This is a genomic window from Desulfobacterales bacterium, assembly GCA_034003325.1.
Classification (GTDB): domain Bacteria; phylum Desulfobacterota; class Desulfobacteria; order Desulfobacterales; family JAFDDL01; genus JAVEYW01.
Map to the genome: position 1 here is coordinate 1 of JAVEYW010000015.1, position 57,671 is coordinate 57,671.

Annotated in this window: 50 protein-coding genes (1 of these 50 running past the window's edge); 16 read left to right on the forward strand and 34 right to left on the reverse strand. The window is 53.6% G+C overall.

The window, feature by feature from the left end; genetic code table 11:
• Positions 1–448 (reverse strand): DUF1302 family protein (locus tag RBT11_15235; GenBank protein MDX9788133.1); only part of this gene is annotated, 448 nt, incomplete at its 3' end.
• A 547-nt stretch (positions 449–995) separates the two neighbouring features.
• Entirely contained in the window at positions 996–1,133 is a 138-nt protein-coding gene (locus tag RBT11_15240; GenBank protein MDX9788134.1) for a hypothetical protein, read from the reverse strand.
• 601 nt (positions 1,134–1,734) lie between these two features.
• On the opposite strand from RBT11_15240, the gene mfd reads away from it, so the two are divergent.
• The 10 genes from mfd to RBT11_15290 all read left to right on the forward strand — a co-directional run bounded on the left by mfd (position 1,735) and on the right by RBT11_15290 (position 14,921).
• Complete coding sequence (gene mfd / locus RBT11_15245) at positions 1,735–5,271, forward strand: transcription-repair coupling factor (protein MDX9788135.1); 3,537 nt, start codon at positions 1,735–1,737, stop codon at positions 5,269–5,271.
• A 140-nt stretch (positions 5,272–5,411) separates the two neighbouring features.
• Positions 5,412–6,428 carry a SurA N-terminal domain-containing protein gene (locus tag RBT11_15250; protein MDX9788136.1) on the forward strand — a complete coding sequence of 339 codons (1,017 nt, stop codon included), beginning with the start codon at positions 5,412–5,414 and terminating at the stop codon, positions 6,426–6,428.
• A gap of 187 nt (positions 6,429–6,615) precedes the next feature.
• Entirely contained in the window at positions 6,616–7,374 is a 759-nt protein-coding gene (locus RBT11_15255) for a DUF4115 domain-containing protein (protein MDX9788137.1), read from the forward strand.
• A 73-nt stretch (positions 7,375–7,447) separates the two neighbouring features.
• Positions 7,448–8,800 carry a magnesium transporter gene (gene mgtE, locus RBT11_15260; GenBank protein ID MDX9788138.1) on the forward strand — a complete coding sequence of 451 codons (1,353 nt, stop codon included), beginning with the start codon at positions 7,448–7,450 and terminating at the stop codon, positions 8,798–8,800.
• Between the two features lie 5 nt (positions 8,801–8,805).
• Positions 8,806–9,570 carry a DNA repair protein RecO gene (recO, locus tag RBT11_15265; protein ID MDX9788139.1) on the forward strand — a complete coding sequence of 255 codons (765 nt, stop codon included), beginning with the start codon at positions 8,806–8,808 and terminating at the stop codon, positions 9,568–9,570.
• 3 nt (positions 9,571–9,573) lie between these two features.
• Positions 9,574–10,686, forward strand: coding sequence for a galactokinase (locus RBT11_15270; GenBank protein ID MDX9788140.1), 1,113 nt, complete (start codon positions 9,574–9,576; stop codon positions 10,684–10,686).
• Positions 10,686–11,570, forward strand: a complete 885-nt coding sequence (gene glyQ, locus RBT11_15275; protein MDX9788141.1) for a glycine--tRNA ligase subunit alpha — start codon at positions 10,686–10,688, stop codon at positions 11,568–11,570. The genes RBT11_15270 and glyQ overlap by 1 nt, the downstream gene beginning before the upstream one ends.
• A gap of 212 nt (positions 11,571–11,782) precedes the next feature.
• A complete protein-coding gene (gene glyS, locus RBT11_15280) occupies positions 11,783–13,861 on the forward strand; it encodes a glycine--tRNA ligase subunit beta (GenBank protein MDX9788142.1) in 2,079 nt (692 codons plus the stop codon).
• A gap of 18 nt (positions 13,862–13,879) precedes the next feature.
• Positions 13,880–14,131 carry a hypothetical protein gene (locus RBT11_15285; protein ID MDX9788143.1) on the forward strand — a complete coding sequence of 84 codons (252 nt, stop codon included), beginning with the start codon at positions 13,880–13,882 and terminating at the stop codon, positions 14,129–14,131.
• Entirely contained in the window at positions 14,100–14,921 is an 822-nt protein-coding gene (locus tag RBT11_15290; protein MDX9788144.1) for a nucleoside phosphorylase, read from the forward strand. The genes RBT11_15285 and RBT11_15290 overlap by 32 nt, the downstream gene beginning before the upstream one ends.
• 53 nt (positions 14,922–14,974) lie before the next feature.
• Here the strand turns inward: RBT11_15290 and RBT11_15295 are convergent, their stop codons facing one another.
• Positions 14,975–16,687: an FAD-dependent oxidoreductase gene (locus RBT11_15295; protein ID MDX9788145.1), complete on the reverse strand. Its 1,713-nt coding sequence runs from the start codon at positions 16,685–16,687 to the stop codon at positions 14,975–14,977.
• Positions 16,688–17,022: 335 nt separating this feature from the next.
• On the opposite strand from RBT11_15295, the gene ligA reads away from it, so the two are divergent.
• Complete coding sequence (ligA, locus tag RBT11_15300) at positions 17,023–19,065, forward strand: NAD-dependent DNA ligase LigA (GenBank protein MDX9788146.1); 2,043 nt, start codon at positions 17,023–17,025, stop codon at positions 19,063–19,065.
• Between the two features lie 149 nt (positions 19,066–19,214).
• Here the strand turns inward: ligA and RBT11_15305 are convergent, their stop codons facing one another.
• Positions 19,215–19,646, reverse strand: coding sequence for a PAS domain S-box protein (locus RBT11_15305; protein ID MDX9788147.1), 432 nt, complete (start codon positions 19,644–19,646; stop codon positions 19,215–19,217).
• Between the two features lie 292 nt (positions 19,647–19,938).
• Between RBT11_15305 and RBT11_15310 the strand changes: the two genes are divergently transcribed.
• Positions 19,939–20,724 carry a GntR family transcriptional regulator gene (locus RBT11_15310; protein MDX9788148.1) on the forward strand — a complete coding sequence of 262 codons (786 nt, stop codon included), beginning with the start codon at positions 19,939–19,941 and terminating at the stop codon, positions 20,722–20,724.
• Between the two features lie 166 nt (positions 20,725–20,890).
• On the opposite strand, the gene RBT11_15315 is transcribed toward RBT11_15310, so the two are convergent.
• From RBT11_15315 to RBT11_15345, 7 genes are all read right to left on the reverse strand, one after another.
• On the reverse strand, positions 20,891–21,391 hold the full coding sequence (locus RBT11_15315; GenBank protein MDX9788149.1) for a DsrE family protein: 501 nt from the start codon (positions 21,389–21,391) through the stop codon (positions 20,891–20,893).
• Positions 21,392–21,468: 77 nt separating this feature from the next.
• Positions 21,469–22,410 carry a hypothetical protein gene (locus tag RBT11_15320; protein ID MDX9788150.1) on the reverse strand — a complete coding sequence of 314 codons (942 nt, stop codon included), beginning with the start codon at positions 22,408–22,410 and terminating at the stop codon, positions 21,469–21,471.
• Between the two features lie 394 nt (positions 22,411–22,804).
• Complete coding sequence (locus tag RBT11_15325) at positions 22,805–23,200, reverse strand: type II toxin-antitoxin system VapC family toxin (GenBank protein MDX9788151.1); 396 nt, start codon at positions 23,198–23,200, stop codon at positions 22,805–22,807.
• Positions 23,197–23,403 carry an AbrB/MazE/SpoVT family DNA-binding domain-containing protein gene (locus RBT11_15330; protein MDX9788152.1) on the reverse strand — a complete coding sequence of 69 codons (207 nt, stop codon included), beginning with the start codon at positions 23,401–23,403 and terminating at the stop codon, positions 23,197–23,199. Before RBT11_15330 ends, RBT11_15325 begins: the two co-directional genes overlap by 4 nt.
• Before the next feature lie 198 nt (positions 23,404–23,601).
• Positions 23,602–25,011, reverse strand: coding sequence for a DUF1254 domain-containing protein (locus RBT11_15335; GenBank protein MDX9788153.1), 1,410 nt, complete (start codon positions 25,009–25,011; stop codon positions 23,602–23,604).
• Positions 25,012–25,179: 168 nt separating this feature from the next.
• Positions 25,180–25,410 (reverse strand): hypothetical protein, encoded by a 231-nt coding sequence (locus tag RBT11_15340; GenBank protein MDX9788154.1) that lies wholly within the window; start codon positions 25,408–25,410, stop codon positions 25,180–25,182.
• Positions 25,400–25,660 (reverse strand): BrnT family toxin, encoded by a 261-nt coding sequence (locus tag RBT11_15345; GenBank protein MDX9788155.1) that lies wholly within the window; start codon positions 25,658–25,660, stop codon positions 25,400–25,402. Before RBT11_15345 ends, RBT11_15340 begins: the two co-directional genes overlap by 11 nt.
• A 422-nt stretch (positions 25,661–26,082) precedes the next feature.
• Here RBT11_15345 and RBT11_15350 point away from each other — a divergent pair, with 422 nt between their 5' ends.
• Positions 26,083–26,391, forward strand: coding sequence for a hypothetical protein (locus RBT11_15350; protein ID MDX9788156.1), 309 nt, complete (start codon positions 26,083–26,085; stop codon positions 26,389–26,391).
• A gap of 200 nt (positions 26,392–26,591) precedes the next feature.
• On the opposite strand, the gene RBT11_15355 is transcribed toward RBT11_15350, so the two are convergent.
• The 5 genes from RBT11_15355 to RBT11_15375 form a co-directional block, all read right to left on the reverse strand.
• On the reverse strand, positions 26,592–28,796 hold the full coding sequence (locus tag RBT11_15355; protein ID MDX9788157.1) for an ATP-dependent RecD-like DNA helicase: 2,205 nt from the start codon (positions 28,794–28,796) through the stop codon (positions 26,592–26,594).
• Positions 28,757–29,329 carry a D-glycero-beta-D-manno-heptose 1,7-bisphosphate 7-phosphatase gene (gene gmhB, locus RBT11_15360; protein MDX9788158.1) on the reverse strand — a complete coding sequence of 191 codons (573 nt, stop codon included), beginning with the start codon at positions 29,327–29,329 and terminating at the stop codon, positions 28,757–28,759. Before gmhB ends, RBT11_15355 begins: the two co-directional genes overlap by 40 nt.
• Positions 29,330–29,345: 16 nt before the next feature.
• Complete coding sequence (locus RBT11_15365) at positions 29,346–30,116, reverse strand: septal ring lytic transglycosylase RlpA family protein (GenBank protein MDX9788159.1); 771 nt, start codon at positions 30,114–30,116, stop codon at positions 29,346–29,348.
• On the reverse strand, positions 30,106–32,454 hold the full coding sequence (gene lon / locus RBT11_15370) for an endopeptidase La (GenBank protein MDX9788160.1): 2,349 nt from the start codon (positions 32,452–32,454) through the stop codon (positions 30,106–30,108). Before lon ends, RBT11_15365 begins: the two co-directional genes overlap by 11 nt.
• Positions 32,455–32,555: 101 nt before the next feature.
• Positions 32,556–33,008, reverse strand: a complete 453-nt coding sequence (locus tag RBT11_15375; GenBank protein MDX9788161.1) for an Hsp20/alpha crystallin family protein — start codon at positions 33,006–33,008, stop codon at positions 32,556–32,558.
• 187 nt (positions 33,009–33,195) lie between these two features.
• Between RBT11_15375 and RBT11_15380 the strand changes: the two genes are divergently transcribed.
• Genes RBT11_15380 through mutY form a run of 3 tightly spaced genes read left to right on the forward strand, consistent with a single transcriptional unit; the run spans position 33,196 to position 36,860 of the window.
• Positions 33,196–34,350 (forward strand): MFS transporter, encoded by a 1,155-nt coding sequence (locus tag RBT11_15380; GenBank protein ID MDX9788162.1) that lies wholly within the window; start codon positions 33,196–33,198, stop codon positions 34,348–34,350.
• A 50-nt stretch (positions 34,351–34,400) separates the two neighbouring features.
• Positions 34,401–35,741, forward strand: coding sequence for an acyl-CoA dehydrogenase family protein (locus RBT11_15385; GenBank protein ID MDX9788163.1), 1,341 nt, complete (start codon positions 34,401–34,403; stop codon positions 35,739–35,741).
• 9 nt (positions 35,742–35,750) lie between these two features.
• Positions 35,751–36,860 carry an A/G-specific adenine glycosylase gene (gene mutY, locus RBT11_15390; GenBank protein ID MDX9788164.1) on the forward strand — a complete coding sequence of 370 codons (1,110 nt, stop codon included), beginning with the start codon at positions 35,751–35,753 and terminating at the stop codon, positions 36,858–36,860.
• Between the two features lie 25 nt (positions 36,861–36,885).
• On the opposite strand, the gene RBT11_15395 is transcribed toward mutY, so the two are convergent.
• From RBT11_15395 to RBT11_15480, 18 genes are all read right to left on the reverse strand, one after another.
• Positions 36,886–37,545 (reverse strand): cytidylate kinase-like family protein, encoded by a 660-nt coding sequence (locus tag RBT11_15395; GenBank protein MDX9788165.1) that lies wholly within the window; start codon positions 37,543–37,545, stop codon positions 36,886–36,888.
• A 240-nt stretch (positions 37,546–37,785) separates the two neighbouring features.
• Positions 37,786–38,781, reverse strand: a complete 996-nt coding sequence (locus tag RBT11_15400) for a hypothetical protein (protein ID MDX9788166.1) — start codon at positions 38,779–38,781, stop codon at positions 37,786–37,788.
• Positions 38,778–39,617, reverse strand: coding sequence for a DUF2092 domain-containing protein (locus RBT11_15405; protein ID MDX9788167.1), 840 nt, complete (start codon positions 39,615–39,617; stop codon positions 38,778–38,780). The genes RBT11_15400 and RBT11_15405 overlap by 4 nt, the downstream gene beginning before the upstream one ends.
• 214 nt (positions 39,618–39,831) lie before the next feature.
• Positions 39,832–42,279: a mechanosensitive ion channel gene (locus RBT11_15410; protein MDX9788168.1), complete on the reverse strand. Its 2,448-nt coding sequence runs from the start codon at positions 42,277–42,279 to the stop codon at positions 39,832–39,834.
• Between the two features lie 117 nt (positions 42,280–42,396).
• Positions 42,397–43,176, reverse strand: coding sequence for an alcohol dehydrogenase catalytic domain-containing protein (locus RBT11_15415; GenBank protein ID MDX9788169.1), 780 nt, complete (start codon positions 43,174–43,176; stop codon positions 42,397–42,399).
• A gap of 19 nt (positions 43,177–43,195) precedes the next feature.
• A complete protein-coding gene (locus tag RBT11_15420) occupies positions 43,196–44,677 on the reverse strand; it encodes an alpha-amylase family glycosyl hydrolase (protein ID MDX9788170.1) in 1,482 nt (493 codons plus the stop codon).
• An 18-nt stretch (positions 44,678–44,695) separates the two neighbouring features.
• Complete coding sequence (locus tag RBT11_15425; protein ID MDX9788171.1) at positions 44,696–44,929, reverse strand: hypothetical protein; 234 nt, start codon at positions 44,927–44,929, stop codon at positions 44,696–44,698.
• On the reverse strand, positions 44,890–46,434 hold the full coding sequence (locus tag RBT11_15430) for a sigma 54-interacting transcriptional regulator (GenBank protein MDX9788172.1): 1,545 nt from the start codon (positions 46,432–46,434) through the stop codon (positions 44,890–44,892). The genes RBT11_15425 and RBT11_15430 overlap by 40 nt, the downstream gene beginning before the upstream one ends.
• A 26-nt stretch (positions 46,435–46,460) precedes the next feature.
• On the reverse strand, positions 46,461–48,713 hold the full coding sequence (locus RBT11_15435; protein ID MDX9788173.1) for a patatin-like phospholipase family protein: 2,253 nt from the start codon (positions 48,711–48,713) through the stop codon (positions 46,461–46,463).
• Positions 48,714–49,036: 323 nt separating this feature from the next.
• The gene (locus RBT11_15440) at positions 49,037–49,519 is read right to left on the reverse strand and encodes a YMGG-like glycine zipper-containing protein (GenBank protein ID MDX9788174.1); all 483 of its coding nucleotides are present in this window, start codon (positions 49,517–49,519) and stop codon (positions 49,037–49,039) included.
• Between the two features lie 78 nt (positions 49,520–49,597).
• Positions 49,598–50,407 carry a DUF4239 domain-containing protein gene (locus RBT11_15445; protein MDX9788175.1) on the reverse strand — a complete coding sequence of 270 codons (810 nt, stop codon included), beginning with the start codon at positions 50,405–50,407 and terminating at the stop codon, positions 49,598–49,600.
• Positions 50,408–50,590: 183 nt separating this feature from the next.
• Entirely contained in the window at positions 50,591–51,817 is a 1,227-nt protein-coding gene (locus RBT11_15450; protein MDX9788176.1) for a DUF4105 domain-containing protein, read from the reverse strand.
• Between the two features lie 35 nt (positions 51,818–51,852).
• A complete protein-coding gene (locus tag RBT11_15455; protein MDX9788177.1) occupies positions 51,853–52,557 on the reverse strand; it encodes an OmpA family protein in 705 nt (234 codons plus the stop codon).
• A gap of 109 nt (positions 52,558–52,666) precedes the next feature.
• Positions 52,667–53,230 carry a lipid-binding SYLF domain-containing protein gene (locus tag RBT11_15460; GenBank protein MDX9788178.1) on the reverse strand — a complete coding sequence of 188 codons (564 nt, stop codon included), beginning with the start codon at positions 53,228–53,230 and terminating at the stop codon, positions 52,667–52,669.
• Between the two features lie 89 nt (positions 53,231–53,319).
• Positions 53,320–55,740: a hypothetical protein gene (locus tag RBT11_15465; GenBank protein MDX9788179.1), complete on the reverse strand. Its 2,421-nt coding sequence runs from the start codon at positions 55,738–55,740 to the stop codon at positions 53,320–53,322.
• A 173-nt stretch (positions 55,741–55,913) separates the two neighbouring features.
• On the reverse strand, positions 55,914–56,600 hold the full coding sequence (locus tag RBT11_15470) for a DUF3313 domain-containing protein (protein ID MDX9788180.1): 687 nt from the start codon (positions 56,598–56,600) through the stop codon (positions 55,914–55,916).
• An 87-nt stretch (positions 56,601–56,687) separates the two neighbouring features.
• The gene (locus RBT11_15475; protein MDX9788181.1) at positions 56,688–57,194 is read right to left on the reverse strand and encodes a hypothetical protein; all 507 of its coding nucleotides are present in this window, start codon (positions 57,192–57,194) and stop codon (positions 56,688–56,690) included.
• A gap of 237 nt (positions 57,195–57,431) precedes the next feature.
• On the reverse strand, positions 57,432–57,671 hold the end of the coding sequence (locus RBT11_15480) for a hypothetical protein (GenBank protein MDX9788182.1). 597 nt of this gene lie beyond the right edge of the window; 240 of the gene's 837 nt are visible here — the last part of the coding sequence; the start codon falls outside the window, past its right edge; it ends in the stop codon at positions 57,432–57,434.

The following is a 57,671-nucleotide window of genomic DNA, read 5'->3' on the forward strand; positions in this document are numbered from 1 at the left end:
CCAAAAGCTTTACATCGGAGCCGACCAGTTCCTTGGCATCGTCGCTCAACTCATATCGTTCCCGGCTGCCGTCCTCGTTTTCAAAATCATAAAACGCCGTACCTCTCGCAAACGCGCCGAAATGTTTGCTCTTCAGCTCAAGGTCGGAAATAATCTTGAACATGTTATTGAAAATGCCCTTGTCATAGTTCAGATTGCCGTCATCCCAATTCGGGTTGACATTGGTGCCGCCGGCCGAAATATCGATGATGGATTCATCCTGATCCTGAACACGATACTGCAAGCTATAAGACAAGGTGGTGTCAAAGCTGGCGGTAAAATCATCACTCTGATACAACTGCAGCGCACTGACCTGCGCGGGCTGGAAACAACAGCAAAGCATACCAGCGACAACAACAATCAAGCGCAACCGTTTTTTACAACTTTCCCCAAAGATAATAAAATTCATACTGTTTTCCTTTTCTTTGTCTCTGTACCTTCGTTAACGTCAATCATCATGGATTATGAGCAAGCGAAATGAAGAACATTCTGCTATTCCGTTAAATAGGCCGGTACTTTCATCGGCATAAATTGGGCTACGGATACAGCAGCTTAAAGTTCATCATACAAAGGGAACAGGAAGAAGGCAATCGGCGGCGGGGGGCCGGATTTTTCCTTCTCGTAACGTGATAATCGAAACATCTGCCCCTCATAATGCTTCAAGGTGAGGACATTGCTAAAAAAAAGATGTGTGTTGGTTTTCAGCTACGCTTTGAGTTGACATACGGGCATCATTGATTGTTATTATTATGTGTCTTAAGAAAGAGTATCAAATTATTGATCCATGGGCATTAACAGAACCAGATTCATAAAATAACCAGCAAAAAATATGCCACTAATATCTTGCGCGCTACACCCACGCCTGCCAAGGAATTCATTCTGAAAGCCCGCTCCGTAAGCCATCCGTCCCTCCAATGGGCCGTTGGCTTTCCCATTCCCATCCAAATTATTGGAGGCTATCTATCAAAAGTGAAGCGTTTGGCGATGAACCGCAGCACCGCTGTCGGCCCCAGTTTGTCCGTTCCGGCCATGGGCGATACGCCACCTTCATCGCAGGCCTCGCCGCCGAAAGTGAAAAACCGAAAAAAGATCATCCTTCAAATCGATAGCAAATGGTATGCCATAATCGTTCAAGCGCTAATAACGAGTTGTTTCTTCATGTGATTTTGTTTAATTTACCTGGTGTGGCGACCTTTATAAGAACAAGAGATGTCAGCCCACCATCACGATACCGTTTAAATGCTAGTGCACTATAGCTTCTTGGTTTTGTCTGTATTAACCCAACCCGGCAAAGCCGAATGCTGGGCGGTTGGACTGCTGGATAGCTTGGCAGCCGACAACCTTCGTCAATAATGCACGCTCTTTCGTGCATGTTTCTGATAGGGGACCTGAAGTTAAGCCGATAGCGGGTGGACAATTCGTCAGCACCATTAAATACGGTAATATTGTTTTTGGGTGGCTTCTTGGGCGCGGTAAGTGTTTGGTGATATAAATTATTGACATCCATTGGTCAAGTTTTTTGATGAATCTATCGGGACATTTTGAAAGAAAGATGACTCGGATTGGTACCTGGATTGATACGCACTTGACGGAATCTCATTTGGCGGATATCTCAGAGGTCACTATCGGGCCGGTGACTCTGTTCAGTTTCGCCGTCACCTGAACGACACCGGCGTCACTGGGGGACTATCGCTTTTGTATTACAGCCAAAAACAAGAAAATCATTCGGTTCAATCCCTGCTGGAAACCGTGAAGAAAAACCGCGGCGGTATTCATTGCGTCGGAATGGGGGGGGCGGAACGAGCCTATCTAACTTCCCTGGTTTATGGAACCGCCCACCGGCCAATCATCGTCATTGCCCCCACGGCCAAGCAGGCGGAGCAATTCATTTCGGACATCATGTTTTTTACAGGCGACAAAGAAGCGACGCCCCTTTATTTTCCGGCCTATAATATTTTGCCGTCCCAGTATTTATCCTATCATAACGAAACGGCAGCCCAGCGCATCGCCACGCTATACCACCTCAGCGTATCCGACAAGCCGCTCATGGTCGTCACCACGGTCGGAGCGCTCTTGCAACGGATTCTCCCCAAAGCCGAGTTGGTGAATTTTGCCGAGCTACTCATGACCAATGAAGCCCTCGAGCGCGACCGCCTGGTATCCAAGCTGAACGCCGGCGGCTACACCCGCGCCATGATCGTGGAAGAACCCGGAGATTATTGTATTCGAGGCGGCATATTGGATGTTTTCTCGCCGCTGTATTCGGATCCGCTGCGAATCGAGTTTTTCGGGGATATGGTGGATTCCATCCGGTTTTTTTCCGCGGCCACGCAGCGCACAATTCGACCCATCGATGAGGCCGTCATTTTACCGGCACGCGAACTCGTTCTGAAAAAAGAAAATCTGGATCAGGTGTTTCAACGCATTCGGCAACTCGGCGCGGATCAGCACCTGCCGGTCACCCAAATCCGCGCCCTGGTGGACCGGATTAAAGCCGAAGGCATTTTTCCGGGCATCGAAAGCCTGACACCGATGTTTTTCCCGGAGTTGGACACCTTATTTAACTATGCGCCTCCTGATACGCTTTTCATTTCATTGGCGCCCAACGCCCTTAAGGATGCCGCCGAAGAGTTGACGCGTCGGGCGCAGGCTCATTATCAAAAGGCCCTTGAAGAACGCAGGCTATGTGTCCCGCTCGAATCCATGTATATTTCCCGACAGGAGGCTATTGCCCTGATCTCGGAAAGAGGCGCTTTGACCATGGACACCCTGGCCGTTGCCGCCGCACCTGCCGGGGCCGGTGCGCCGTCCTACCCGCCCGGTGAATCGCAATTTCATTTTCGTATCGAAGACACGGGCAATCTTCGTCTTGCACTGAAAGCCATGCGCGACCGGGAGCATCTATTTGAACCACTGATCGAGTGGATACACACGCATCGAAATGCCGGCCTGGACACCTTGCTCGTATGCCGCAGCCGGTCCCAGGCTGACCGGCTGTGCGCCTTGATATCGCCCTACGGAATTGATCCGGAATGCCATGCCGGATATCCGGAACCGGACCGACCTTCAAGGCGGGCAATCGTCTGCATCGGCCGGCTATCCGCGGGTTTCGTCTGGCCGGAAGCCGGACTGGCCGCGATCACCGATGAAGAAATTTTCGGCGGCGCGTATCGGCGGCAAAAAGCCATTAAAGCGGCTTCCGGAACCCAGTTGCTGGAACTGGCAGACTTAAAGCAAGGCGATCTTGTGGTTCATCAAAGCCACGGCATCGGGCAATATGAAGGGCTCACCAAGCTGACGCTGGAAGGCAACACCAATGATTTTATTCTCATCACCTACCGGGATGCGGATAAGCTCTATCTTCCGGTAGATCGCATGAATATGATTCAAAAATACATGGGTGTGGACAGCATCACGCCGGTCCTGGACAAGCTGGGCGGAAAAACCTGGGAGAAAATCAGGGAAAAGGTCAAGCGTTCCACAGAAAAGATCGCCGGCGAACTGCTCAAGCTCTATGCCGCGCGAAAGGTGGAAAAAGGCACTGCCTTTACGGCCGTTGACCGCTCCTTTAGAGAATTTGAAACGGCCTTTCCCTATGAAGAAACCGCTGATCAGATGAAAGCCATCGATGTCGTTCTCGCGGACATGGGCCGGGAGCAGCCCATGGACCGGCTAGTTTGCGGCGATGTGGGATACGGAAAAACCGAGGTAGCGCTTCGCGCCGCCTTTCTGGCCGCCAACAGCGGCAAGCAAGTGGCGGTTCTCGTCCCGACCACGGTGCTGGCGGAACAGCATTTTAAATCTTTCTCGGAACGATTCGCACGCTATCCCTTTTTTGTGGAATGCTTAAGCCGGTTCCGATCCCCCAAAGAACAACGAGCCATCATCGAGAATCTAAAGACGGGCAAGATCGATATCATTATCGGTACGCACCGGTTGTTGTCCAAGGATGTATCCTTTAAAGATATCGGACTGATCATCCTGGATGAAGAGCAACGATTCGGCGTCACACACAAGGAAAAACTGAAAAAACTGCGGCATACCGTGGATGTGCTGGCCCTGACCGCCACGCCCATTCCCCGGACGTTGCACTTATCGATGATGGGGGTGCGCGACATCAGCATTATTTCCACACCACCCGAGCAACGCCACCCCATTGTGACCTACATCTGCGAACCCGACGATGTCACCATCACCGAAGCCGTTCAAAAAGAGCTCGACCGAGACGGCCAGGTGTTTTTCGTGCATAACCACATTTCCGATATCGACGCCATGGCGACGCACATTCAAAAACTGGTGCCACAAGCGCGTCTCGGCATCGCTCACGGCCGCATGCCCGAAGGCGCGCTTGAAAAAGTGATGCTCGATTTTCTAAACCACCACATCGATATTCTGGTCTGCACCACCATCATTGAATCCGGGCTTGATATCGGCACCGCCAACACGATTTTGATTAATCGGGCGGACCGTTTCGGTCTGGCGCAAATCTATCAATTGCGCGGCCGGGTGGGAAGATCCGACGAACAAGCTTATGCCTATCTCTTTATTCCCAGGGACAGCACCATAACCGTCGATGCCCAGAAACGCCTCAAGGTGCTCATGGAACACAGCGATTTGGGCTCCGGGTTTCAGATCGCCATGAATGACCTTAAAATCCGCGGCGGCGGCACGATTCTGGGGGCATCCCAGTCCGGCCATATTGCCGCCGTGGGGTACGATATGTTCCTTCAACTCATGGAAAATTCGATCAGCGAGATGAAAGGCGAGCCGGTCATCGAGGCGCTGGAGCCAGAGATCAACATCACGGTATCCGCCTTTCTTCCGGAAAATTATATTCCCCATATCGATCAGCGTCTGGCCCTTTACCGGCGTCTTTCAAGACTCACCGAAGTAAAGGAACTCTCTGATTTTAAATCCGAACTGACCGATCGATTCGGTACGCTGCCCCCCGAAGCGGCCAACCTGCTGCTTAAGATTCTGCTTCGCGTGCTTTGCATCAAGGCCGGTGTGCGACGGCTTGATCTGAGCGGATTCAATCTGGTGTTGAGCTTTTCCGAACCCCACCAGAAACGCCCCTTTGCGCTCGTCGATTTGGTCACCAAATCCCCGAACATGTATCGGTTCACGCCGGAGCAGGGCTTGCGGGTGCATCTGTCCACCGGCCCGCCTACGAGCCTTCTGGCGCAGACTAAAAACATCTTGAAAGAAATCATGCAACATGTTAACGCCTGAGCACTTTAACTATCCGTATGTTTTTAAATTCCGTGCCGTCAAGACCACGGCGGGGAAAAAACGGGGGTTCACCTCAGCCGGTTATCAGCGAATTTATTTCGTTGCAACCGGCTATTTTACCAGGATAAATGGACTGCAACATGATTGGAAGCAAATCATCCCATCCCATCCGCACCATGGCCCGCCGATTCTTCAGGGCCGTGACTTGTATCAGCATACTTTTCACCGCATCACCGGCACTTTCGGCTCAGCCTCAGGTGGTGGATCGAATCGTTGCCGTGGTCAACGGTGACATTATTGTGCATCAGGATATTAACGAAATGTTGGCGCCATTGGTGGCGGAACTGCTGCAGTCCGGACAACCACCCGAAAAGATAAACGAAATAATTTTTGATCAACGCCAAAGGCTTTTAAGTATGCTCATAGATCAAAAACTGATGCTTCAGGCAAGCACCAAATATGAAATCACCGTTAGCGACAAGGAGGTGGACGCCGCTGTCGAGCGCATGAAAGAAGCCAATAAACTCACCGATGAAAGGCTTCGAAGCGCCTTGCAAAACCAGGGCCTCTCCATGGCTGAATTTCGAAATAATTACAGGGAGCAAATCCTGTTGAACCGAATCGAGAACCTGGAAGTGACCTCCCGAATTGTCGTGTCCGAAGACGATATCAAAGCCTATTATGCGCAGCATGCGGATGAATATAAAGGCGCGCGGCAATACCATTTGCGACACCTCATGATGGATGCACCGGCCTATGCACCCGCCGAGGAAAAAACAACCGCGTACAAGAGAATGGAAGCGGCGATGCTCGCACTGAAGGCAGGAGAACCCTTTGTCGAAGTGGTGAAACGGCATGCGGATCGGAAATATGCCGTCGCAGAAGGGGAACTGGGACTGTTTAATCTCGAAGATCTCGCGCCGGCGCTCAAAGAAGCGGTTGAAAATCTCGCCATCGGCCAATACACTCCCATTCTGGAAACCGGGCAAGGCTACCAGATCATCTATTTGGAAAATATAGTTGAGACGCAATCCGTATCCTTGGCGGAAAAAAAGGACGAAATAAGAGAAAAGCTGTTAAGAGAAACGGTAAAACAAAGAAAACAAGACTGGCTCGAAACCCTGCGCAAAAACGCACAGATAAAAATAATCAACTAATCTAAATGCCGCTATAAATGCGGCTTCATAGCTTGAACCCGTTTGATCCGTATCATCGGCGTTTCCGGCCAGGCGACCTTGTCCGTTTATAAAATGACACATACTCACAAGGCGGTAAGCTGATTTCAACTTCGGCGTTAGAGAATATTATCAGTTGGTGCCGGATGCTCTTCGTCTGGAGACGACAATGATCGAACATAAAGTGAAACAGAATAGAGACATTGATTACGATGCGATGTCTTTCGGACGATATTTGAAAGCGCTCCGCCTTGAAAAAGGCATTTCAATCAAGCGAGTGTCCTTTGAAACCCGCATAAAACCGGACATGCTCAATGCGATTGAAACCGAAGATCACGACAAGCTGCCCGACCCGGTATTTGTGAAGGGCTTTTTAAAAGCTTATGCCACGCTCATCGGCGCCAACCCCGATGAGACCGTGCAGCGGTACCTGGCCAATTGCCATTTGCACATTCAGACCGCCCGATATGAAGCCGATTTGATTCGCTCGCGCAAACGGCTTTGGCTACGGCTGACTGTTTCACTGGGGGCACTGGCATGCCTGATCTTTTTCTCCGTATGGCTGACATCGGCGCCCGACACAATTAAAAAAGAAGCACCGCCAATTGCGCCGGCCATTGCAACGCCTGCACGGGAAAAAGCGCCCGTAATCGCTCCGGAGACGCCCGAGCCAAAACAACCCGCCCCGGTCACGGCAACGAATACGCTGGTGATTGCAGGGGTGAAAGAAACATGGGTCAAGCTCATCATTGATGAGCAAACGCCCAAAAAATATACCATTAATGCAGGAGACCGGTTGGAATTTACTGCCGAACACGGCATCAACCTATTGATAGGAAACGCCACGGGTGTCAATTTGATATTCAACCATAAGCCGTTTCCGATTCACGGAAAACCGGGACAAATGGTGACACTGCGGTTGCCTTGAGCCGATAATCCGTGTAGGATTGAGCAATTCCGCTTTTTAAACTTTCTATTACACGAAAGCGGCCGGGTGACCTATGGAAAAAGATCTCAACAGAATTCTGATAGACAGTATCAACCGCCTGATACGACGCAACGCCATTCACCATCTTCGCAAAATCGTCAACCGAACGCATGCTGCCGATCTGTCGGTCGCCTTTCAATCCCTGCCCGTCGCACATCAACGCAAACTATTTGATATGATAGATGATGTTGAAGATCAAGGGTTGTTGCTCAGCATGCTCGACCGGGATACGTTTCAGAAACTCATTGACGGCATCGATCTGGACAAGGTGGTCGAAATTTTCGAAAAAATGCCCAATGACGACGTCGCGGATCTCATTGCCCTGTTGCCCCCGGAAACATCGGACGCCTTGCTTCAAAAAATGAAGCGGGAAGGCTCCGATGAAGTCGAAAAGCTCCTCAAATATGATGATGAGACCGCCGGCGGTATCATGGTACCGGACTTTATCGCGCTTAAAGAAGATACCACGGCCCGTGACGCCATTGCCTCCCTCCAGACCGAATTCGCCGATGTCGAAATGCCCTTCTATTTGTATGCGGTGGATGAATACGGCAAACTCGTCGGTGTCAGCTCGCTTCGGCAACTGGTTGTGGTACCGCCGGAAACACCCCTGAAATCCTTTATCACCACCGACGTGATTTCGGTACGAACAGACACCGACCAGGAAGAAGTGGCCAAAATCGTCGCCCGATACGACATTCTGGCCGTTCCGGTGGTGGATGAAAACCATCGATTGGTGGGTATTGTCACGGTGGATGATGTCATCGACATTATTCGAAAGGAAGCCACCGAGGACATTTTGAAAATGGCCGGCGCCGGCGAGGAGTTCGTGGAAACCAAATCCATCCTGCGAAGCACGCGGATTCGGTTGCCGTGGCTATTTGTGAGCTGCCTGGGCGGACTTTTGGCCGCGTTTGTCATCGGCCACTTCGAAGCCAGCATCAAACAGATAGCCTATCTGGCGGCCTTTATTCCGGTGATCGGCGGCATGGGCGGAAATATCGGCACTCAATCCTCCACGATTGTCGTCCGCGGGCTTGCCACAGGCCGGCTGCATGTTCGGGATATCTGGTCGGTGGTCCGCAAGGAACTGACCATCGGATTTTTTCTCGGATCCCTTTACGGACTCTTCATCGCAACCGTCGCCCAATTTCGCTATAACACATACATCGTGGCTGTTTCGGCGGGACTGGCCCTGATCTGCTCGATGTCCATTGCAGCCCTGGTTGGCTCACTGGTTCCCATGCTCTTTGAGCGAATTAAAATCGATCCGGCGGTCGCAACGGGGCCCTTTGTAACGACTGCGGTGGACATTATCAGTGTTTTTACCTATTTCTCAATCGCCACCGCGCTCATGGGTATCTAAGGCCCATGCCGGATTTTTCCACGCCTGCCGTCCTGCTCCGCCGGGTTGAATATGGCGATTATGATCTTATTCTAACCTTTTTTACCCGATCCGAGGGTAAAATTCCCGTCATCGCCAAGTCCGCCAAAAAAAGTGTCAAACGATTCGGCGGCATGCTGGAATTATTTTCCCTGCTGAACATTGTCTGTGCCACCGGACCGGGCAGACGCCTGCCCCTGCTTCGGGAGACCTCTCTTGATGCAGGGTTGCCGAAACTGGCCGCGGATATCACCAAAACCGCGATAGCCGGCTACTGGGCAGAAATCGTCAATGAATGGTCTGAAGAGGGCAAACAGCAGATTCACCTTTATCACCTGCTTCGGTATGCGTTGATCGAGCTGAACCGGGGGGAAATCCCCCCCCCGGTGCTCTCGATGGCATTCCAGATGAAATTTCTGTCCCTGGCAGGTCTCGCGCCCAATCTGACCGATTGTCAGGCGTGCAATCGAAAAATTACCGATATGGAAGGCAATCACCTTTCATTCAACATTAAAACAGGCCGCTTAACCTGCAGCCAATGTCAAAAAACAACCACCGAGGGCCTTCACCTCACCAAGGGCACGGTCCGCCAGCTTCAGTGGATGGACCGGATTCCCCTGAATCAGGTATCCCGAATCCGCTGCCTTCCCCAAGCCATCAAAGAGGGGCAGGCATTTTTGGAAACCTTTTTGCCCCATCATTTGGGGAAACGGCCCAAGAGCCTGGACTTTTTAAATAAGATAAGGTCATAAGCCATGCCTATTCACTATCAAGAAGGCGCGTTGCATCATTTCCTCACATCCACGCCGATCCGCGCTTCGGCGCCCTGCCGCATCGATATGGGCGGAACCTTGGATATTCGCTCGTTTTATCTGCCCTTGGGGCACCTTTCCCCCTGCACCGTCAATATCGCACTGAACCTGCGAACCAGCGTCAGCCTGCAGCCCTATGAAACGGGCCGAATCAAAGTGAGTTCAAAAGGGTTTGACAGCGCCGCCTTTCCGTTGGATACTGCGCCTTTTAATCATCCGATGGGGCTGATTTTTGCTGTGGCAAGCTATTTCCGGGCGGAGGGAGTGCATGTGCACATCGACTCAACCTCCCCCCCGAGAAGCGCGCTGGGGGGCTCGTCCGTAGCCGCCGTGGCACTGGTCGCCGCGTTTGACGCGGCCTGTTGCGCCATCGAAAAACGGCCGCAAATGAATCCATCGCAAATCGCACGATTGGCGCACGCCATTGAGGAAAGCGTGGCGGGGGTTCCCTGCGGGACTCAGGACCAATTGGCGGCCGCCTTTGGCGGTGTCAATGCCTGGTATTGGCGATATGGCCCGGACGGCCCATTTTTCGAGCAGCGCGCCCTTGCGCCGGAAATGGCCGGCATGATGGAAAAACGCCTGCTAGTCGCCTACTGCGGCATCCCGCATGAATCAAAGGATGTCAATTCCCGCTGGGTGCGGCAGTTTCTGGCCGGAGACACGCGGGATAACTGGGCAAGCATCGTGACGCTGGTCCATCGGTTTGAACAGGCCTTACGCACCATGAATATGGACGAGGCCGTTGCCGCCATGAACCGGGAGATGGCCCTTCGAAAAGAAATGACACCGGATGTTTTGGATGATATCGGAAACAAACTGGTAACAGCGGCCCTTGAAACCGGTTGCGGCGCCAGAATTTCAGGCGCCGGCGCGGGCGGTTGTATCTGGGCGCTGGGTGAACCCGAGCGCATGCGCCGGTTGCGCACTGAATGGCACCGGATTGCCGGTGCCCGGCAAGACGCCCGCCTGCTCGATGCGGGCATTGACATGCGCGGTGTTATGATAGAAACCGGGGGCTGCACGGCCATCCCGGAAAATGACGAGGTTTATTAATGAACTTTCAAGATGTTATTTTAACACTGCAATCCTATTGGTCCAAAAAAGGATGCTTGCTGGTTCAGCCCTACGATCTGGAAGTGGGGGCCGGCACCTTCCATCCGACCACCCTGCTCAAAGCCATCGGTCCGGAGCCGTGGCGGGTCGCCTATGTGCAACCCTCCCGCCGCCCGACGGATGGCCGTTACGGCGAAAACCCCAACCGGTTGCAGCATTATTATCAGTTTCAGGTGATGTTAAAGCCCTCCCCCACGGATGTCCAGCAATTGTATTTGGAAAGCTTGAAAGCCCTGGGCGTGGATCCGCTGGCCCACGATATCCGCTTTGTGGAGGATGACTGGGAGTCTCCCACGCTGGGCGCCTCAGGGCTTGGCTGGGAGGTCTGGCTGGATGGCATGGAGATCACCCAGTTTACGTATTTTCAACTGGCGGGCAGCATCGAGTTGTCCCCGATTCCCGTGGAAATCACCTACGGTCTGGAGCGTATCACCATGTACTTACAGGGCGTCGATAATGTCTATGATCTGAAATGGAACGATTCGGTCACCTATGGCCAGGTATACCATCAGCAGGAAGTGGAGCAATCGACCTATAATTTTGAGAAGGCGGACGTGAAAAAACTCCTTGGTTTTTTTAACGCCTATGAAGCTGAATCCAAGCAACAGATCGATTCGGGCCTTGTGGTGCCAGCATATGAATACTGCCTTAAGTGCTCCCACACCTTTAACCTGCTCGATGCACGAGGGGCCATCAGCGTCACGGAGCGAACCGGATATATCGCCAGAATCCGGAATATGGCGCGGTTATGCGCGGAAAAATATCTTCAGCAGCGAGAGAAGATGGGCTTTCCGTTGGTCAGAGAAAAAGGCGATGGAGTCTAACATACAAGCAAAAGCATGCATCTTTGGCAATGCTACATCAACCATCTTTCAGCTATTAGCTATCAGCTATCAGCTATTAGCTATCAGCTATCAGCTATCAGCTATCAGCTATCAGCTATCAGCTATCAGCTATCAGCTATTAGCTATCAGCTATCAGCTATCAGCTATCAGCTATTAGCTATTAGCTTCCGGCAAAGCCGGCAGGGGTAGGCATGAAACGGTTATTATTCGAGATAGGCGCGGAGGAAATTCCGGCGGGGTATATTGAGCCGGCGTTAAAGGCGCTGCAGGAAAATTTGCTCAAAAAATTGACACGCGCACGCATCGATCACGGCGCGGCAACCACCTTCGGAACGCCCAGGCGGCTTGCGGTAAGTGTGGCGGATGTGGCGGAAAAACAAACCCCGGTCACGACGGAAGTCATGGGGCCGCCGGAGAAAGTCGCCTTTGACGCAACAGGGCAGCCCACCATGGCAGCCCGAAAATTCGCTGAAAAAGTGGGGCTAAGCGTCGCGGAACTCGGCGTAACCGAGACACCCAAAGGCCGATACTTATGCGCCGTGACTGCCGATGCCGGAAAATCCACCGAAACCTTATTGGAAACGATATTGCCGGAGCTCATCACGGCCATTCCCTTTCCCAAGACCATGAAATGGGCGGATAAGCAGGTTCTCTTTGCCAGGCCCATTCACTCTATTCTGGCCCTTTTTGGTACGAAAGTGGTCTCGTTCTCTTTTGCCGGTCTTCAAAGCGACGCCTGGACGTGGGGCCACAGCATCATGCGCCGGGAACAAATACCCGTGCCTTCTCCGGAAGCCTATGTGGATATTCTGAGAGAAGCGGACGTCATCGCGGATATCACCGAGCGTAAAAACAGGATTATCGACGAAATTCAGCGCTGCGCCGAAAAGGTGGGCGGCCGCGTGCTGCCGGACGAAGCCCTGCTGGATATTGTCACGCAGCTCGTGGAATGCCCCCTGCCGGTGGTGGGTAATTTTGATGCCGGATACCTGGAGTTGCCCGGGGAAATACTGATTACCGCCATGCGGGAACACCAGAAATACTTCGCGATAATTGATGCCTCCGGAAGCCTGATGCCGCATTTCATCGCCATCAACAACACCCGAACCAGGGACGTGGCGCTGTCCGTCAGAGGCCATGAGCGCGTCCTGCGCGCTCGGCTTGAAGATGCCCGGTTTTTTTACCGCACCGACCGGGCCGTAGCCCTTGAGACCTGGGTCTCGCGCCTTAACAACGTGCTTTTTCAGGCAAAGCTCGGCTCGGTGTACGATAAGGTGGTTCGCATCGGCAAAATTGCAGAATACCTGACCGCGCAACTCCCCTGCCCGCCGGAAACCGCCGCCCATGCGATTCGGGCTGCCTTTCTGTGCAAGGCGGATCTGATGAGTCAGACCGTGGGGGAATTTCCGAAATTGCAAGGCATCATGGGCCGCGTGTACGCGCTGGCGGCCGGTGAACCTGCTGCCGTGGCAACCGCGATCGAGGAACACTACCAGCCCACCTATTCCGGCGGCGCCCTGCCCCAGAGTCTTGCCGGTGCCGTTGTGGCAATTGCGGATAAAATCGATACCATCTGCGGATGTTTCAGCGCGGGTCTGATTCCCACGGGCGCGGCGGATCCTTATGCCCTGCGCCGCCAGGCAATCGGCATCATTCAGATTCTGCTCGAAAGGAATGTTTCCGTTTCATTGATGGCGCTGATTCAAACCGGAACAGCCCTTTTCTCTTCCACCGCCGATCAGAATTCCGCCGAAACCGCGCAAAAGGTGTATGATTTTTTCAGCGGCCGCATGACCCACCTGCTCTCGGATTTAGGCTACTCCAGGGATGTGGTCGCCGCGGTCACCAGCGTGACGGTGGACCATGTTCCCAATGTGTGGAACCGGGTACGCGCGCTTGAGAAATTAAAGGCCGAACCCGACTTCGAGCCCCTGGCCATCGCCTTCAAGCGCGTGGTCAATATCATCAAAAAATCGGATACCGCTGTCGGCGCCGCGCTGAATGAGGGGCTTTTCGAGGCCCCCTGCGAAGGGGATCTTTTGAACGCATTCAAAAAGGTTCGTGCTCAAGTCGCCGATAACCTAAATAACCATTGCTTTGAAGAGGCGCTGCGGCAAATCGCTTCCCTGCGTGGTGCGGTCGATGCCTTTTTTGACGGCGTCATGGTCATGGCGGAAGATGAAACCATCCGCGCCAACCGCCTGGCCCTTTTGGGCCAAATCTCGGATCTATTCGCCATGTTTGCAGATTTTTCAAAACTATCAACGTAAACGGAGAAGGAGGAAATAATGCCGTTCGATGCCGAAAAAGATAAAATGCTCAAAAAATGGCGCTGTGAGGAAACCGGTTTGGTGGTTTCCATCAATCAATATGGAGATGGAGAACCCAAGGTGCAGATCGGCCCCCGCGTCATCATCAAGAAAAACGGTGAGGAAAGCCAGCGGAAATCCGGCCGCTTGTCCATTGAGGATTTGTCGTGGTTTTACACGATCATTGATGAAGTAAAGGATGAGCTGTCCGCGCTGGCAGGCCCAGAGTGATCCGTTTGACATGCTGAACGACACGACCGCCATCGTTAACCCGGAATCGCCCGAAGGCAGCCCGCCGCTGCCTTCCCTTGCCGTAATGGTCGGCAGCTTGCCGGATCTGACGACGCTGTGCGGTTGTACCGGCCTGAATAAAGCCGGCTTTAAATCGTTGATCACCAGCCGGCTTTATACCAATGAGGCAAGAACGTTTGCCCTAACCGGACCGATCATCGGCGCGCCCTATGCCGTGATTCTGCTTGAAACCCTCATCGCCCGGGGCGCCCGAACCATCCTCTTTCTCGGCTGGTGCGGCGCCATCTCTCCGAAGGTGAACATCGGCGACGTCATCGTCCCCACCGCCGCCGTGATCGATGAAGGCACCTCCCTGCACTACCGAATGAAAACCGGCGACACCGTATTTCCGGGAAACCGGGTTACCGGATTCATCACTCAGCAGCTCACCCAACAAGAGATCCCCTTTCACACCGGCGCCATCTGGACCACGGACGCCATTTATCGAGAAACACGCGATCGCGTCATCCATTTTCAACGACAACACACGCTGGCGGTGGAGATGGAATTATCCGCGCTTTTTACCGTGGGGAAATTCCGTGACGTGGAAGTCGGCGCCGTACTGGTGGTCTCGGACAGTCTGGCGAGCCTTTCCTGGCAACAGGGATTTACGGAAAAATGCTTCAAAACCCGGCGCAGAGCGATCTGCGATGTTATCGGCAGGCTGTGCCGTGAACAAACGGGATTACGGCCTGCGCCGGCCGGAAAGGCATCCAACGTTCACCCTTGATACATTTCTTTCTATCGTCCGATTGGTGAACGCCGGATGCTGAAAATTCCGATTTACTCCGTTTCAAAGTTCATTCCGCATTGCTTGAGGGAAGCGACACCGGCTCCGACACTGACCGTATCGTCAAAGCCTTTGGCCCGCAGATTGATCTGCGCCTCATAGGAACGAACCCCGGTATTGCAGACCAGAATCAGTTTTTTATCCCTGGGCACTTCATCCATTCGCTGCATCAGTTCATTGTGAGGAATGCTTTTCCAGCTTTCCGGATATTTTGCCTCAAACACTTTGGCATCGCCATAGGCCCGGCAGTCCAGAAACAGGCAATCGTTTTGGCCGCGATGTTGCCAGCATGCCTCAAACTCTTCGAAAGTCATGGGCGCATACCGGCCGTCCAAAAAGTTTTCGGCGGCATTGCCCAGGGCGTTAACAATATCCATGGCTGAGGCGAACGGGGGCGAATAGGCTATCTCCAGATTACTGACGGCCTCCACCGTGGGGTGGTATTGAAGAATCGTGGCCACCGCGTTGACCCGGGCGAACATGCCGCTGTTCTGCCCGCCGAAGCCCTGAATGCCCAAGACCCGGCGCGTTTTCCGGTCCACCACGAGCTCAAGGTAAATAATTTCCTTTTCCGGATAAAAATGGGCTCTGTCAAACTGGGACACTTGAATCCCAACCGCATCAAATCCCTGTTTTCTGGCGGTTTCATCGGACAGGCCCGCACCCGCCAGGGCCATATCGAATGTTTTCACCACAAAGCTGCCCACCCCTCCCGGAAACACGGCATTTCCACCGGCCAGATTCGTGCCGATGACGCGCCCCTGGCGATTCGCCATGGAACCCAGAGGGAAAAAACCGGGTTTCCCCGTCACCAGATTCGTAATTTGCACACAGTCGCCACCGGCATAGATGTCCGGGTCCGATGTCTGCATATGATCGTTGACCACGATAAACCCGTTCGGCCCGATCTCAAGCCCGGCATCCGCCGCCAGTTGCGTGTTCGGCGCCACGCCCACCGCCATGATGACCAGATCCGCCTCAAGTGTGCGTTGGTTGGTCCGAACCCTCTCCACCGCCTCAGCCCCTTCCAGCGCTTCCACGCATTCTCCCAGATAAAAGGCTACGCCTTCGGCCTCCATGCGTTTTCGGGCCATGAGGGCCAGGCTTTTGCTGACAAAACCGGGCATGATCTGATCGCAGAACTCCACCACCGTGGTTTCGATCTGCCACATATCCGCCAGCGCCTCAGCCATTTCCAGACCGATAAATCCGCCGCCGATGACCACCGCCTTTTTTACCTGACCGGCTGTAATTTTCTCCTTGATCTGAATGGCGTCATGAAGGTTGCCCACTCTGTAAACATTTTTCAACCCTGTTCCCGGAATGTTGAGCTCCCGGGGCCGGGTTCCGACGCCGATCACCAGCTTGTCATAGGAAAGGTCTTTTTCATTGCCGTTATTTTCCCGGATACGAACGGTCTTGTTTCGCCGGTCGATGTTCAGAGCCTTGGTACCGGTCAGGGCGGTCACGCCCTTGTCGTCGCGGAAAAACCGCTCATCCCGGACCATATGAAAACTCGTCGACCGGAGTTCCGATTCATCACTCACATCTCCGGATATATAGTAAGGAATGCCGCACCCGCCGTAGGATATCATGTCATCCTGGTCAATGATGGTGACATTTCCGTTCTGACAAAGCCTTTTAAACCGACATGCCGACTTGGGACCCACCGCTACCGCACCGATAATTAGTATGTTTTCAGCCATATAAAACCTCCTTTAACGATTTATAAATAAGCGTTGCCGCTAAGAAATAAAAACCTGATCCGGCAAAGCCGGATGCTGGGATGCATAAAAGCCATCTTTCACTTTCGGAGAATATACACGCAAAAGAGTGTATGTTTCTGGTAAAGGGTCTAAACCCATTGGGCCGCGTGCGCAAGGAAATTCAATTAGAAAAAAGCAAATCCAAGGGGCAGGCAAGGATGGGCTTAAGGAATCCGCCAGGCTGTGCGGAGCGCCATCAAGATGATTTTACAAATCCTTCGTCTTCTGGTATTTGTTTTTCGACAATTCAACCCTCTATTCCGAATCGATTCGATATGCCAAACGCCAATCCCCCTGAACTCATTGAAAGAGTTGCGTGGCTTCGCCGCGAGCTTCACCGGCACAACCATCGGTATTATGTGCTGGATGATCCTGAAATTTCGGACAACGCATACGACCGGTTGCTGCAAGAACTGACCGAAATTGAAACGGCGCATCCCTCCCTGGTCACTCCCGATTCGCCGACGATGCGGGTGGGAGCGCCCCCGCTGGCAAGCTTTGAAACCGCCCCGCATGCCATTGCCATGCTGAGCCTGGACAACGCCTTTAATGATTCGGATATTCTGGACTTTGATCAGCGGGTTCGGAAATTGCTGGAAACAAAAGATCCGGTGCTTTATACAGCGGAACCGAAACTGGACGGCATCGCCGTGGAAATCGTTTACCGGGACGGCAGGCTGACACTCAGCACCACGCGCGGCGACGGGGTGAACGGAGAAGTCATTACGGACAACATGCGCACCATTCGCGCCGTTCCGCTCATTCTGCAGCCGGGTCCGGACGGCGGAGTGCCGCCGCTGCTGGAAGTACGAGGCGAGGTATTTATCAGCCTTGCCGGCTTTGAAGCCCTGAACAACCGTCGCCAGTCCGAAGGACTTCCCCTTTTCGCCAACCCCAGAAATGCAGCGGCAGGCTCTCTGCGCCAACTGGACTCAGCCGTCACCGCCGCCAGGCCACTGGATATTTTTCTCTACGGCGTCGGCCGAACCGATGGCCTTCGGGTTTCTTCTCATTGGGACATGCTGTGCCGGCTGAAATCTTTCGGCTTTAAAATCAATCCGCTCATAAGGCCCCGAATACCGATCAACGAAGTCTTGGCCTTTCACCGGGAACTGGAATCAAAACGCCAAGAACTTTCCTACGAGATCGATGGCATGGTCGTCAAAGTGGATGATCTTGCCCTGCGCGAGCGGCTCGGGGAAAAATCCCGCAGCCCCAGATGGGCGATTGCGTATAAATTCAAAGCCGTTCAGGAAACCACCCGGCTGCTGAATATCGAAGTCCAGGTTGGGCGAACCGGCGCTTTGACACCGGTGGCCATTTTAGAACCGGTAAAGGTCGGCGGCGTCACGGTCAGCCGCGCCACGCTGCACAACGAGGACGAAATCGCCCAGAAAGATATCCGTATCGGAGATAGGGTGTTTGTGGAACGGGCCGGTGATGTCATTCCCAAGGTGGTAAAACCGATCCTCTCCAGCCGCACCGGCGCGGAAACCATCTTTCACATGCCACGCACCTGCCCGGCTTGCGGTGCCGGCACGATTCGGGAAAAAAGCGAAACCGGAGATCCTCTGGAAGCCGCCACCCGGTGCATCAACACGGCCTGCCCGGCCCAATTGAAGGAACGCATCAAGCATTTTGCTGCCAAAGGCGCCTTTAATATCGAAGGCCTCGGCGACAAACTCGTGGAGCAACTGGTGGAAAAAGGGCTGATAGTTTCCAGCGCAGACCTTTTTCTGCTGAATCGATATACGCTAAGCGCACTGGATCGGATGGGGGCTAAATCAGCGCAAAACCTCATCGACGCTATCGAAAAAAGCAAATCCGTCTCCTTTGACCGGTTTCTCTTCGGGCTGGGCATTCGCTACGTGGGAGAAAACGTCGCACAAATCCTTTCCGGACACTACCGCCATATCGATGACCTAGCCTTCGCCACCGAAGAAGAACTCACCGCCATCGACGGCATCGGCGGCGTCATCGCGAAAAGCATCGTCGCTTTTTTTCAACATGCCGGGAACAAAGATCTCGTCACCCGGCTTTTGGAAAACGGCGTCGTCATCTCCTATCAGAAAGAAAAACCCGCCGGCGCCGCCCCCCTGTCCGGCAAAACATTTGTACTCACCGGCACCCTGAGCAGCATGCCCCGCAGCGAAGCCAAAATGAAAATCACCGCCCTGGGCGGCAAGGTCGCCGGCTCCGTCAGCAGCAAAACCGATTATCTTGTGGCCGGCTCGGATTCCGGGTCCAAACTTGCCAAAGCCGAAAGCCTGGGAGTGACGGTGATCGATGAGGCCACGCTGATGAATCTGCTGTCCTAATCCGGCAAAGCCGGATGCCGGGATGCCGGGATGCATGAAAGAAAGCCATCTTTCACCTTCAGCGAATATACACGCAAAAGCGTGCATGTGTCTGGTTAAGGGTCTAACATTCAGTCGGACCGCAGTTCCATATGGTATCGGATCAGTATTCAACTATTCTTGGCTTTTAACCCGGCCAGCTGTTGGCGAAGCGCGCGCTCCTCGTTCCAGTGGGTGGTATCATCACGTATGATCGCGGCAATAGCCTGCAATTGTGCGCTCGGGGAGAAAAGCAGCGCAACCGTGAACGCAATCGAAAGAGGCCGCTCGTCTTTACGTACAGCAGGTACACGAAGCACTTCGCTACCATACCGGGTTCGGCCGGATTGAACCACTTGTCGATATCCTTCCCAGTGCCGCTTTCGAAGACGCTCCGGAATAATCATATCAAGCGAATGACCGAGCGCCTCGTCTTTCGTGTACCCAAAGATTCGTTCCGCCGCTGAATTCCAAAAGATTATCGCGCCGTCTGCATTTGCCGCTATGATTGCATCCCCCGCCGCTTGCACAAATTGCGCGATGTCGAATTCGGTACTAATCACCAATATTCCTCCTCGGTCGTCAACCTTCGAAAGAGGGCATGAGATCGCATCCTAAATATTAAATATTCTTATCGAAAAGTTAACCTTTAAGATAACCCTCATGGGGAAACCCATTGAAACGATACCCCCACCCCGGACCGGCCGGCCGGATGCCCCATTTTTTAATTCATTCCGATCATGAAGAAGGCCGCCCCCAGCCCGTTGAGGTGGTCTTCTGCGTGATTGGCTATTGCACTTGTTGCTATTTTTCTATATAAAAAGTAAGCCGTTATCAAATAAGGAGAAACATCAATTGCCTTTAAACCAAAATATACCACTCTTTTTCCGCCTCTACCATAAAATCAAGCATGATATCCTTAAAGGTGAAATTCTGAAGGGCTCTAAAATTGCTACGATAGAGGAACTGGCGCGTCAACATGGCATGTCACAAACAAGCGTTCGAAAAAGCCTTGATCTTCTCGAAAGGGAGGGACTTCTTATCAAAAAACAAGGCTGGGGAACGGTTGTGCCTGAAAATTTGGATTTGCGTTTTTTTGATTTAGCAACATTAATCAGTTCGCGAGAGTCGATTTCAGAGGCAAAAATGGCGAAGGCCGAATCCATTAGTTCAGAATGGGTGGAAACCACCCCTCGGCTAAGAGGCCTATTGAACATTAAAGACGCTGCTTCAAACCAGGTGGTATTAAAAGTATATTGTCGGATTACGTTCACCGGAAAATGGAAGTTCAAGGCATTCATCTCTTACTATTTGCCGAAAAGATGGATGCGGATTGCCAAAGTTAAAGAATCGACGTCGGCTGCGGCACTCATTGTATCCATAACAAAGTGGATGGAATCTAGTCCGTTACTTATGAAAGAATCCCTTGTGCCATATCTTTGCACGGACGAGACTGCTGAATTCTTAGATATTCCGGACGGCACACCGGTTTTCTATCATACGGTTTCCATGACCGACAACAAACGTGACCTTTGTATCTGTTGGGACATGATAAGCTCGGCAAATATTTTTCTTCGGAATGTGGATTTGAATGCAGCCGTTAGCAATTCTCCGCTGCATTCACCCATCGTGTCGAAGTGATTCAGATGCGTGTCCAGGGCGGATTCCACAATTGTGCGAGTTGCCTTTCCTTGTGACAAAGGGTCACCTTTTCGGGACGGCCCGAATCAGCCTTATTACCTTCTCCATCATGATCAAAAAGAATGTCGACTCTTATAACTGTGTCATTTTCATTTTGGAACCTATTTCAATAGACCGGAACCAACGAATAGCCCTTGGTCTGATAAGCGATCTCTGATATCCAGCCGTTTCCCACCCGTTCTATTTTCGGCAGAAGCGAGGTCGGGTCAACCCCCATAACCTTTACGGCAAACAGACATACTTCCATACGAATGCCCGCCTCCGACAATTTGGAAATGATACCGGGAATCTCTTTCAGCGAAGTTTGCACTTCGGCATCAAATCCGCTGTGGTCACTGGAAATCAGTTTGACCGAACCGGCCATGAAAACGACCACAAACTCAGGATTCTTTTTGGCGGCGCTCAATTCCTGGAAGGTATCGTAAATGAGATTCAGGTGAATGACGGCGGATTTTGGATTTCCATCCCTCATATCGAATAGAACGGGGGTGGCATTGACCCCTTTCAGAAGATCATGTTCGTCAGACAATGCATCTGACGCACTAAAAGTTGCCAGGACTAAACATACGATTGCCAATACCATGGTTATATTTCGTATCTTTTTCATTTTTCGTTCTCCTAATTTAAAAAGTTCAAGTGAATTTTAACCGTATTTCGGGCGGCCGCTTCTGTTCATCCGTTGACTCAGGCGTGGGGCGCCAGGGGTGCCAGCGCCCGCCCGATGCGTTCTCGTTGTTCCTCCGTCGTCATCTGTCCGAAAAGTTCCTGGTATTTAGGATGCTCGACCCCGGAGAAGATGTATTGCCAGCGGTAAGCCTCCAGCAACACGGCTTGCATACGGGCGATCTGGTCCTCGAAAAAAGATTGGCGGGTATTCTGAATAAAATACCGGATGTCGTATTCACATTGTTTCTGTAATATGCCATCCACCGCCGTCACCAGATCGATGACTTCTCCGATAGCCTCGTCCCGTTCTTCCCGCGTGATTTTTTTATTCACGCGGGACCATTCAAGTGAATCCAGGAATGCGTGATGGGCTTCTTCTTTCCAATGATACAGGAATACATCTTTGTAGAGATCGGACAGATTCTCATCCTGCGCAATGCTTTGTTTGTAATGCTCTTGGGTAAAAAGCTCAATTTCATAGATCAGTGCCATAACCGCCCACGTCGATTTTTCCAGCACCACAGCCGCCACCTGATTGGGATCCCATGGAAATTCATAGCCATCCGGCATTCCGCGGGCCATCATTTTTTCCAGACGTCTAAAAAGCTCCTGGTGTTTCAGTTCCTCGTCGCAAAACCGGACAAGTGCCTCGAGGGCCACCTGATCCCCCAGCCAGTGGTCACGGGAGATATCAAGCATTTTGGCGACGATAAAGCGCTCGACAAACCCGAACATACTGGCATACGTGCGTCCCTCGATTTGACTAAGAAACCGCTGCTGCGGTTCGCTCAAGAAGCTTAAACGGTCCACCTTCGAAATGCCGTCCGGAAGAAATTTTTTCGAAAAATCGAACTCTCTTCCCCTAAGCACATCCGCGTCGATATCCCAGCGGATTTTCTTGGATCCCGCGATGCTTTTTGCATACGGTTGTGTATCGAGATCATATCCAGGCCTCCCCATAACCGCCACCTCCTTCAACAAAGTAGGATCACATTCGATGTGATGTTCCTGATTTGAATTCCCGGATGGTCCGGATGGTTATCTGATGTTAATAAATAGCTTGGACACTCTTAGAAGGTGAATGGGGTCAACCATGCATTCTATCCCGAATTGACCTGTATTTATCCGCCTGACGCTGGTGGTGGAACCCGCTTGAGTTGGATAGTGCCGTTATAAAAACGATCGCGGCAACAGATTTTATCCCGGAGGCACGGACGGCCCGCCGAAGAGTCGCACGGGCCCATTTGAGTGCTTCTCTCTCTGCGCCTTGAAGTCGGCAAGGTGAGGGCTTATCGGGCAACGCGCCGGGTCGCCCAGTAAAGGGCGACCATAGACCGCTATAGCCTGTCCCGCTTCATGTGGTTGTTGGCCCAACCTTTGTTTTGGGGAAAAATTTAACGCCTGGTAAATTTTCAAAGTCTGAATCTTGTGTCCAGATTAAACACTCATACGCTTGAGCAGTAGATAAAATAATACTGTCAGCTATGGGAAGGCTATACCGCAAGCTGAGCTTAGAAGCATTGATTGCGATACTTGCGGTAAGATCAATAATCGTACCTTGTTGCATCGCAGCCACGGCTTGAAGGGCTTCATTTTCGCCAGACTCACGCAACGCCACTTTGAACACTTCATATATAGTGATTACGGGCACAATTAAAGATGATGGATCTTGAAGAGGGGATGCAAAGTTTTCCGAATTGATCCCCCCTGAAAAATATTCAAGCCACCCCGATGAGTCAACAATATTCATAATCTGTCATCCTCGCGAACAAACTCCGTATTAATTCCCTTAAGGAAACCTTTTAGCTCAGATATGTCTCGATCAGGTATTAGCTCTATTCGCCCATCATACTCCATAATCTTAATCTTTTGGCCGGGGCGAAGGTGCAATGCATCCCTTATTAACTTTGGGATAACAACTTGGAATTTTGGTGAAACTGTAACAGTATGCATAATATCCCCCCTATCGATAGCGTTTTCGTATTACGATAACACTATCGATACGGCATTGTCAATAATTGGGGGCCAACGCCTGAGCTAACCGGGCGGCGGCAGAGGCGTTGAATATTGATTCCGTGTCCATCCGCCGCTCCGGTTGAGCGACTTGTTAGCTGGCCTGACGAATCCCAAGCCTCAGGCCGATTCATTATGCTAGGGCACTTGCTGCACCGGCGGAGGGTTCCATTTGCCGGTGAGAGCCTCGGGCGTCGGGGCGTAGAGACGCATGGTCAGGTTGAACGGCTCTTTGGGCGCGGGAAGCCAATTGGCCTCCAGATCCTTGCCGGGACTTTCGTTCTGGAAATACAGATCGAGCGAACCATCGGCATTGGTCTTGAACGGCATGTAACTGCTGAGCGCGAAGCGATTCAGCGCGTTGCCAACTTGGAAGCCCTCTGCGTCATAGAGCGTGATCGACCAGAAGGCGTTCACGGGCGGTGTTGCGCCCTTGGCGAAGTGAATGGTGTACTTGTTCGCGCCATTCAGCGGCTTGCCGGCTGCATCGCCGAGGTTTAGCGGATAGATCGCATCCTCGGGGAGGTTCGCACCAAGGCCCTGCTGGGTGACGATGGCGCGCTTGAGGTAGTAGTTGCCGTACACGCCCATTGTGTCGGTGTTCATCGACCAGCCGTTGGCGACCCGGGCCAACGTCGGCAGTTTCCACGCCATGAGTTTCTGGCCTTCAGCCGGGGCGGCTTCGAGGGCGCCTCGAATCACCGTGTCAACGTTGTTCATATCGAAACTCTTGCCAGGTTCGATTCCAAGGCGCTTCATCTGCGCAATGATCGGCTGGTCGGTGACATGAGGTGGATTCAGTTTCATCAGTTCCGCTGCATAGGCGAAGTACTTATCTGCGGGCATGTTGTCGACCTGGGTCTTGGGCGCGGTCTTCATGTCCACACTTGGATCGATTTTTACAGTCATCTGGGCGGGCGGCTTGCCCCAACCCGAGAGCGGGGTGACTTTGTAGCCCGCCTGGATCTTATTAACAGCAGGGTAATCGGCGGAGCCATCAGTCTTGGTGCGGCCGATTACCCAGACATATGGCGTCGGTGCGGGAATGTGTGAGAAGCCGCTCGGCACCTCGCCCGTCCAGCCGGGAGGCGTGACAAGGAAGTTGCCGGCCTGAGTGCCTGTAGTTCGCCAACCCGGCGAAGCGAAAACGTCAGTCCACATGTCGAGCATTGGCAGCAGGTAGTAACGGCCATCGGTATCCGGTGAGGAGACGATCAGCGGTTCCTTCGTCAGGTCCAACCAGGCGACGGAATAGAGCGTGTCGAAGTTGACGCGCACGACGATTTTCAGATCGGCAGGCGGGTACTCCGGGACGCTGACGAACATGTTCATCGGTCCCTTGGCGAACTCTCTTCCGGGTTCAACGTTCGTGCTTTGCAGACGGGTAATGTCCATCGATACCAGCGGATAGAAGTAGATATAGGCGTCCACGGCGATGGCACGCGCCTCCGCTGCGCCGATCTTGTCTTGGGCGTGAGCTTGGATCTGTGGAAGCGCAAGCAGCGCTATGATGCACCCCAGCGCGATGAGTCTTGTGCGTTTTATCATTTTGTGTCTCCTTTGGTATTGAACCGGATGAAAAGTTGGGTAGCTAACGTTTAGTTCACTTGCCGGGAACCCAATACGGAATGCTTTTAAGATACGTTGAAAGCTGAAGGCCAAATGAGAAACGGCCGCCCCGGGTTCCCGGTAAACGTGAAACGGCAGGTTCGAATACTATGCGGCAGTGGATCGATTTAATCTTTCAGCAAGCCAAATTTTAATAATCGATTGCCGAGGAACACCAAGGCGCTTGGCTTCTTTATCTAATGATTGAATCATCCAAAGAGGAAAATCGACATTAACCCGTTTTTGCTCCTGGTTCGGACGTCTTGCCGTTGAAAGGTCAAGATGCTCCATAACACTTTCACCTTCATCAAACTTCTTGTCTAATTCTTTAGCTTTCATAAATCTCAATCTCCTCATTTCTGGCACGCCGTACTGAGATGATACGCATATTATCATTGCGATATGTAATAATCCCAGTCCAGTGTTTGTCGCTTATTTTGCCAATTACCAGAAATCTTACTTCATCGCTTGTTTTCGCAGGAATTTCTAATAAATCAGGATCATTCCAAAGCTCTTGGGCCTCAATAAAATCAATCCCATGCTTATTTTTATTGATATCCGATTTTTTAGGGTCAAATTCAAATTCCATAGCATACACAATATGACTATTCGGTATGTTTAGTCAATCTGAATGAAAAATATTTTTTTGATTCGGACATTATATTAGACGGCCTAAAAATTTGACAATTACGGCTGAATCAGTTGCCTAAATCGACATTAGGGTCTCATTGGATTTTGAAAGTATACTGCATTTAAACAAGATGTTAAAAAAAATATGTCGTTCCCTTTTCAGTTTGTATACACGGCTGAAAACAGCCGTGTATACAAATAGCAACCAGTTATCCGCCAACCATTTTTTAACCGACCAGGTTACGGACACCGATGGGGCGGTTTATTAATTTCCAAGCCCATCCGCCCCATGAAAAACTAAACGCTGAAAACAATCGGACCTATTTTGTCTAGTGCAAAAAAACTCTGGAAAAGATGGTGCTTTTTCCGGATAGAGCTAAGATGGGGCATTCTGATTACTGGCTATTTGGTTACAGCAAAGCGAGTAATGTGTCATCATTTCTTAAAGACTCAGGACTGAGTGATAAGGACTTAAGGGACTTTGGATTGCAGGCTGAAACCAAGCCTCTTGAATACACGAGTAAAGACGCCGTGCAGGCGGCACCGGGATCGCGGCTACGCTCATTCGATATTCGGAGGGAGCGGCGGCGGGCGGGTGATCAGATGGAGACCGTGGCACTGTTTGAGCGCATTAGCGCCGGTTTTGAAAAAGCAGTGACCGGGAAGAGTATAAGGGCCTCGGTAAAATGAGTAAACGGCACACCCGATTAACGACCGGCATACGGGCGCTGCTTTTTCATTACCGGTGCTTATGTGTGAGTTTGACACGGTTGGAATCTGATTATCCGCCCGCCACTGCGGTTAGACGACCCGATACAACCGCTCCGAAAAAAACGCCGATGTCTAAAAATGGATCATTTGCAACCGTGCATTCTCAGAACCCGTTGTTTTTACTTCAGAAGAAAATGATGCAGGCCGGACAAGCGCTGATGAGGCTTATCGTTATTTAGGGCGATTTCCACCGCTTTTCGAGAGCCGACCAGAAAAACCAGGCGTTGCCCCCGCGTTAACGCCGTGTATAAGAGGTTGCGCTGAAGCAGAATGTAATGCTGGGTGATCATGGGCACGACAACCGCCGGATACTCCGAGCCCTGGGATTTGTGAACGGAAATCGCGTAGGCCAGGGACAATTCGTCCGTTTCATCAAAATCGTAGGCCACCTCCCGGCCGTCATAGTCCACCAGAAGCTGCGTTTCTTCGTTGTCGATGGCGATAACGGTGCCGATATCGCCGTTAAAGACTTCTTTCTGATAATTATTTTTTAGATGCATGAGCTTATCGCCGAGCCGGAAAACGCGCCCTTTTTTCTCGGTACGCACCGGGTTCGGGTTGAGCGCTTCCTGAAGGATCTGGTTCAAATTCAGGGTGCCGGCATCCCCTTTGTGCATCGGCGTAAGAACCTGAATATCCCGCACGGGATCCAGATCAAAGCCGCGGGGAATGGTGTCGCGGCACAGCGTGACAATGGTTTCGACAACGGCAGCCGGGGTGTTTTTCTCGATAAAATAAAACTCCGTATCCGCGGATACGGGATCCGATTCGATCAAATCCGGCATGAGGCCGGCCCGGACCCGGTGGGCATTGACCACGATTTGGCTTTCTTGCGCCTGCCTGAAAATCTCTTTTAGTTCAAAGGTGCATATTCTTCCCGAATCGATCAGATCCGATAACACGTTGCCGGGGCCCACCGGCGGCAGTTGAAACACATCCCCCACCAGAACCAGCACCGCCGTCATGGGAACCGCCCGCAGCAGATGGTGCATGAGCAGCGCGTCCACCATGGACATTTCATCTACAATAATGACATCGGCGTCTATGGGATCATTCTCGTCTCTCTCAAAACGGCCCTCTTCCAGATGATATCCCAATAGTTTGTGAATGGTGGCGGCTTTTTTGCCCGTAACTTCCGAAAGCCGTCTGGCGGCTCTGCCGGTGGGGGCGGCAAGACAAATCCGCTTGCCGATCGCCCCGAAAACGGCGCACACCGAACGGATCAGGGTGGTTTTGCCGGTTCCGGGGCCGCCGGTGATAATGACGGCCCTGTGGGACGATATTTCCGAGAGCACCGCCAATTGGGCATCGGATGGCTTGATGGCAAGCCTTTGAACCACCCGGGAAGCCATGTCATCGGGGTCCATCGAGAGAAACGGCACCGGCACGCTCAGCAAAGCGGTCAACCGCCGGGCGATCCCGATTTCCGCCGCGTGCAACGGCTCTAAATACACCGCTTCGCCACTGGGCGTTTCCGCCATATCGTCTTCAATTACGAGCATTCCCGCCGACGTCAGGGAATCAAGCGCGGCCTTGGCCGGCTCTTCGTCAACACCGGTGATTTTGTTACACGCGGCCAGCAGCTCCGCCCGATCCGCAAAGGTATCGCCCCGGGCAACTGCCTGCTCGAGAAGATACAGAATGCAGGCCTGCAACCGCCGAAGATCATCCGGTGCAACCCCCAGTTTCAAGGCCAGTTGATCGGCCAGAAAAAAATCGATTTCATCGACTTCCGTGGAGAGCCGGTAGGGGTCGTTTTGAATAATCTCCACCGCCCCGGGTCCGAGCACATTGAGAATGCGCACGCAGTGAAAGGCTTTGACCCCGTGGGCCTGCAAGAACATCATGGCACGCCGCGCGCCGTGGTGCGCCTGCCAGGCCTCCGCGATGCCGGCGGCTTTAGTCGCGCTGATGCCCGGCACTTCGCTTAATTGGCCCGGATCGGTTTCAAGCACATTGAGAATATCCGCATCAAAATGGGCCAGAAGTTTTCCGGCCAGTTTGGGCCCGATGCCTTTTACAAACCCGGAGGAAAGGAATTTTCGAATACTCTCCAGGGGGTCCGACGGCACGATTTCAACGGAGGCGGCCCGGAATTGCTGGCCGTATTTTTCGTGCGTCTCCCAGGCGCCCAGAAGCTTGAGATGGTCACCGGTCTGCACGCCGGGCATTACGCCCACCACGGAGACCATATGATGGGTCTCATTCACCCGCACCCGTCCGATGGTGTAATGGGACTTTTCGTGCTGGTAATGAATACGTTCCAGATGGCCTTGAAGGGAAATCATGGCGTTGGGCCGTTGAACGGAGAAGAAAGAATCCATGATACGGCATCATAGAGGTCTTCCGCCAAGAAGTTGACCGGAATATGCTGTTCGCTGAGCGCCGTTGCCGCCCTATCCCCATTGCCGGTGCGCACCAGTATTGCAGCCCCGCACCCGGCCGCATGGCCGCATTGAATGTCCTTGACGCGGTCACCCACCATCACGGTTTCGCTAAGCGCGATACCGTAGGTGTGACCGGCCTGAAAAATCAATCCGGGTTTGGGTTTGCGGCAATCGCAATTTTCTTCAGGGGTATGAGGGCAGAAAAAAATATCGCGAATGCGGCCACCGTTTTCTTTCACGGTATCGATGAGGTGTTGATGTATTTCTTCCAGTACCGCCGGGCTTATCATGCCCCGGCCGATCGCCGATTGATTGGTGATGACGATCACGGAAAAGCCGTTTGTCGTCAACAGGCGAATGGCTTCCAGGCTGCGGGGAAGAAACACAAATTCGGCAACGGATTTGATATAGCCGGGCGAATCGCGATTGATCACGCCATCTCTATCGAGAAATACCACCTTATCGCCCATCCGCAGTCCCTATGGTTCATTCCGCCACCACCGTGGTTTCCGAATAACCGTTCCGGTTCAAGACATCCTCATAAGCCAGTGCTTCCGACAGAGAAGTACTTCGGCCCACCCGCACCCGATACAGCATCCCCTGACCACTGTCATAGGTCACGATATGGGCGTTTTCGTGATTCCGCTCCAATTTTGAAACCAGCCGTTGCGCATTGCCCCGATCCCGGAAAGCGCCTACCTGAATCGTGAATTTTCCTCTATCGTAGGCTTGCGGCGTATAGGTTCTTCTGGCGGCATAATCGGTGGACGTTGAGGTCGACTTGCCCAGCGCCACGATTTCCACCGGCACGACACCCGGCCCCACCACGCCGAGAACCTTGGCCGCCCCGTAAGATAAATCAATAATCCGGCCCCGGACAAAGGGGCCCCGATCGTTGATTCGCACGTCCAGCGTTTTGCCGTTATTCATGTTGCGCACGCGCACCCAGGTGCCGAGGGGTAAAATTGTGTGGGCCGCACTGATATTATGCATATCGTACCGTTCGCCGCAGGCTGTCTTTTTGCCATGAAAGTCCCGGCCATACCAGGAGGCCAGCCCTTTCTGGCGAAACCCCCGAGCATCGGCAAGGGGCCGGTACCACTGGCGATCGATCTTATAAGGTTTTTGCGCACCCGGTATCGGCGCAGGCGCCTTTGGCGCGCAACCGATACCCAATATCAGGCACGCGATGCACACCCCGATCCAGGACAAGGCGAGACACCCTCCCCTGCCGCCTACCGCTGACCTATTTATCACCAAGCGCAATATCCAAAACCTCTCGCATTTTATCCACAAAGTGAAACGTAATATCCTTTTTCACTTTTTCGGGAATATCCTCGAGATCCTTCTCGTTCCATTTTGGCAAAATAAGCGTCTTGATGCCGGCCCGATGCGCGGCCAGCACCTTTTCCTTGATACCGCCCACCGGCAATACCAGCCCGCGAAGGGTAATCTCGCCGGTCATGGCAAGATCCTTTTTGATCTTTCGATTGGTCATTAAAGACGTAAGGGCCGTGAGCATCGTCACCCCGGCGGAAGGGCCGTCCTTGGGAATCGCTCCAGCCGGCACATGAATGTGAAGGTCATGTTCCTCGATATATTTATTCTCGATGCCCAGCGACTTGGCGTTGGACCGAATAAAGCTCAGCGCGGCCTGCGCCGATTCCTTCATGACATCTCCGAGCTGGCCGGTCAGGGTCAGGTTCCGCTTGCCCGGCATGGCCGTAGCCTCAATAAAAAGCAGTTCGCCGCCCACCGGTGTCCAGGCCAGTCCCGTGGCCACACCGGGTGTGGACGTCCTTGCTTTCGTATCCGAAGAGATTCGCACCGAACCGATATATTCGGAAAGATTGTCCGCGGTGATGCTGACGGATTCAGTGACGCCTTCGGCCACCTTGGCGGCCACCCCCCGGCAAACCGAAGCAATCTCGCGCTCCAGGTTTCGCAGTCCGGCTTCCCGCGTATAACCGGTGATGATTTTTTTAATGGCGGCCTTGTTAAAGGTAATGTGTTTACCCGTTAACCCGTGCGCCTCCCGCTGGCGCGGGATCAGATAGCGATTGGCGATCTGAATTTTTTCATCTTCCGTATATCCCAGCAACTGCAAGACTTCCATGCGGTCGCGCAACGGCGGCGGAATCGTATCCAGCACGTTGGCGGTCGTGATGAACATGACCTTCGACAAATCAAAGGCCACATCCAGGTAATGATCCTGAAAGGTAAAGTTCTGTTCCGGATCCAATACTTCCAGAAGCGCCGAGGAGGGATCACCGCGAAAATCGCTGCCGACCTTGTCGATCTCATCAAGCATAAAAACGGGGTTATTCGATTCAGCCCGGCGAATGCCCTGAATGATTCGGCCCGGCAACGCGCCAACATAGGTGCGGCGATGGCCGCGAATTTCCGCCTCATCCCGAACCCCGCCAAGGGAGAGTCGAATGAATTTCCGGCCCAGGGCCCGGGCGATGGAATTTCCGAGTGAGGTCTTGCCCGTGCCCGGCGGGCCGACAAAACACAAAATGGGGCCCTTGGAATCGGGTTTTAGTTTTCGAACGGCCAGGTACTCCAGTATCCGTTTTTTGGCTTTTTCAAGCCCGAAATGATCGTCATCGAGCACCTTGCGGGCCTTTGCGATATCCAGGTTATCCTCGGTGGCCTCATGCCAGGGAAGCGCCGTCAGCCAGTCAAGATAGGTGGAAGCGACCGTATACTCAGAGGAGGAGGGATGCATGCGGGCCAGCCGGTCCAGTTCCCGCTTGGCCTCCTTTTGGGCTTCCTCGGGCAGTTTTTTCGCTTCGATCTTGGCGCGATAATCCTCGACTTCCACGTTGCCATCGTCCGACTCGCCCAATTCATCCCGAATGGCTTTAAGCTGCTGGCGCAGGTAGTACTCGCGCTGGCGCTTGTCCATATCCCCCTTCACCTGGCTCTGAATTTTATTGCCAAGCTCCATCACATCGCGCTGGTAGTTGACCAGGCGCGTTACCTCGGTTAACCGGTCCTTGATACTCAGGATTTCAAGCACATGCTGTTTTTCTTCCGCCGTGGAATTGATGGTGGAGGCCACCATATCCGCCAGAATGCCAGGCTCGTGAATGGACTTGGCCATGGCGATGATTTCCTGCGGCAGCCCGGGCGAAAGTTCCACCACGCGCGTGAACTGTGCCGTCAGGTTCGCCATCAGTGCCTCGACCTCCTTGTCCTTCTGGCCTTCTTCTTTCAGGTTTCTCACCTGGGCCTTGAGATAGGGTCCGCCCTCGATGAACTTCTCCACCTGAAACCGGCCGAGCCCCTGCACCAGAAGCTGCGCCCGATTGTCCGGGGCTTTGGCCATTTTCAAAATGAGGGCGCTGGTCCCGATTCCATAGAGATCATCAGGATTTACCACCCCTTCAGCCTGTGTTTTTTTCGATGCCAACAGACCGATGATGCGATCCTTGGACATGGCCTCATCCACCAGAAGAATGGAATCCCCCGGCATCACCACAATGGGCAACACCATTTTGGGGAAAAGCGCGACATCGAACAGGGGTAATATCGGTAGTGTTTCCGGTATATTTTCAGTACCAACGTCTAAAGATGGTTGCTGGGTCATGGACTCCTCCGCGTCTCTGTGCTAAGAAACTGCTCTGTTTTTTTGAATGAATCTCATCGTTGCGCGTGTACCTTCGGTTTCCTCGCCGGCGATATCGGTTTTCATCCGTCTAGAATAGGCACCTTATGGGTCTTGTCCAGAGGAAGCCGGGTAAGCCGTATTTCAAGAAAGCCATTCGAGTAAATCGCTCCGACATTTTCCGGATCAATGGGTACCGGCAGATATAAAATTCTCTCAAACGAGCCGTATTGAATCTCCGCCAGCCGATAGGTCGAATTCGTTCCCGGCGCCTTGCCCATGCGCCGGCCGGATATTTTAACCGCCCGGCTATTGAGTTCAACGTCCAGGTCTTCCTTGTTGACGCCCGCAATCTCCGCTAAAATAATGATGGCATCGGGCGTTTCATAGATATCCATCTGGGGCTTCCAGGTGCACTCCGAACAGTTGAAGGTCGGGCTCAGCGCCCTCGGGCGAAACATCCCATCGATCGTTTTTCCGATTTCGGATTCTATTTCATCTAAAATTCCACCGAATCGAATTTTGATATAGTCCATACTCGGCTCCTGCTTGGCTGATTGATAATATTTGGCGGGTTCGGCCTTTTCGGTCGACGTGCGAACCGATGAATCCAATAGATACCGGGCGCCTCTACATTCTGAGTATGAAAAGTAACATTACGATATAATTTTGTAAAGGAAAGATAGCATTGTCTTTTGCAACCAAATGCCGTATGAGCCGGCTATGGAAAAAGATTCGTCACAGGTTGTCCGGTCCATCGTCAGTATTCAGTACTTTCTTTATTTCGGCGTGCTCGGCATTTTCCTGCCCTATTTCAATCTGTATTGCTACCACATCGGGCTGACCGGTTTTCAGATCGGCGCCATCTCCGGCATCCGTTCGGCGGCCTTTGCGCTGTTCCCGCTGCTCTGGGGCGCCATCGCCGACCGATCCGGCGGGCAGCGGCCGATTTATATTTTTTGCAGTATCATGAGCATGCTCATCTGGGCCTTCTATCTGATGACGTCCAGCTTCTGGCCCATGCTGATCATCACCTTTTTCTACGGGTTATTTTATTCACCGATCATCAGTTTTCTGGAAGCGGCCACCATGGAAACGCTCGGAAAGCATAAGCGACATTACGGGCGCATTCGCGCCTGGGGCTCCATCAGTTTTATTCTCGCGGTGATCGGATTCGGCAAGTTCACCGATTCTTTTTCCATGCGACTCATTCTGTTCGGCATTTTGGGCATCTCCCTGCTTCAATGCGCCTTTTCCTTCGGCATGCCGAAAACCGCCGCCCTCGGTAAGCTGCTGAATGCCAAACAAGTGCAACCGCTTTTTACGCGGGGAACCGTCATTTTTCTGATCTGCGGGTTTTTGATGCTGGTCAGCCACGGCGCTTATTACGGTTTTTTTTCCATTCACCTGGAAACGCTCGGGTGCAGCAAAACCTTTATCGGCGCCGCCTGGGCGCTGGCCGTAACCGCCGAGATCCTTGTGATGGTCAACTCCGGCAAACTTTTCCGGCATCTTTCGTTGGAAAAAATTTTGGCTTACTCGTTTTTCATCGCAGCGGCCCGCTGGCTCATCCTATCAACCTGTAACACACCGGCGATCCTTTTCGCTTCCCAGATTCTTCATGCCTTTACCTATGGCGCGTTTCACATGGCCAGCATTTTATATATGGACCGGCTCAGCCCCGAAAAATCAAAAACCATGGGCCAGGCCGTCAACAATGCCGTCACCTACGGCCTGGGTCTGATGGTCGGTTTTTTTCTCAGCGGCGCGCTCTATAAGGCCGCCGGCGCCTATTCCTTATTTCTCATCAACGCGGGCATTGCCCTGGCCGCCGGGATTCTGTTTCGTTACAGGGGGGGGGTGACAATTGGGAGTTGAAAGGGTGGTATTCATTCAACCGATAACAGCATATAACAGGAGGGGGTCTGATGTTAAATTTCGATCTTTCCGCGGAACAGATTGCGTTACAGCAAACAGCACGCAAATTCGCGATCGAAGAGGTGCTTCCGATCGCCTGGCATTATGATCGAATCGGCGAATTTCCATTATCGATTCTTGAAAAAGCGATCGCGGCGGGACTGACCAACGCGGACATTCCCGCCCGCTTCGGCGGTAAGGGGTACGGCATTCTCGAAGGGGTCATCATCACCGAGGAAATCGCGGCCGCCTGCCCGGGGCTGGCCACCTCCATATTTGACAACTCCCTTGGCATGCAACCGGTTTTTCTATGCGACAACGAGGTCTTGAAAGAAACGGTGCTTCCCGACATACTGAAAAATAACAAAAAGATATGCTTTGCGACCTCTGAACCGTTCATGGGTTCGGATATCGCGGGCATTCGCTGCAAGGCGGAAAAGGACGGTGAAGACTATCTTCTTAACGGCACCAAGTACTGGATCACCAACGGCGGCATTGCTGATTACATCTGCGTATTTGCCACCATCGATTCAAAAATGCAGCATAATGGCATCTGTGCCTTTCTGGTTGAAAAAAAATGGCCCGGCGTCACTTGCGGCCGCCCGATTCCCAAACTGGGCCAGCGTGCCTCCAACACGGTCGGTCTGGAGTTTAAAGACGTACGCGTCCCTAAAGAAAACATTCTGGCGCCGCCGGGAAAAGGCTTTGTCCTGGCCATGCGAACCTTTGCCAGAACCCGCCCCGCCATCGGCGCGCTGAGTGTCGGCGCTGCCCGGTCCGCCATGGAATATGCCATCGACTATGTCAAAAAGCGCCGCGCCTTCGGTGCGGCCATCGCCTCATACCAGGGAATCCAATTCAAGATTGCGGAAATGTACCAAAAGGTTGAAACCGCAAGACTTTTGACATGGAAGGCCGCCTGGGAAGCCGACAGTAAACCGGATGCCACGATCAGCGCCTCGGTCGCCAAGCTGTACGCCTCCGAAATCGCACTCGAGGTGGCCAACGAAGCACTTCAGGTATTCGGCGGTTATGGTTACACCCCCTTCTTTCCGGTGGAAAAGCTACTTCGGGACACACGGCTCTTTCGCATCTATGAAGGCACCAGCGAAGTGCAGCGCATCATTCTGGCCGGCCATGCGATGGGAGCCTACCGGCCGGTCATGCCGCCGCTTGAAGACCTGCCCATGATCCGTGAAACGGCGTGGGACGAACTCTCAGCGGACGAGCGCGGTCACGCCGGTGTTTGGCGATGCCGCATGTGCGGGCATATGCATCACGGCGAGACACCGCCCGAAAAATGCCCCTATTGCTTTATGGCCGCAAGCACCTTTAAAAAGATCGAACCTTAAACCATACCCATGCATATTACGAAAAAAACCGTCACGCTTATTCAGCAGCGTCTGACCCGATGGTATCAGGAACACAAAAGGCCGCTGCCGTGGCGTGAAACCCGGAACCCCTATTGCATCTGGGTCTCGGAAGTAATGTTGCAGCAAACACAGGTTAAAACGGTGATCCCCTATTATGTAACATTTATTTCCCGGTTTCCGGATGTAGCGAGCCTCGCTGAAGCGGATCTTCATGAAGTGCTCAAACTCTGGGAGGGACTGGGCTATTATGCCAGGGCCAGAAATCTGCACCGGGCCGCAAAAATCGTAGCGGAATCGCACAAGGGGATTGTCCCCGATGACTATGCGGCATTTCGAGCCCTGCCCGGCGTGGGGGAGTATATCGCGGCGGCCGTTCTCAGCATCGCGTTCTCTCAACCCCATGCCGTGGTGGACGGGAACGTGAAACGCGTCCTGGCGCGGCTGGCGTGCATCGAAACCCCCGTCAATCAGGCCGCCGGGCATCGGGAATTTAATGCGTATGCCCAAACGCTGTTGGACCGGCAGTCCCCCGAAACCTTCAACCAGGCGATGATGGAACTGGGGGCGCTGATTTGCAAGCCGGAAATCCCCGATTGCTTGCAATGCCCCCTGAATGCGGATTGCCTTTCCTGTCGAAAAAAGGTTGTTGCCCGGTATCCGCGGCGAATCAAGGCAAGACGGACACCGACCCACTCCATTGCCGTCGCCGTCATATGGCGCAACGGCAAGGTCCTGATTACCCAACGCGCCCCGGATGGGTTGTTGGGGGGCCTGTGGGAATTTCCAGGCGGAAAAGTCAAGGCCAAGGAAACAAGCATCGAAGCCTGCAAAAGAGAGGTAAAAGAGGAAACGGGACTTTCCATCGAGGTGATGGCGCCGTTAACGCGCGTCAAGCATGCCTATACCCATTTTAAAATCGAAATGGATGTATTTATCTGCCGCTATGCCGGAGGGCGGGTGCGGCTTTCCGGGCCCGTGGCGTTCAGATGGGTCACCCTCGGGGAGCTGAATCAATACCCCTTCCCAAAGGCCAACCATAAGTTCTTCCCCCTTTTGAGAGCATGGGGAAAGCCCGGGGATAAGAACAACTCGGCATAGCCCTCGGCCTTCCGGCAAACCCGGCTTACGCCGTCATCGCGCAACGAATGGTGGCGACCGCTTTTTCAATACTCATATTCGCCGTGTTGATGATCAGATCGTAATTGAGCGGGTCAGCCACATTCGCGTTGAAGTATTTTCGAATAAAGGCCCGGCGGTCCGACTCCGTGCGCAACAGCCGACGGGTCGCCTCTTCCTTGGAAAGATTAAATTCCTTGCTAAGCCGGTTCACGCGAATCACCATGGGCGCGATGACCCGAACTCGAAAACAGTTTTCCGGGGGCAAGATAAAATTGGCACCTCGTCCCACGATCACCGCCCGCCCGTGTTCACCGATCACGCCAATGGCTTTCATCAGATGCTTCAGATATTCATCCGGCCAGAGGTGATGCTCGTTGATCACGGAGGAAACGGTTTCCTCCAGCAGGTTGATCCCCTTTTCATCCAGTGTCTCCAGAAGCCGCTTATTGACATTGGCGCTTTCGGCCATTTGGTGAATCACCTCCTGGCGAAAAAGGTCAAATTCAAGTGATTGCGCCAGTTTGGCCGCTACGATACGGCCGCCGCTGCCGGGCTCCCTGGAGATGGTAACGACGCTGATCCCCTTAACGGGCTCGCGTTTTTCTTTATTCAACAGTTGCCATCGCTGTACCTGCTCTTCAACCATTTGCTGAGTTGTTCTCATAAGACCTCCCTTCGACAGATGGGTTTCCCCCTCAGCTATCCGAGGATCGCCTCCCCGCAACGCTTTCTATTTTCAATCTACAAGAGAGGTGCCGGCGAAGTCAATCGCAAGAAGCCTCTGTGCGTTCCAACTAGCTAATTTTCTATTGATAGCTGAAACCGAGCTGCAACATTATCAGGGGGGAATTCAATTTGCTATCCCGGCAGTGGCCTTCGTTGACGTAATCACCGATTTGAGCGGCTAACTATTACCCCCAGGGTCAGCGACTACCACGAAAAAATCGCCCTGTCGCTGATAGAAGACCTTGTCGAACTGATAGTAAATCTGGTCCTGATGCCTGATTTCAACCGCATACGGCGGAATGGACGGCACCTTTGCGCCGATCGGAGCATCGACCGACACATAGAGCGGATGACCATTTTGGATCATCTTCTGATAGAAGGTATGATTGCTCACGAAATAGGTCTGTCCTTCAACCGTCACCGGATAGGGATTTGAAAGGCCGAACATTTCCACGCCGGCCGGCGGGGAGATAACCACGTATTTGACATCTCCCGATGTATACGCCGGTTTGTACCAGACCGAACTGCAATGATAATAGGTGGTCGTGCCGGAGGGCTGTTTGACCACCACCATCTCCTGGCAGGGTGGGGCGTCTTCAAGGTAAAAGGTGTACGACACCGTGGTCACCGGGTATCCGTACCACCAGGCAGCATGCCAGTGATCATCCCAGTAATCGTCATACTGGTCGTGATACCAGTTTTGCCAATCCTCCCGATTCTGGTTGCGCCAGTCCTGCCAATCCTCTCTGATCTCGTCCCGGTTCCGGCCGGTGCCTTCAGCGGGCAGTTGCGCCGGCGTGAGCCCTGAATTCTGGAATTTCTGACGGATCTGCTGCTTTTCATCGGGGGTCAGATTTGCCGTACGGTCCTTGATCTGCTGTCTTTGTTCAGGCGACAGGTTGGCGGCACGACTCTGCAACGCGTCCCGCCTATCTGGGCGAGATAGGCCCTCCCTCGACGCCCGTGACACATCTCGTGTCGACGCTCGTTCGCTGTTGCGGATCGATCCAAAATTCCCGCCGCCACCGCGTGAAAAACCGCCGCCCCCGCCGCGGGAAAATCCACCGCCTCCTCGGCCTCCCCTGCCGCCACCGCGTGATTCCGCAAGATCGGGGAGTGTAAAGGCCGCCAGGCAAACGCTGATAAGCAACATCGTGAAGGGTTTCCAGTTCATGGCCGGCCTCCTTTCTCTGTCTTGCGAGGCATCGGCACCAATATGTCGATCCATTGGGAATCGGCCGGCGCGGTGAAGGTGAACAGGCTATCGCTGAATCGCTCCGGTACCTCCCAGACAGTCAGCAGGGCGACAGACTGCGGTGTGCCCGGCTGTTCTCGATAGCTGATGGCCAGTTTGCGAATGAAGGGGGTCGTTCCCTGCTCGATCCAGATCTGCCAGTCAACCGTCTTGCCGCGGAAAGACAGCTGCTTGCACGGCAGCCCATTTACCAGGCTATCGCCAACCACATCGGCTTCTATGGCCAGTTGATCAAGGGGGCGCAAATCGCTGTAGAAAAGGTCTGCGAGCGGCTGGGGTTCCTTGAGCAGACCTTCCAGCATGTCGAGTGTCGCGTCGATAGCTGGTGGGGCCTTGATCCGGGTATGCACTTTCTTGGATCTTTCGGCGAGGCTGAGCATCTTGCCGTCGTACCAGCATTGGCGCCGGCGGCCGTCATCGAATTGAATGTCGGCAAAAAAACGGTCGGGCCGCTGGAGGTAGAGATCGCCTTTCTTCTCGAACTGAAGAATTCGGCCATCCGTCTGAACCACGTCATAGGCTACGGAAGCCTTGATGTGAAAGCGCGGCAGGGAAGTGAGAAAATCCGTCGCTCGCTTCAGCTCGGCAATGGCCGCAGGTTCCCGCATGTCAGCGGCGGCGTTCGCCTTCATGTTGACTTCATCACCAGGCTCAGATTGACCCTTCGACGGTACGGAATCGGCTGCGGCGCTGGTAAGCGGCAGCCAGAGAACAACACCGATCAAGAAAAACATTTTTAATGCAAATCGTTTCATAACGTATCTTTCCATGAGAAGGCGGTCCAACCTAATCCGGCAAAGCCGGATGCTGGAATGCTGGGATGCTGGGATGCATAAAAGCCATCTTTCACCTTCGGCGAATATACACGCAAAAGCGTGCATGTTTCTGGTAAGGGGTCTAAAAACGGGGCCATGTTGTGATGGACCCAAAAAGAGAGGACCATGGTAAAAAATTCCTAAAAGAAGAACGCTATTTTCCCACTGGTATAGCACCAATGGCCTGCGCATTCCCATCGTATCGCACCTTGACCTCCTGCTGCGGAAAAGGAATCTCAATGCCGGATTCGGCAAACCGCCGGATGATTTCGCGAGAAATCTCACTCTGGGCAAGCCGAATTTGATTCACGTCCGTAAGCCAGACACGGAGTTCCATGTTCAGGCAGGAATCACCAAATCCCAACAGCAGGGCTATCGGCTCCGGGAAGGCCCGTACACGGGGGTTCGCCAGAGCGGCTGCGGTCAGCGTATCGAACACAAGGCCCACGTCGCTGTTGTAGGCAACCCCTACGGGGATTTTTAGTCGCGCAATCGTATTCGAACGGGTCCAATTGGTCACTTTTTCGGAAACGAGATGTGAATTGGGGATAATGAGCTGGGATTCGTCAAGCGTCTCTATGACCGTCGAACGCAGCCCGATCTTTTTCACGATGCCGACATGGTCGTCCGTCTGAATTCGATCCCCAACCCTCACCGGCCTTTCAAAAAGAAGAACCATCCCGCTGATGAAATTGTTGACGATATTCTGCAGGCCGAAACCGATACCGATACCCAGGGCGCCTCCCAATACGGCAAAGCTCTTCAAATCCAGCCCAATAACGCTGACGCCGATTAAAAACCCGACAACCATCAGACAATAATGCAAGAGTTTCGTTACGGATTGTCCGGCCCCCTTTTCCATCTGTATGCGGGGAAAGACCTCTGATTCGAGGATTGAACGGATAATCCAGGATATGAAACTTGACAGATAGAGCACCAGGGCGGCCAGGATAAACAGGGCGGGCGATAGAATCCGGGTTCCGATGGCTATCTGGACGAGAAACAGCTTTTCAAACGCCTCGCCGGGTGAGCTGTAAACTCCAATTATCGAAAAAAAGGAGAAAAAAGCCAAACCCCAGATAACCACATTCAGGAGGGTCCGCAGCTTTGAACCCAGCTCCTTACCGAAATGCCTGATGAACGCTCTATCGGCCAGGAAAGAATGCCCCAGTAGCAACTGCAACGTCATCCTGCTGATTTGCAATAAAAGAAATATGCCCGCGAAAAGAAAAGCAATTTTTAATGTGAAAAGCACCAGCTCTTCAGAGAAACTCACAAAGCCGGCCATCTGCGCAAGCGCAGCCAGTGCCATGACAACAGCACCCCCACGCAAAAATCCCGAAAAAAGTTTATTTTTCGGCAGCGCTCCGCGCAGCACTTGCCGCGCCCATACGGAAAAGAGAACGGTTCCCGTCAGGGTGGTTCCGGCCCAGTATAGCCGGAAAAGAGGACTCGGAAGAAAAATCATTTTCAATAACCCAGGGACAACCACGAGCGCAGCCAAAAAACATACAGCGAATCGGTTCAGACGAACCTTCAGAAACGCCGATATCAGGATAAAGGATGAAAAGGTCAACAAAGCGTAGGAAAAGTCTCGCCCGAGCCCGGTTGGCGGGCCAAAAAAAACTATCGATAGCACTTCTGACAAGAATACCCCCAGTGCTACGGGGTGATGCAATAAATATGGCCAATCCTCCCTTGTCAGCTCGCTTTTCCTCAATAATGCCGTCAGAAAGACAACGATAAACAGAATGAATATTCTGGTCGTTATGCGCCAAGCCGACCGGCTATCAAATAAGTCTTCCAACTTACCCGCTCCGTCAGGGAGAGCGCGCCAGAAAGCCGAATTGAACTGAGCATAAAACTCCGTGTTGAAAAGGGATGGCGCATGTTTTTTAAATAGGTTGCTGCGCTGCCTGGAAAATGCCGTCTCAACAATTTCGACAAGCTTGAGGGTCTCTTCAAGAAGCCGGGACAATCGATCCTGCAAAATCAATTGGGCGCTGATCGCATTGTTGAGGCCTTTCAAGATCTCCTTAATGACCTTGTGGCACTCATTAAAGGTTTCCGACAGCGTTTTGCTGTTGCTTGCACCCAGAAAAACGTCCCATTCCCGCCAGTATGTTTGCCGCCTTTCCCAATCTTTTTTGTTGAGTTCAAGTTCGGAGAGGATGGAAGAAATTTTTTTGCGCAGGACTTCCTGTCCTTTTTTCTCCTCCAGGAGCATCAATCTATCATCAACGAGCTTTGTCGTATCCCAGTTGTCCTCTTCCGAAAGCGATAGGACCAAATCCCGGCGCTTTTGGAAACGCCTTTCGGCATCGTCGATCTCTTGTGTCTGAGAAACGGTTTGGGTGTAGGTGGAAATAATCTTTCGCGTATCATCCGCTTTTGTTTTCAATTCCGAAGCTCTGGGGCCTACAAAAGGCAGCCCCGGAAAAGCGGTGGCTCCGGACGCTTCTTGAGTATTGTCGCCCGTGGTTGCCGGGGGCTTGTCCATTACCCGGGCATGCGGATTCAGCAACGGGTTAGGGGATTCCGCAGCAACCGGCACGGCCGGAAACATCAACAAAAACAGAAGAAGGAATAAAAACAACCTCAAGACGCCTCCTCTCCGGAAATCGGCCATCGGATCACCGGCCGAGCAACGAATGATGGCTGGGGCGGGTTGCGGCCCAGACGTGTCGCCAGGCAATAAATCAGCTATTCGCATACGCCATTATACCTCTGAAAACTGGATAACAACCTTGATGTCGTCGGGTTGTCTTTCCAGCGCTTCTTTGAAATTCTCAGGCGTTTCAAAGCGGGTGATCAAACGGCTCAGCCACTTCCGGTCCAGCCGAGCCAACCGTTCACTCGCTTTGTACCAGTGACGCTTGTTCGCATTCACGCTGCCGACCACCACGTTGTTCTTCAGGACCACTGCCGCCGCCAGAAGACCAATCGGCCCCGCCCCGGTCACTATCAAGGTTTTCGGTTCCCAGAAGGAGCGTTGTCCCACGGCGAGGACCTGTTCCAGCGCTTTGATGATCACCGTCGTCGGTTCGATAAGCACGCCGAGGATCCCCAGAGTCGGGTCCACTTTTATGGCGTATTCGGGCTCGATGCGCCAGCGTTCCGACATAAACCCGTCGATTTCCTTTATCCCGCGCTCGGTGTACCGGCCGTTGCGGCACATATCGGATTCACCCACCCCGCGATTGGGGCAGGGGACCGGGTCCGGACGCCGGACCAGCTCGGCCACCAGGTCTCCTTTTTTGAATGAAGCGCTTGTTCCCGGGTCGATAACGCGGCCCAGGGATTCGTGACCTAGAACCAACCGCGCTCTTCCCGGCGGCGCCCAGCCGTATTTGCCTTCGGCGATCTCAATATCCGTTCCACAAACAGCGGCCGCCACCGCCTCGACGAGAATGGACCCGTCACGAACATCGGGTTCCGGAATATCTTCCAGCCGGACTGTCCCGGGTTTTTTAGGTTCTACCGTAATCGCTTTCATCATGTAACCTCCTCATTAAATATCATGTGTCTCTGATAAGAGAGAATACCGACGCCTTCCAGGCAGGCTCATCCAGATAGAGGCCTCGTGAGTGTAAATCATTGCCGTCCCGATCGTATTGCGCATCGCCCAGAAGATCGCTGAGCCGCCAATGACTGTCGCCAAGATCCGTAAACGGAAAACGGATGAAGCACTGGCCCTGGCTGGGCCCGTAGTTCACGGCCACGATCATCTTTTCTCCATCGCGCCCTTCCCAGGCAAAGGCCACGAAACACGCCCATGTCCAGTTTCCTTCCCAGGCGGACGTGCATTGGAGCAATTGCCACTGACCATTTCGAAAAACCCGGTGGCGAAGCACGGAAAAAAGGCGATGATAAAACGATACCAACTCCGGGTTGACGGGTTCTTCCGGCCCGCGGCAGAGATGGGGCGAGATGCGTTTCTGTTTCCCCTCCATCTGGCCCTGATGAAAAAACCTCAGCCCGGGAGACAGGAATGTAATCGCCGCTGCGGCCTTATGGGCTTCCGGAGAGAATGTCGCTGCCGCCCTCGGCTCATCATGATTTTCCAGGAACCTGGCCAGCTTGTCCTGATAATCCCGCCCTGCCAGAAAATGCGCACGCACCGGCCCGGCAGATTCTTTCCGCAGGCGGTCATACAGGCGCTTGTCATAGGTATAATCGAATCCCTGCTGTTGCAGGGTCCATTCCAGATCCCAGTACACCTCGGCCATGAAACGGAAATCCGGGTGCCGGTCTCGCACGGTTTGGATGGCTCTCGGCCAGAACAGCTCCGCCCGGCGGCCCCATGTCCGTGCAAAGACCTCGGGCAATACCAGCATCGCCATATCACATCGGACACCATCACATTGACCGGATATTTTAATCAATTCACCAATCATCGCCGCATGTAGCCGGGGGTTGCCGTAATCGAGCTGCAGGGTGTCCGGCCAACCGGAAAAGTACGGATCCCGGCCATACGCCAAAACCAGGTCGTCGCCTTTCCGTTCGACCCGGATATAGTTCTGTGGCTCCCGCGCCAGCATCTCCTCGGTCCCCGAAACAAAATAGTCCGGGTGGTCTTGGACCCATGGGTGGTCCAGGGCCATGTGGTTCGGTACAAAATCGAGCATCAACCTCAAGCCGCGTTTCGAAAGCCGTTGGCGCAGACGCGCCAGGGCCGCATCGCCTCCGAGGCCAGATGCGACGGCATAGGCGGTGATGGCAAACCCGGATCCCGCGATATCTTTTTCACGAAGATCCGGTAGTGTCTCTTGAAATTCCTCTCGCCATTCCGGGTGGGCGCGTGACACGCGCTGCCCGGCCGGACCGGTCTGCCAAACGCTCAGAAACCATACCCAGTCAAAACCCAGTTCCGCCAGATGGTCCAATCCGGCATCGGGAATATCGTCCAGCATCGCTGCCCGGCCCAACTCGCGGGATAGTTCCGTCAGCCAGACACGGGTGTTGACCTGGTACAGCAATGGATAACTGTGATCGGACATGCTCTCTCCTCAAATCCCTCAGGCCGGCTCTCCACTCACTTGTTCTCTAATAACCCGGGTCTCCAGGCGCAAGCGTTCGGTCTCCAGCACGGATTTGGCGTCGATACGTCCGAACAGGTTCAGCAGCAGAGCGACCAGACCGGTCCACCCCGTCTGATGACTCGCCCCGAGCCCCGCGCCATTATCACCTTGAAAGTACTCATGAAACAGGATCAGATCCCGCCAGTGCGGATCTTCCTGGAACCTGGCCATCCCGCCGTAGACCGGACGTCGACTTTGATGGTGTTGGCGCTGCCCAGCCGTTCAAATTCGCCATCCTGAAGCACCCGCAGCAGCTTCGACTGCAGTTCCAGCGGCAACTCGCCGATCTCGTCAAGAAAAATCGTCCCCCCGTCGGCCACTTCGAATCGTCCCGCCTGCCGGCCGTGGGCACCTGTAAAAGCGCCCTTCTCCCGGCCGAAAAGCTCACTTTCGATGAGGTTGGCGGGCAAGGCGGCACAGTTCACGGTGAGCATCGGCCGGTCCTTGCGGGCGCTAAGACCGTGAATGGCGTTGGCGACCAAGCCCTTGCCCGTCCCGGTCTCCCCCAGAATCAGGACGGTGGCGTCGGTGGAAGCCACCTGCTCAATTCGAAAGAGCACGTAGTTGAGCGCGTCGCTGCTTCCCACAATCTTCTCGAACCCCTGCGTTATCTTGATATCCTGGCGCAAATACAAATTTTCAGCTTCAAGCTGCCGTTTCAGCCGTTCAATCTCCGTTACCTGCTCCCGAAGCCGGGTCTCCATCTCCTTTCTCTCGGTAATGTCCAGGGCCACACCCGTCAAACGCTCGGGGAGCCCCACTCTCTTGGCAGAATGACGGCCGCGAATGATGAGGGTTCGGATTTCCCCATCGGGTCGCGGGAGGCGGCATTCGATCTTGAACAAACCGCCTGTCTCCCGGCTCTCCTGAACGCCCGCGTTGACTCGCTCACGATCTTCGGGATGTGTCGCGGCTATTAACCGTTCAAAGCTTAGCGCCTCTTCCGGTTCAAATCGGAATATCTCCCGCAACTTGTCCGTCACCCAGAGAGAATTCTTGAACGGCTCCATGCCCCACAGACCTGCATCGGCCGATGCCGCCGCCAGGCTCAGGTGCGCCTCGCTTTCGTAAAGCGCCAGATCCGCATTCCTTCGCGCCAAGGCATTGACGAAGATTTCCCCGAGAAGTTTCAGTCGCGGGATAAATTCGTCCGGCCAGTCCCGTTCGCACGTCAGGGAATTGAGGACAATCACATGAGAAACCGGCCCATTGACCATGACGGGAATGTTCAAGTTGGATCGAATCCCCCATTCGATATAGGTTTGCCGGTCCACGTTCGCCTCGGCCGGCAACTCATCAAGCCTCGCAAAGGCCAGCGCCTCACGCTTTTTAGTCAGCTTGTCGTACGCCCATGGGAGAATCGATCTCGGAAGATTCTGCCCGAGGGGAACCGGTGGCACACCCTCTTGAGTGGCTACATGAGTGATCCGCCATCCGGTCTCATCCAACAGTATCTCAAGCAATGCGCAGCGATCGGCCTGAAAAAATTCCAGAACCTGTTTCAGCGCCAGCTCGATCTCCTCGTCCACCCGGTCGGAAAGGATGTTCACAAACCTGGCGGATATGTCAAACAGCAATCGCTCAAACTGAACGGAGTCTCCTTCCGTCACCTTCTTATCAACCATCGGTTCGTTTGCGCCTTTCATCGGTTTTGCAAGACTTGCCTCGATTTCCATGGGTTCCTCTCTGCCTGAGAATCGCGCTAAAAAGGTCTTCCGAGATAAAAATAGAGGCTGTTGCTATTGTCTTCGAGTGCTTGCCCGTAACCGAGATACACCGGCCCGATGGGCGTGTCCGCGGCCACAAAGACGCATGCCGATTCAAGCACCCCCTCCGGACTTCCCGGCACCAGCGGTTTATCGACTTCACCGACCTCGAAGGAAAGTCCCCCGTAGGCCCCCTCGAGCAAACTTCCCTTTAACAATCGATGGTAGTACATGAGCCTGCCGAATTTTATCTCCTCCCCCAGTAATTGGCCGGTGGCATAACCCGACTGCTGCAGGAATCCCCCCCACTGGAAAAGATTATACCGCGGCAGTGATTCAGAACCGATACTGCCGCCAGCTTTAAAGCTTAAGTTGAACGTGTGGCTGCCAAAGGAATAAACGAGGTTCCCGTCGCTGTCCCACTTGGTATATGTCTGATCGGCGCTGAGAAGATCGTTCGAGTTGAACAGACTTGCCCCCAGGCGCCAGCCCGAGCGTGGAAATTGCGCACTGTCGAGCTGGTCGAGAAACAGCCGCGCCGTAAACGCCCCTTGTGTGATATCGCCTTGCCCCGGTGTAAGACTTTCCGGTCCGGTGTCCAGTTTCGGGGTCAGCAAGCCCCATTTCACACCAACCCGCAACTCACCATACCGTGTAAATTGGCCGCCGAGGTCAGCGCCGGCAAGGTAGGAGGTCATATCATAGGTCGCGATGCGACTGCTGCCCTGGTAGAGGTCGCTTGTGCGCCGCTCGTATAACACATGCGGTGCAATGAAAAAGAACCCTTTTTCGTTTAACGGCTGGTAAAACTCGCTCATAAAACTGACGGTTCGACCGATCTGCACATCATTGCGCCATTCCGCGCCGAGTGAATTGAGCCATGTCTTACGATAGCTGGCAAGGACGTTGAAGTAGGCATCCCCCTGCAGATCGCTGCTCAGCCCCAGTCCCAGCCGCAGAAAATTCGGCCCCCAGGATTTTTCCACCGCATCCACGGCCAGCACCCGCTTTGCGGGTTCCTCCATAAAACGGTAGTTCACATGTTCAAAATATCCGGTTCCGTAGAGGCGGCGCATATCGCGGTCGAGAACCTCCTGATCGATCGGTTGGCCGGCCTCGGTCTCCATCACCACCTGGGCGGTTTTCGGGTTGACACGTTTCAGATTCTCGAACCGAATCTCATCAACCGGTTCCAAATCCGGCGCTGAAGCGACCATCTGGTGCTGACGCAACGCGGCGTATTCCGCTGCCGGGATCGAGAGCGCGGCCAACCGTTCGGCCACCTTTCGCGCCGCAGTCTCACCCAGCGGGCTGATCTTTGTCAAACTGTCAAAATCGCCGGTCGAATAGTCCCCCAACTCCGGTGAGATCAGAATGTCGGTAGGTTTGAGCGCGGCTATCGAGGCCTGGACATTTTGCTCCGTCAGAATGCTCAGCATCTGCCCCATGACCCCGAGGATTGAATTCAGCTCATCGCGCTTCAACAGCGGGGTTCCGACATTGACCGCGATAATGACGTCCGCGCCCATCGCGCGCGCCGTTTCAACCGGCATATTGCTGGTGAGCATGCCGTCCACCAGCAACTTGCCACCAATCTCCACCGGTGCGATCGCGCCTGGAACCGACATGCTGGCCCGCATCACATTGGCGAGCTCGCCTTCGCTGAAAATCACCGCTTTTCCGGTCACGAGATCGGTCGCCACCGCCCGATACGGAATGGGCAAGTCATCAAAACGATAAAACCCCTTTGCTTTGGAGAGCCGGCGAAGTACCGTCTCCAGCTGCACACCAGACACCGCCCCTTTGGGAAGCCCTATCTTGCCGTCTTTGATGCCGATCTCGGGGCCGAAAAAGATGTTGTAATCATCCTGTTTGCGCCGCATGGACAATTCCTGGCGCGGCGGCTTATCCTTAAACAGGAGTTCGGTCGAAATCCCCCCGATGATTTCCTCCATTTCCGCTACACTCGTTCCCGTTGCGTAGGACGCACCGACCAGCGCGCCCATGCTGGTCCCGACAATAAAATCTATCGGCACGCGGTATTCTTCGAGAACCTTGAGCACGCCGACGTGAGCCGCCCCGCGGGCGCCGCCGCCGGAGAGGACGAGACCGATTTTCGCCCGTTTTGCCGGTACCGCCACCCGGGGTGGTTCGGCAGCCCCTGCCGAGAACGATGCAGCGAGAAGGATGCCGGCCAACACTAGCCCGGACAAGACTTTAACGGCGCCATACTGTGATCTCGTTTTCATTTATAGCTCCCTGATCCGGCCAAGCCGGATTGCTGGGAAGCTGGGATGCCGGGATGCAAAAAGGGCACCTGCCATCTTCGGTGAAGATACACGCAAAAACGTGCATGTTTCTGATACTCGATGTTCAAGTTTTTCGGAATTGGCCTGTAGGAACCGCTCCTACAGCAGACCGAAAGCAATCAACAGGACTGAAAGCAATCAGCAGACCGAGAGCAACTGCTGCTGCAACCATATTGGGCGAAGCCCCGTAACTCCAGAAACTTGAGGATCGAGTGATTAAAGGATCTGATCCGGGCGGCCAAAGGCCGACATCCGACCATGATTTATTTTACGGTATATCCTTTCCCCTCCAGACAAGCCTGAACAGCGCGGTTATACGTATCCATTTGTGCGTTTCGATCCTGCTGTGCTTGGGCATCGGCTTGCTGTTGGCCTTGGTTTGCCGATCGTTGCTTCAAGGCGCCGCCGGTTGCCCCCACACCCGCGCCGATGGCCGCCCCTTTCCCGGCATCCCCGGCAATGGCACCGGCGACGACCCCCACCAAGGCGCCTCTAGCGGCCCCTTTCACGGCCCCGCCTTGTTGCGGGGCCGTGCCGCCGACCGGTTGTTGGGCCAGCTTGACAGGATCGATACCGGTATTCTGGACTGCCCAGCCACGGCATTCCGCCTCGTCTTTTTGCTGCCGGTCCGGTGTTTGTCCCTTTGCAGGGAAAATGATCATCTCGGCGAATGCCGATGTGGAAATTAATCCGAAAATTAAGGTGTAAATTAAGCAGCGGTTGAAATTTTCCTTGATTTTTTTCATTTTAACGCTCCTTTTGGGAAACATGGATAATCTCCGATCCTTTTTTGATCCATCAATAGTGCTTGCTATTTTATATTTTCACTTCGGCATATTCTCAGCGTCTGAAGCGGCGTCGGCATCCATTGAGGAACGCACGTCCACCAGCGGTTGTTGAGAAACCACCATAAACCCGCTTTGCGGGCGATCAAGCGAAACCAGCAAGATGATTACGACGGAAAACGAGATGGCCAAAATCGGCGTTGTCCATGATCTCCTGGACCCCCCGATGGCGATCATAAAGCCTACCCCGATCATGCCGAGAATGATAAGGACGCCGAGAGCCACCCAGATGCCGACGGGCATCCGCGCCTGTAGCCCGACAGCTACCCGTAAGGCGTGAAGATCGATAAGCTGGTTCAGCGATTCGATATAGAGGGCGGCCACATCCGAGTTCATATCTTTTCGGGCATTCACGACCGCCATGTCCCAAAGCCGACGCTGAATCCGACCTGACGCTGGCATGGTTTTGCGGATCTTTTTAAGGTCACGAGACTGAGCCGCTTCAATTCGAAAGTTCACATACTCCCTGAACAGCTTTACTGCTTCACCGCGATCCGGCTCAGGCAAAAAATCAGACCGCAAATAGGCGGTACGAATCGCGTTGGCTTCTTCGCGTACAAGCGCCTTGCGGGCATCATACCGGTCAGACACGATGCCGAATGTGAACGCCAGGAGGAACGCCAGCAATCCCAGATTGGCGCCTACAATGGCAGAGACCGATGATTCCTTCTCATTTTCAGGGCGCCGCAGAACGATACGCCCAAGCCCATATCCAGCTTCCAGGCATCCCACTACAAAACCGATGGTTAACAAAAAAAAGCCCCAAAGGGGTATTGCATCCATATTCATCCGAGTTTCCTTTATGCGCCCCCATACTTCCTTTCCTGGGGTTGAGACGGTTTGCAAGGTTCCTGAGCAGTAAATATGGGGCAATCGCCAAAACTAATGTTAAAACGAGTGCCTTACCCGGATAGAACCATTTCAAAATAAACGCTCCGCTTCCTCCGGAAGAAGCAATAGTCGCAATGGAGATTACAAAGCGCGCCGGTCGGCTTGGCCGGCCGGCATCGTCGAGACATCTCTTTGTCGAATGCGCTGCGAGAAATCGGCGGCGGTGTCGGCTGCCCGGGCCCGGGCATTGACATGCGCGCGACGCTTCAAATCGAAAAAAGGTAACTTGTTGTCCAGACGGCCCGTCTCGTAGAGATAGTCAGGGACATAACCGCTCATCAGAATCTTCCAGCTGAGCGGAATACGATCCGGATTGACATGGGTGTTCGTCCAGATATTGGTGGTACAATTGGTGGTCAGGCTGTTGTAAAACTCGGGCCGGGCCTTAAGCGAATTCAGTTTTTCCATGTACGCGAGAAACAGCCGGCGACCGTTTTCTATTGGGCCCTGTAAACGATAGACAAACACATCCTCCGGCGGGTCCTTGCGATAGTTGGTGCGAAGCCGGATGACATCCCGCTCATCGGCCACCACATAGTAAAGCTCATATTGACGGAAAAACCCCTTGACCGTCGAGTAGCCTTCTCCCTTTTCTTTACGCGCCTCGATGGAAACGGCCAGGTACGCGCCATCCTCAAACCCGAAGCTAAGAAGGATATGGGCAATGGCAGGGCCCATCCAGTATACGGCCACCACATCGACCGACTTTAATTGTCGCAGATCAAAGCGTCTGTCGTAATAGGCGACCGTAAAATCGGTCTCGCTTCGATAATCGCAATTGCGGATGTTATGCACCGTGATGAAATCGCCGTCTATTTCCGCCCAGGAAAGCCGCGCCAGGTCCGGCAGCCAGTCCCGGTCATTGGAAGCCGGAATTGAGAAAAACCAGAAAAGCAACACGGCAAACACGGCCAAAAAGATCAGGAGGGACCGGGTCTTCAAGCGGCCTATCAGTAATACCCCGGCAGAGACGAGCCCGATACCGATAGCCGCCGGCAGCCGGAACCCCTCCGGCAGGTTGGAACAATAGACGAACAAGATTTCCCAGCCGGTAATGGCCGCAAGAATCGGAACCAACAGCGTCCATCCGAGCAGCCGAAAAAACTTTTTCGCCGGCGACCGGTAATCCGTGCCGGATGCAATGGCATGCCCCATAATCATTTTGCTCCTCGTGGCCTGTCCGGTGCGATCTTCAAGCATCCTTCCGGGAAAAAGCGCATTTCGGGTGTTATTCCGAATGCGCCAGGGAAGGAAGAAGCCGTACGTCTCCCCGTGATCGAAACCGGTCAGGGGAGACGCATCCTTCATTAAAAGGAAAGACTATCCGTGGAATAGTCGACAACCTACTTAAGAAGTACCATATCCACGCGGCGGTTCTTGGCACGGCCTTCTTTTGTCGTGTTCGGGGCGACGGGGTTTTCAACTCCGAAGCTCACCGTTTTGAGACGATCGGCACTGATGCCCTTGGATGTCAGATACCCGAACACCGATTCGGCCCTTCGCTCACCCAGTTTCTGGTTGTAGGCTTTAGCCCCCAGGTCGCAGGTGTGGCCCTGAAGTTCCAGCACCACCTCCGGATTATCCACCATGATCTTTGCCGCCCTGTCCAGTTCCTCCCTGGCTGAATCGGTCAAATCCGCACTATCAAAATTGAAATACACCGAGTGAAAGCTGATGGGTTGCCTTGCCGGTGGCTGGGGAGGCGCCATCGGTGCGGGAGCAGGCGGCGGAGCCGGTGCGGGCGGCGGCTGACATGCCTTCGCCTCATTGGCCAGGTTTCTGGCATCGGACAACATCCCCAACGCTTTATCGGTTTGGCACCCCCAATAAATATTCATTGCTTCCGTGGCCATCGCTTCCGCTTGCGTAATTTTTTCGGGGCAGTACTTTGCGCCATCCGATTGTTTAGCACTTGCAATGGCTTCCTCTGTCTGCGAAACGTCGGGCGGCAAGAGAACAGCCTTGTCGGCAACCCCGAAATGAGATTTCGCGCACCCGCTTATCCCCATAAGCAGCACCAAAACAACCAAAACCGAATTCTTCCTCATCTTGTTATCTCCTTGTCAATTATTGAAAAACGTGTTGCCGTCCTATGACTGAATCCCATCTGAAATTGACACCTTACAGAATGGATTGGCGGCAAAACAATGCCATTCGTCATTCGGGCGTGATCTTCGTAATTTTGGATCCCTGTATTCCCAGGCCTGCCATTAACCCCTTTTGATCAAAGAAAAAGACATAAATCCCTTCTTTGGCCGTCGTTGTGCTTAACGATCGCGCGATTCCTTCATCCACCACGGTAATATTGGGGCCAACCCCAATCTCCCACCCATCGCTCTTGTTCAGATACGCAAGAGACGCTTCATCCATGAAAAACATGGCGTAACCGAATTTCTGAGCGCCCGCCTGCAATCCATAGGAGGCGGCGACGGTATTGTAGTAACCGGTGGTTTTACCTTTTTTTAAAAGGGCGCCCTCTCCATATTGCCCTCCCACGATGAATCCTCCTTTATAGATACCCGGGAAAACCAATATCCCTTTTGCGAGCCGGGAAAGATCCTTGGCTGTGGGTGTCTTTGCATACAGTATTTCCAGCGCCTCATTCACCGCCGCATCTATCTCCGCGGCACTTTTCGCCATGGCGGGCCGGTTGAATGCGGCAATGCTGCAAATGGCCATTATTATGGTTACAACAACCGAAAAACGAAGTATGGTGCGCATAAAACTCTCCTTTTTAGTTTTGGGTAAGTGGGTGTATCCCCTTTTGCCGGCGGGTGAACCTTCCGGCGAACACAGACTAAAAATGCGGGCTATCGTCCTCGCCTGCCGCCGCCTCCGCCCCCTCTGCCGCCGAAGGAGGAGGAGCCGCCCCCCGACCCTCTACCGCCGAAGGATGAGCCGGATGATCGTTCCTTGCTGACACGCTGGCTCATCTGATTTCCGCGCTGACGGGCCTGCGCCTGAGATTCCAAACTCCGCGCCGACTCCCGGGATACTGAGCTTCTGGAAGCGGTTGACGGCTGCCGGGTCTGCGCCATTGAGGAAGATGAAGGTTGACGGGTCTGTGCCGTTGTGGCGGACTTTCCCCCAGAGGTCGAAGACTGAGCCCGGCTTCCTGTGGAAGCGGATGTCGATGCCGCAGAAGCACTCCTGGGTTGTTGCGGCTTGTTTACCGACTGCCAGCCGTTGCCGGTATTGCTGCTCCAGTTGCCGGAGCCGTCCTTTTTATAAACCGTGCCGTCTTTACCGGCATACACATTATTCTTCCCCTTGACGACCGCACCTTGACTGTTTTGCGTGTTCCACCCGACAGCACCCGTACCCCGGTTCGTCTGAACGCCGCCAACCGTCCCGTAAGCGTTGCTTCGGTACCCCCCCCGTACGGCGGTTCCCGTGGACGGATTATAAGCCACGCCTCTTCCGGCCGATCCGTAAGCGGTATTGATACTGCCTGCCCGCGCCCGCGCGCCCGTGTAAGGATTATAGGCCTGCCGAACCGACGCGCTGCCCGCGGGTCCGTATGCGTAAGCGCCACGGGAATAGGTTCCCGAGTACGGATTGTATCTCGCCGCAGCCCCAGCGCCACCGTAAGGACCATATACCGCGGCGCCTCTGTAATAGCCGCCGTAGGCATAGCTGTACCGCGCGCCGCAGCCATAGGAGTAGGGTACCGGATACGGCGGGTAATAACCGTAGTGATCGTCGTGGTGGTCCGCGATGATCGCCCCCATAATCATTCCGGCGCCAAACATGAGCACCCCGTTTGCCGCCACGTATTCGCCGCTGTAACCGGCTGTTTGCGAGTAAACGACCGTCGTCGGGGTCGTGTTTTGAACCACGACATATGTCACGTTATGTGTGGGATGGGAGGCGGGGATGGTGTAGATCGCCTGGGGGACGCTCTTGCAATAGGTCCACGGGCCGGTAGCGGCGCTGCCGCAGAACCAAACGCCCTGGTCACAGCAATAATAACCGCCATCGACGAAAAAAACCGATTGGGGAGAGTTCGCGGCGTATTGAACCGTGGTAGAGGGTATCTGTTCGAACTTCGGCTCGCCACTGTAGCCAACCTCTACGGCCGCCGGCTTTGATACATCCACGGCTGTGGTAGCTGGCACGGAAGCGAGCAGCACCGCATCCCTCGCCTCCACGGTCCCGGGAACAGAGGCCTTAACGAAGGCAGCCGGATCACTGTCCGGAATCCGGGCAAAATCCCCGGGCAGATCCAGGCTGGCAACCGTCCAGGGGCCATCGAGGCCAGCGGCTCTGAACCATCGGCCGGCGATAAGAAGATAATAGGTTTTATCACCGGAGAAGAGAAACACGGGGATGTCCGTGTTCGCGACCCGCATCAGCTTCGTGCCGGGGATCGGACTGAAGCTCGGCTCGCCCGCCGTTACCAAAAGCTCCGCGGGTTCAGTGCTTACGAATACCACGGGCGGGTTCTGGTCCCGCTTTCCAGGCACTTGCTGACGCACATCGGCCCAGTTGTCATCCTGTGGCAGAGAAGATAACCCGGCCGGCAGAGCTTCTGCCGGACGCCATGATCCCTTCACTGCATCCGCCGTGGCGAGCCAGTTATCGCCGTTTAGCAGGTAATACCGCTGCCCAGTTGCGTCGTAGAACACATCCCAATTGGTGTTCACGGCAAACATGAGCTCGGTCTTATCTTTTTCGACGGGTTTCAGCTCCGGCTCCCCCAGAAACATCACGAGAATAGCGGGCTTTTGGCTGTAAAATATTTTTGGCGGATCCAGATTCAATTCGACCGCCTGCTGCTGCGGCTGCTGATCAGGATCGAGATACGCCAGCACCCGGTCCAGAGAAACCGTCAGGGTCCGGGAGGGCGGATGCAGCTCATCCACAACCTTTTCCAGGGAAGTCGCTTCCGCCTCCGAGGTGTTCGGAAACCGCATCTCTCGTTTTTTGGGGACCATGTCCACGACACGCTCGGCATGGTCTACAACGGTATCCGCGTCTATTTCTACGACCCCCAGCTTCTCTTGTTGAGAAGGTCCGGTCTTGACGGCGATGGCGAAACGACAGCGAAGATCTTTGTAATCATTCCAGTAGTCCACCTGGGGCTGATAGACCGTCAACTGCTTGCCGTTTTTTTCAAACACTCTCGGCCAGCCGGGATCAGCGGGGGGCGCCTCCTCCGAGGCGGCAACGCCCGATGCCGACACCATCACCATCAGCACCAGATGAATAAGGATCTTATATGATTTCATCTTGTCTCCTTTTCACCTTGCAACGCATTACACGGCGCGTTGCAAGGAGTTGACCCGATACCGGCGCCCGGCTGCACGTTATCCTTCAAATGCCGGCGGCTATTCCCGCCACCCGCAGTAGAGGACGCGGCGCGCCGCGCGCCTCCTGCGGGGTGAAGGATCCATCCGTGCGCTTATTTTGCGCCGTGGGCTCCGTCCATGAATAATTTGATTCGCTCTCCCCAGAACTTGAAAGCCTCTTCGGCCGATCCCCACTTGCTGAACCTTTCCGAGAAAGCAGCGCTTCTATCGTCCTTGGCGACGGCAACCACATCGTTTGTCGCCGAGTCAAGCGCCATAAATTCGATACTCGTGGCGCCTGATCCGGACCATGAGCCCGTGGCACCCTTCTTGACGAGACTAAGACCCAGTCCAACCGGAACAACCGAGGTAATGCCGCTCATAACCGGACTACTCGACTTCAAATCCGTGACGGCGATGCGAAGGCGCAAAACGTCGGGACCGGGGTCGCCCACGATCGGGTATTTCTCATTGAGGGCGTTGATAATCTGCAGATTAAACGCGTCAGCCAACTCCTTCAGTTCCTGTGGATCCATGCCTTTATACTTAGAATCCGCGGCAAAAAAGAAAATAACGCTATCGAGCATAACCTTGTTGTATTTTCCGAAATCGACCCCCGGCTTCAGCCAGCGCATCTTCACCCCGTCCTTTGGGCCGGGTCCCAGATTTTTGGCGTACTCACCGAGAAACTCTGTCGCCGCCTGATCCGCCGCCACTACCGCTGATGAAGTGACCGTGACAAAACCAAAAAGCACCAACCCGAAAACTATCGCCCAAATCGCCTGACCTGTTTTTTTCATGTTTCTTTCCTTTCTTTTGGTTTCAGTATGTTACACTGGATAAAGAGTCCCTTTTTCTCATCACTCTTTTGCGGCTGCCGACTTTCTTTACTTCATCAAAGGGATGTTCGCAGCCAGTGCATATTGCATAATGGCCTGAATCTTGTTTTCAATCTGATAGTACCGCGCCACTTTGATCGCCGGTAAGGCCTTTTGAAATTTCGGCAGGTAGTAGGTTCGCAATGTCAGACGTTCCTTCTCCAGAACAATGGATCGATCTAAAAGGTTTTTGGCGGTTTGTTCGGTCATGCTTTGATAATTTTCGGCATACTCCCCGATCAGTTTTCCTATCTTTTCATTTACTTTTGTCAAATCGGCCTGATACTCTTGGTAAATCGGCCAGAAGGCCTTACCTTCGGTTTCCGTTAGCTCCATATTTGCGGCCACGACGAGTTTTTTATCGGCCCGGACTTTTTCCCGAAGAATTTCCATATTGGTTGAATCGGAACCCTTTTTATCGGTTGCTGTTTCTTCTGCACGGACTGGTGCGGAAACCAGCGATAGAGCCACTATCAATACTGCGATTATGCCGGTAACTCTCAGGTGAACTTTCATTTTTCTCCCTTTCATGTTTGTTTAATCAATTTTCAACCTATTCTTTATATTGACCGGAAGCCTGAAGGCGATTGCCGGTCAATGCGCTACGGTTTATGGATATTAGAGACCACGCTTTCATACTCTTTGTCAGAAACATGCATGTTTTTGCGGGTTTCTTCGCCGAAGATGAAAGATGCCTTTTTTGCATCCCGGCTTCCTGGCTTCCCGGCTTCCCAGCAATCCGGCTTTGCCGGATTAAAACTTGAACCGCACGCCGACCAGCGGACCGCTGACGTCCAGGCTGTCGAGTACTTTATTTTCTTCAAACTGCCACTCCAGATACCGATAGGCCGCAATTACGTCCACTCGGCAGAACCTGTAGCCGATACCTGTCATTGCCTGCCAGGTTAAGTCGCTATCCCCGGCACCGATATCGGCGTAGAACGGGAAATACCAATGCTTGGTCAGGTTAAAATCACCCCTGATGCCGCCTAT

What these genes read in the sequence shown, in the direction of transcription:
- RBT11_15240 (MDX9788134.1), bottom strand. Translation starts at nt 1,133, where the DNA reads ATGATCTTTTTTCGGTTTTTCACTTTCGGCGGCGAGGCCTGCGATGAA.
- RBT11_15250 (MDX9788136.1), top strand. Translation starts at nt 5,412, where the DNA reads ATGATTGGAAGCAAATCATCCCATCCCATCCGCACCATGGCCCGCCGA.
- RBT11_15255 (MDX9788137.1), top strand. Translation starts at nt 6,616, where the DNA reads ATGATCGAACATAAAGTGAAACAGAATAGAGACATTGATTACGATGCG.
- mgtE (MDX9788138.1), top strand. Translation starts at nt 7,448, where the DNA reads ATGGAAAAAGATCTCAACAGAATTCTGATAGACAGTATCAACCGCCTG.
- recO (MDX9788139.1), top strand. Translation starts at nt 8,806, where the DNA reads ATGCCGGATTTTTCCACGCCTGCCGTCCTGCTCCGCCGGGTTGAATAT.
- RBT11_15270 (MDX9788140.1), top strand. Translation starts at nt 9,574, where the DNA reads ATGCCTATTCACTATCAAGAAGGCGCGTTGCATCATTTCCTCACATCC.
- glyQ (MDX9788141.1), top strand. Translation starts at nt 10,686, where the DNA reads ATGAACTTTCAAGATGTTATTTTAACACTGCAATCCTATTGGTCCAAA.
- glyS (MDX9788142.1), top strand. Translation starts at nt 11,783, where the DNA reads ATGAAACGGTTATTATTCGAGATAGGCGCGGAGGAAATTCCGGCGGGG.
- RBT11_15285 (MDX9788143.1), top strand. Translation starts at nt 13,880, where the DNA reads ATGCCGTTCGATGCCGAAAAAGATAAAATGCTCAAAAAATGGCGCTGT.
- RBT11_15290 (MDX9788144.1), top strand. Translation starts at nt 14,100, where the DNA reads ATGAGCTGTCCGCGCTGGCAGGCCCAGAGTGATCCGTTTGACATGCTG.
- RBT11_15295 (MDX9788145.1), bottom strand. Translation starts at nt 16,687, where the DNA reads ATGGCTGAAAACATACTAATTATCGGTGCGGTAGCGGTGGGTCCCAAG.
- ligA (MDX9788146.1), top strand. Translation starts at nt 17,023, where the DNA reads ATGCCAAACGCCAATCCCCCTGAACTCATTGAAAGAGTTGCGTGGCTT.
- RBT11_15315 (MDX9788149.1), bottom strand. Translation starts at nt 21,391, where the DNA reads ATGAAAAAGATACGAAATATAACCATGGTATTGGCAATCGTATGTTTA.
- RBT11_15320 (MDX9788150.1), bottom strand. Translation starts at nt 22,410, where the DNA reads ATGGGGAGGCCTGGATATGATCTCGATACACAACCGTATGCAAAAAGC.
- RBT11_15325 (MDX9788151.1), bottom strand. Translation starts at nt 23,200, where the DNA reads ATGAATATTGTTGACTCATCGGGGTGGCTTGAATATTTTTCAGGGGGG.
- RBT11_15330 (MDX9788152.1), bottom strand. Translation starts at nt 23,403, where the DNA reads ATGCATACTGTTACAGTTTCACCAAAATTCCAAGTTGTTATCCCAAAG.
- RBT11_15335 (MDX9788153.1), bottom strand. Translation starts at nt 25,011, where the DNA reads ATGATAAAACGCACAAGACTCATCGCGCTGGGGTGCATCATAGCGCTG.
- RBT11_15340 (MDX9788154.1), bottom strand. Translation starts at nt 25,410, where the DNA reads ATGAAAGCTAAAGAATTAGACAAGAAGTTTGATGAAGGTGAAAGTGTT.
- RBT11_15345 (MDX9788155.1), bottom strand. Translation starts at nt 25,660, where the DNA reads ATGGAATTTGAATTTGACCCTAAAAAATCGGATATCAATAAAAATAAG.
- RBT11_15350 (MDX9788156.1), top strand. Translation starts at nt 26,083, where the DNA reads ATGGGGCATTCTGATTACTGGCTATTTGGTTACAGCAAAGCGAGTAAT.
- RBT11_15355 (MDX9788157.1), bottom strand. Translation starts at nt 28,796, where the DNA reads ATGGATTCTTTCTTCTCCGTTCAACGGCCCAACGCCATGATTTCCCTT.
- gmhB (MDX9788158.1), bottom strand. Translation starts at nt 29,329, where the DNA reads ATGGGCGATAAGGTGGTATTTCTCGATAGAGATGGCGTGATCAATCGC.
- lon (MDX9788160.1), bottom strand. Translation starts at nt 32,454, where the DNA reads ATGACCCAGCAACCATCTTTAGACGTTGGTACTGAAAATATACCGGAA.
- RBT11_15375 (MDX9788161.1), bottom strand. Translation starts at nt 33,008, where the DNA reads ATGGACTATATCAAAATTCGATTCGGTGGAATTTTAGATGAAATAGAA.
- RBT11_15380 (MDX9788162.1), top strand. Translation starts at nt 33,196, where the DNA reads ATGGAAAAAGATTCGTCACAGGTTGTCCGGTCCATCGTCAGTATTCAG.
- RBT11_15385 (MDX9788163.1), top strand. Translation starts at nt 34,401, where the DNA reads ATGTTAAATTTCGATCTTTCCGCGGAACAGATTGCGTTACAGCAAACA.
- mutY (MDX9788164.1), top strand. Translation starts at nt 35,751, where the DNA reads ATGCATATTACGAAAAAAACCGTCACGCTTATTCAGCAGCGTCTGACC.
- RBT11_15395 (MDX9788165.1), bottom strand. Translation starts at nt 37,545, where the DNA reads ATGAGAACAACTCAGCAAATGGTTGAAGAGCAGGTACAGCGATGGCAA.
- RBT11_15400 (MDX9788166.1), bottom strand. Translation starts at nt 38,781, where the DNA reads ATGAACTGGAAACCCTTCACGATGTTGCTTATCAGCGTTTGCCTGGCG.
- RBT11_15405 (MDX9788167.1), bottom strand. Translation starts at nt 39,617, where the DNA reads ATGAAACGATTTGCATTAAAAATGTTTTTCTTGATCGGTGTTGTTCTC.
- RBT11_15415 (MDX9788169.1), bottom strand. Translation starts at nt 43,176, where the DNA reads ATGATGAAAGCGATTACGGTAGAACCTAAAAAACCCGGGACAGTCCGG.
- RBT11_15420 (MDX9788170.1), bottom strand. Translation starts at nt 44,677, where the DNA reads ATGTCCGATCACAGTTATCCATTGCTGTACCAGGTCAACACCCGTGTC.
- RBT11_15425 (MDX9788171.1), bottom strand. Translation starts at nt 44,929, where the DNA reads ATGGCCAGGTTCCAGGAAGATCCGCACTGGCGGGATCTGATCCTGTTT.
- RBT11_15430 (MDX9788172.1), bottom strand. Translation starts at nt 46,434, where the DNA reads ATGGAAATCGAGGCAAGTCTTGCAAAACCGATGAAAGGCGCAAACGAA.
- RBT11_15435 (MDX9788173.1), bottom strand. Translation starts at nt 48,713, where the DNA reads ATGAAAACGAGATCACAGTATGGCGCCGTTAAAGTCTTGTCCGGGCTA.
- RBT11_15440 (MDX9788174.1), bottom strand. Translation starts at nt 49,519, where the DNA reads ATGAAAAAAATCAAGGAAAATTTCAACCGCTGCTTAATTTACACCTTA.
- RBT11_15445 (MDX9788175.1), bottom strand. Translation starts at nt 50,407, where the DNA reads ATGAATATGGATGCAATACCCCTTTGGGGCTTTTTTTTGTTAACCATC.
- RBT11_15450 (MDX9788176.1), bottom strand. Translation starts at nt 51,817, where the DNA reads ATGAAGGATGCGTCTCCCCTGACCGGTTTCGATCACGGGGAGACGTAC.
- RBT11_15455 (MDX9788177.1), bottom strand. Translation starts at nt 52,557, where the DNA reads ATGAGGAAGAATTCGGTTTTGGTTGTTTTGGTGCTGCTTATGGGGATA.
- RBT11_15460 (MDX9788178.1), bottom strand. Translation starts at nt 53,230, where the DNA reads ATGCGCACCATACTTCGTTTTTCGGTTGTTGTAACCATAATAATGGCC.
- RBT11_15465 (MDX9788179.1), bottom strand. Translation starts at nt 55,740, where the DNA reads ATGAAATCATATAAGATCCTTATTCATCTGGTGCTGATGGTGATGGTG.
- RBT11_15470 (MDX9788180.1), bottom strand. Translation starts at nt 56,600, where the DNA reads ATGAAAAAAACAGGTCAGGCGATTTGGGCGATAGTTTTCGGGTTGGTG.
- RBT11_15475 (MDX9788181.1), bottom strand. Translation starts at nt 57,194, where the DNA reads ATGAAAGTTCACCTGAGAGTTACCGGCATAATCGCAGTATTGATAGTG.